At 46.4% G+C, this 56073-nt stretch carries 63 protein-coding genes (1 of these 63 only partly in view); 44 read left to right on the top strand and 19 right to left on the bottom strand.

Translation table 11 applies throughout. The features are described 5' to 3' along the window. Window positions 1-103, top strand: partial view of an MBL fold metallo-hydrolase gene (locus Q9M42_RS08185; protein ID WP_322526003.1) — the 3' end only. It extends 569 nt beyond the left edge of the window; only the last 103 of its 672 coding nucleotides appear in the window; its start codon lies off the left edge, out of view; its stop codon occupies window positions 101-103. 12 nt (window positions 104-115) lie between these two features. Further along, the gene (locus Q9M42_RS08180) at window positions 116-532 is read left to right on the top strand and encodes a nucleoside deaminase (protein WP_322526002.1); all 417 of its coding nucleotides are present in this window, start codon (window positions 116-118) and stop codon (window positions 530-532) included. Window positions 533-542: 10 nt separating this feature from the next. On the opposite strand, the gene Q9M42_RS08175 is transcribed toward Q9M42_RS08180, so the two are convergent. The 3 genes from Q9M42_RS08175 to ytvI form a co-directional block, all read right to left on the bottom strand. Beyond that, on the bottom strand, window positions 543-971 hold the full coding sequence (locus Q9M42_RS08175; RefSeq protein ID WP_322526001.1) for a hypothetical protein: 429 nt from the start codon (window positions 969-971) through the stop codon (window positions 543-545). 37 nt (window positions 972-1008) lie between these two features. Continuing rightward, complete coding sequence (locus tag Q9M42_RS08170) at window positions 1009-2496, bottom strand: aldehyde dehydrogenase family protein (protein WP_322526000.1); 1488 nt, start codon at window positions 2494-2496, stop codon at window positions 1009-1011. A gap of 138 nt (window positions 2497-2634) precedes the next feature. Then, window positions 2635-3759, bottom strand: a complete 1125-nt coding sequence (gene ytvI, locus Q9M42_RS08165) for a sporulation integral membrane protein YtvI (RefSeq protein ID WP_322525999.1) — start codon at window positions 3757-3759, stop codon at window positions 2635-2637. A 196-nt stretch (window positions 3760-3955) separates the two neighbouring features. Between ytvI and Q9M42_RS08160 the strand changes: the two genes are divergently transcribed. Then, window positions 3956-4723, top strand: a complete 768-nt coding sequence (locus Q9M42_RS08160; RefSeq protein WP_091616072.1) for a 3-hydroxyacyl-CoA dehydrogenase — start codon at window positions 3956-3958, stop codon at window positions 4721-4723. A 65-nt stretch (window positions 4724-4788) separates the two neighbouring features. On the opposite strand, the gene Q9M42_RS08155 is transcribed toward Q9M42_RS08160, so the two are convergent. The 4 genes from Q9M42_RS08155 to treP all read right to left on the bottom strand — a co-directional run bounded on the left by Q9M42_RS08155 (window position 4789) and on the right by treP (window position 9714). Then, a complete protein-coding gene (locus tag Q9M42_RS08155; protein ID WP_322526183.1) occupies window positions 4789-5691 on the bottom strand; it encodes a PD-(D/E)XK nuclease family protein in 903 nt (300 codons plus the stop codon). 86 nt (window positions 5692-5777) lie between these two features. Next, the gene (gene treR / locus Q9M42_RS08150) at window positions 5778-6497 is read right to left on the bottom strand and encodes a trehalose operon repressor (RefSeq protein ID WP_322525998.1); all 720 of its coding nucleotides are present in this window, start codon (window positions 6495-6497) and stop codon (window positions 5778-5780) included. 27 nt (window positions 6498-6524) lie between these two features. Next, entirely contained in the window at window positions 6525-8183 is a 1659-nt protein-coding gene (gene treC / locus Q9M42_RS08145; protein ID WP_322525997.1) for an alpha,alpha-phosphotrehalase, read from the bottom strand. A gap of 79 nt (window positions 8184-8262) precedes the next feature. Further along, a complete protein-coding gene (gene treP / locus Q9M42_RS08140) occupies window positions 8263-9714 on the bottom strand; it encodes a PTS system trehalose-specific EIIBC component (RefSeq protein ID WP_322525996.1) in 1452 nt (483 codons plus the stop codon). A gap of 165 nt (window positions 9715-9879) precedes the next feature. Here treP and Q9M42_RS08135 point away from each other — a divergent pair, with 165 nt between their 5' ends. Further along, on the top strand, window positions 9880-10806 hold the full coding sequence (locus tag Q9M42_RS08135) for an alpha/beta hydrolase family protein (protein ID WP_322525995.1): 927 nt from the start codon (window positions 9880-9882) through the stop codon (window positions 10804-10806). Window positions 10807-10885: 79 nt separating this feature from the next. Here the strand turns inward: Q9M42_RS08135 and mreBH are convergent, their stop codons facing one another. Together mreBH and Q9M42_RS08125 are read right to left on the bottom strand one after the other, a co-directional pair. After that, window positions 10886-11890, bottom strand: a complete 1005-nt coding sequence (mreBH, locus tag Q9M42_RS08130) for a rod-share determining protein MreBH (protein ID WP_322525994.1) — start codon at window positions 11888-11890, stop codon at window positions 10886-10888. 131 nt (window positions 11891-12021) lie between these two features. Then, window positions 12022-13017 (bottom strand): lipoate--protein ligase, encoded by a 996-nt coding sequence (locus tag Q9M42_RS08125; protein WP_322525993.1) that lies wholly within the window; start codon window positions 13015-13017, stop codon window positions 12022-12024. A gap of 304 nt (window positions 13018-13321) precedes the next feature. Between Q9M42_RS08125 and Q9M42_RS08120 the strand changes: the two genes are divergently transcribed. The 15 genes from Q9M42_RS08120 to Q9M42_RS08050 all read left to right on the top strand — a co-directional run bounded on the left by Q9M42_RS08120 (window position 13322) and on the right by Q9M42_RS08050 (window position 25766). After that, window positions 13322-14029 carry a phosphoadenylyl-sulfate reductase gene (locus Q9M42_RS08120; RefSeq protein ID WP_322525992.1) on the top strand — a complete coding sequence of 236 codons (708 nt, stop codon included), beginning with the start codon at window positions 13322-13324 and terminating at the stop codon, window positions 14027-14029. 29 nt (window positions 14030-14058) lie between these two features. After that, complete coding sequence (sat, locus tag Q9M42_RS08115) at window positions 14059-15207, top strand: sulfate adenylyltransferase (protein WP_322526182.1); 1149 nt, start codon at window positions 14059-14061, stop codon at window positions 15205-15207. Between the two features lie 17 nt (window positions 15208-15224). Further along, window positions 15225-15836: an adenylyl-sulfate kinase gene (gene cysC / locus Q9M42_RS08110; RefSeq protein WP_298789130.1), complete on the top strand. Its 612-nt coding sequence runs from the start codon at window positions 15225-15227 to the stop codon at window positions 15834-15836. 76 nt (window positions 15837-15912) lie between these two features. Further along, complete coding sequence (cobA, locus tag Q9M42_RS08105) at window positions 15913-17370, top strand: uroporphyrinogen-III C-methyltransferase (protein ID WP_322525991.1); 1458 nt, start codon at window positions 15913-15915, stop codon at window positions 17368-17370. 12 nt (window positions 17371-17382) lie between these two features. Beyond that, on the top strand, window positions 17383-18135 hold the full coding sequence (locus Q9M42_RS08100) for a sirohydrochlorin chelatase (protein WP_322525990.1): 753 nt from the start codon (window positions 17383-17385) through the stop codon (window positions 18133-18135). Continuing rightward, a complete protein-coding gene (locus Q9M42_RS08095) occupies window positions 18128-18583 on the top strand; it encodes a precorrin-2 dehydrogenase/sirohydrochlorin ferrochelatase family protein (RefSeq protein WP_322525989.1) in 456 nt (151 codons plus the stop codon). Before Q9M42_RS08100 ends, Q9M42_RS08095 begins: the two co-directional genes overlap by 8 nt. A gap of 75 nt (window positions 18584-18658) precedes the next feature. After that, window positions 18659-19477 carry an aldo/keto reductase gene (locus Q9M42_RS08090; RefSeq protein WP_322525988.1) on the top strand — a complete coding sequence of 273 codons (819 nt, stop codon included), beginning with the start codon at window positions 18659-18661 and terminating at the stop codon, window positions 19475-19477. Between the two features lie 136 nt (window positions 19478-19613). Then, the gene (locus Q9M42_RS08085; RefSeq protein WP_322525987.1) at window positions 19614-20345 is read left to right on the top strand and encodes a TspO/MBR family protein; all 732 of its coding nucleotides are present in this window, start codon (window positions 19614-19616) and stop codon (window positions 20343-20345) included. A gap of 174 nt (window positions 20346-20519) precedes the next feature. After that, window positions 20520-21830 carry a lysine N(6)-hydroxylase/L-ornithine N(5)-oxygenase family protein gene (locus Q9M42_RS08080; protein WP_322525986.1) on the top strand — a complete coding sequence of 437 codons (1311 nt, stop codon included), beginning with the start codon at window positions 20520-20522 and terminating at the stop codon, window positions 21828-21830. Between the two features lie 57 nt (window positions 21831-21887). Beyond that, window positions 21888-22478, top strand: a complete 591-nt coding sequence (locus Q9M42_RS08075) for a ribonuclease H family protein (RefSeq protein WP_322525985.1) — start codon at window positions 21888-21890, stop codon at window positions 22476-22478. A 16-nt stretch (window positions 22479-22494) separates the two neighbouring features. Then, entirely contained in the window at window positions 22495-23511 is a 1017-nt protein-coding gene (locus tag Q9M42_RS08070) for an LLM class flavin-dependent oxidoreductase (RefSeq protein WP_322525984.1), read from the top strand. Between the two features lie 64 nt (window positions 23512-23575). Further along, on the top strand, window positions 23576-24091 hold the full coding sequence (locus Q9M42_RS08065; protein WP_322525983.1) for a type 1 glutamine amidotransferase domain-containing protein: 516 nt from the start codon (window positions 23576-23578) through the stop codon (window positions 24089-24091). A 139-nt stretch (window positions 24092-24230) separates the two neighbouring features. Further along, window positions 24231-24782, top strand: coding sequence for a peptide-methionine (S)-S-oxide reductase MsrA (msrA, locus tag Q9M42_RS08060; RefSeq protein ID WP_322525982.1), 552 nt, complete (start codon window positions 24231-24233; stop codon window positions 24780-24782). Beyond that, complete coding sequence (gene msrB / locus Q9M42_RS08055) at window positions 24769-25212, top strand: peptide-methionine (R)-S-oxide reductase MsrB (RefSeq protein ID WP_322525981.1); 444 nt, start codon at window positions 24769-24771, stop codon at window positions 25210-25212. The genes msrA and msrB overlap by 14 nt, the downstream gene beginning before the upstream one ends. Window positions 25213-25316: 104 nt before the next feature. Continuing rightward, window positions 25317-25766, top strand: coding sequence for a ferritin-like domain-containing protein (locus Q9M42_RS08050; protein ID WP_322525980.1), 450 nt, complete (start codon window positions 25317-25319; stop codon window positions 25764-25766). 151 nt (window positions 25767-25917) lie between these two features. Here the strand turns inward: Q9M42_RS08050 and Q9M42_RS08045 are convergent, their stop codons facing one another. Then, window positions 25918-26079, bottom strand: coding sequence for an FbpB family small basic protein (locus tag Q9M42_RS08045; RefSeq protein WP_322525979.1), 162 nt, complete (start codon window positions 26077-26079; stop codon window positions 25918-25920). Window positions 26080-26295: 216 nt separating this feature from the next. Between Q9M42_RS08045 and Q9M42_RS08040 the strand changes: the two genes are divergently transcribed. From Q9M42_RS08040 to Q9M42_RS08015, 6 genes are all read left to right on the top strand, one after another. After that, window positions 26296-26724: a hypothetical protein gene (locus Q9M42_RS08040; protein WP_091616127.1), complete on the top strand. Its 429-nt coding sequence runs from the start codon at window positions 26296-26298 to the stop codon at window positions 26722-26724. Window positions 26725-26873: 149 nt separating this feature from the next. Then, window positions 26874-27674 (top strand): VLRF1 family aeRF1-type release factor, encoded by an 801-nt coding sequence (locus Q9M42_RS08035; protein ID WP_322525978.1) that lies wholly within the window; start codon window positions 26874-26876, stop codon window positions 27672-27674. Between the two features lie 182 nt (window positions 27675-27856). Beyond that, window positions 27857-28243 carry an OsmC family protein gene (locus tag Q9M42_RS08030; RefSeq protein ID WP_322525977.1) on the top strand — a complete coding sequence of 129 codons (387 nt, stop codon included), beginning with the start codon at window positions 27857-27859 and terminating at the stop codon, window positions 28241-28243. A 39-nt stretch (window positions 28244-28282) separates the two neighbouring features. Further along, entirely contained in the window at window positions 28283-29656 is a 1374-nt protein-coding gene (locus Q9M42_RS08025; RefSeq protein ID WP_322525976.1) for an MATE family efflux transporter, read from the top strand. Then, on the top strand, window positions 29653-29844 hold the full coding sequence (locus Q9M42_RS08020) for an SE1561 family protein (protein ID WP_322525975.1): 192 nt from the start codon (window positions 29653-29655) through the stop codon (window positions 29842-29844). The genes Q9M42_RS08025 and Q9M42_RS08020 overlap by 4 nt, the downstream gene beginning before the upstream one ends. Continuing rightward, window positions 29844-30449, top strand: coding sequence for a histidine phosphatase family protein (locus Q9M42_RS08015; protein ID WP_322525974.1), 606 nt, complete (start codon window positions 29844-29846; stop codon window positions 30447-30449). Before Q9M42_RS08020 ends, Q9M42_RS08015 begins: the two co-directional genes overlap by 1 nt. A gap of 39 nt (window positions 30450-30488) precedes the next feature. Here the strand turns inward: Q9M42_RS08015 and Q9M42_RS08010 are convergent, their stop codons facing one another. After that, complete coding sequence (locus tag Q9M42_RS08010; RefSeq protein WP_322525973.1) at window positions 30489-32021, bottom strand: AbgT family transporter; 1533 nt, start codon at window positions 32019-32021, stop codon at window positions 30489-30491. Between the two features lie 265 nt (window positions 32022-32286). Here Q9M42_RS08010 and Q9M42_RS08005 point away from each other — a divergent pair, with 265 nt between their 5' ends. The 6 genes from Q9M42_RS08005 to Q9M42_RS07980 all read left to right on the top strand — a co-directional run bounded on the left by Q9M42_RS08005 (window position 32287) and on the right by Q9M42_RS07980 (window position 38491). Continuing rightward, a complete protein-coding gene (locus tag Q9M42_RS08005; RefSeq protein ID WP_322525972.1) occupies window positions 32287-33186 on the top strand; it encodes a DNA-3-methyladenine glycosylase family protein in 900 nt (299 codons plus the stop codon). Continuing rightward, window positions 33173-34582 (top strand): 23S rRNA (uracil(1939)-C(5))-methyltransferase RlmD, encoded by a 1410-nt coding sequence (gene rlmD / locus Q9M42_RS08000; protein ID WP_322525971.1) that lies wholly within the window; start codon window positions 33173-33175, stop codon window positions 34580-34582. Before Q9M42_RS08005 ends, rlmD begins: the two co-directional genes overlap by 14 nt. 130 nt (window positions 34583-34712) lie before the next feature. After that, on the top strand, window positions 34713-35954 hold the full coding sequence (locus Q9M42_RS07995; RefSeq protein WP_322525970.1) for a PucR family transcriptional regulator: 1242 nt from the start codon (window positions 34713-34715) through the stop codon (window positions 35952-35954). A gap of 103 nt (window positions 35955-36057) precedes the next feature. Next, window positions 36058-37179: an alanine dehydrogenase gene (ald, locus tag Q9M42_RS07990; RefSeq protein WP_322525969.1), complete on the top strand. Its 1122-nt coding sequence runs from the start codon at window positions 36058-36060 to the stop codon at window positions 37177-37179. A gap of 94 nt (window positions 37180-37273) precedes the next feature. Next, on the top strand, window positions 37274-38227 hold the full coding sequence (gene corA / locus Q9M42_RS07985; protein WP_322525968.1) for a magnesium/cobalt transporter CorA: 954 nt from the start codon (window positions 37274-37276) through the stop codon (window positions 38225-38227). A gap of 24 nt (window positions 38228-38251) precedes the next feature. Next, window positions 38252-38491: a hypothetical protein gene (locus Q9M42_RS07980; RefSeq protein WP_022795051.1), complete on the top strand. Its 240-nt coding sequence runs from the start codon at window positions 38252-38254 to the stop codon at window positions 38489-38491. A gap of 45 nt (window positions 38492-38536) precedes the next feature. On the opposite strand, the gene Q9M42_RS07975 is transcribed toward Q9M42_RS07980, so the two are convergent. The 4 genes from Q9M42_RS07975 to Q9M42_RS07960 form a co-directional block, all read right to left on the bottom strand. Further along, window positions 38537-38926, bottom strand: coding sequence for an ectoine synthase (locus Q9M42_RS07975; protein ID WP_322525967.1), 390 nt, complete (start codon window positions 38924-38926; stop codon window positions 38537-38539). 106 nt (window positions 38927-39032) lie between these two features. Beyond that, window positions 39033-40316, bottom strand: a complete 1284-nt coding sequence (gene ectB / locus Q9M42_RS07970; RefSeq protein ID WP_322525966.1) for a diaminobutyrate--2-oxoglutarate transaminase — start codon at window positions 40314-40316, stop codon at window positions 39033-39035. A gap of 88 nt (window positions 40317-40404) precedes the next feature. Further along, a complete protein-coding gene (gene ectA, locus Q9M42_RS07965) occupies window positions 40405-40923 on the bottom strand; it encodes a diaminobutyrate acetyltransferase (protein ID WP_322525965.1) in 519 nt (172 codons plus the stop codon). 299 nt (window positions 40924-41222) lie between these two features. Continuing rightward, the gene (locus Q9M42_RS07960; protein ID WP_322525964.1) at window positions 41223-42119 is read right to left on the bottom strand and encodes a TIGR01777 family oxidoreductase; all 897 of its coding nucleotides are present in this window, start codon (window positions 42117-42119) and stop codon (window positions 41223-41225) included. A 119-nt stretch (window positions 42120-42238) separates the two neighbouring features. Here Q9M42_RS07960 and recX point away from each other — a divergent pair, with 119 nt between their 5' ends. Genes recX through Q9M42_RS07945 form a run of 3 tightly spaced genes read left to right on the top strand, consistent with a single transcriptional unit; the run spans window position 42239 to window position 43639 of the window. Further along, the gene (recX, locus tag Q9M42_RS07955) at window positions 42239-43093 is read left to right on the top strand and encodes a recombination regulator RecX (RefSeq protein ID WP_322525963.1); all 855 of its coding nucleotides are present in this window, start codon (window positions 42239-42241) and stop codon (window positions 43091-43093) included. Next, a complete protein-coding gene (locus Q9M42_RS07950) occupies window positions 43059-43367 on the top strand; it encodes a YfhH family protein (protein WP_322526181.1) in 309 nt (102 codons plus the stop codon). Before recX ends, Q9M42_RS07950 begins: the two co-directional genes overlap by 35 nt. Before the next feature lie 20 nt (window positions 43368-43387). Continuing rightward, complete coding sequence (locus Q9M42_RS07945; RefSeq protein ID WP_322525962.1) at window positions 43388-43639, top strand: YfhJ family protein; 252 nt, start codon at window positions 43388-43390, stop codon at window positions 43637-43639. A 34-nt stretch (window positions 43640-43673) separates the two neighbouring features. Here Q9M42_RS07945 and Q9M42_RS07940 read toward each other — a convergent pair whose 3' ends face one another. Then, window positions 43674-44672, bottom strand: a complete 999-nt coding sequence (locus tag Q9M42_RS07940) for a metal-dependent hydrolase (RefSeq protein WP_322525961.1) — start codon at window positions 44670-44672, stop codon at window positions 43674-43676. A gap of 122 nt (window positions 44673-44794) precedes the next feature. Here Q9M42_RS07940 and Q9M42_RS07935 point away from each other — a divergent pair, with 122 nt between their 5' ends. From Q9M42_RS07935 to Q9M42_RS07925, 3 genes are read left to right on the top strand one after another with little or no spacing between them, the layout of a single operon-like run. Beyond that, on the top strand, window positions 44795-45136 hold the full coding sequence (locus Q9M42_RS07935; protein ID WP_322525960.1) for an MFS transporter: 342 nt from the start codon (window positions 44795-44797) through the stop codon (window positions 45134-45136). 18 nt (window positions 45137-45154) lie between these two features. After that, window positions 45155-46231 (top strand): A/G-specific adenine glycosylase, encoded by a 1077-nt coding sequence (mutY, locus tag Q9M42_RS07930; RefSeq protein WP_322525959.1) that lies wholly within the window; start codon window positions 45155-45157, stop codon window positions 46229-46231. Further along, a complete protein-coding gene (locus Q9M42_RS07925) occupies window positions 46228-46983 on the top strand; it encodes an SDR family NAD(P)-dependent oxidoreductase (protein ID WP_322525958.1) in 756 nt (251 codons plus the stop codon). Before mutY ends, Q9M42_RS07925 begins: the two co-directional genes overlap by 4 nt. Window positions 46984-47013: 30 nt before the next feature. Here Q9M42_RS07925 and Q9M42_RS07920 read toward each other — a convergent pair whose 3' ends face one another. Next, entirely contained in the window at window positions 47014-48009 is a 996-nt protein-coding gene (locus tag Q9M42_RS07920) for an NADPH:quinone reductase (RefSeq protein WP_322525957.1), read from the bottom strand. Window positions 48010-48128: 119 nt separating this feature from the next. On the opposite strand from Q9M42_RS07920, the gene ntdP reads away from it, so the two are divergent. The 3 genes from ntdP to Q9M42_RS07905 are packed head-to-tail and all read left to right on the top strand — an operon-like array spanning window position 48129 to window position 51827. Continuing rightward, window positions 48129-48680: a nucleoside tri-diphosphate phosphatase gene (gene ntdP / locus Q9M42_RS07915; protein ID WP_322525956.1), complete on the top strand. Its 552-nt coding sequence runs from the start codon at window positions 48129-48131 to the stop codon at window positions 48678-48680. 12 nt (window positions 48681-48692) lie between these two features. Next, entirely contained in the window at window positions 48693-50435 is a 1743-nt protein-coding gene (locus Q9M42_RS07910) for an ABC transporter ATP-binding protein (RefSeq protein ID WP_322525955.1), read from the top strand. Between the two features lie 21 nt (window positions 50436-50456). Beyond that, entirely contained in the window at window positions 50457-51827 is a 1371-nt protein-coding gene (locus tag Q9M42_RS07905; RefSeq protein ID WP_322525954.1) for a dipeptidase, read from the top strand. Between the two features lie 37 nt (window positions 51828-51864). On the opposite strand, the gene Q9M42_RS07900 is transcribed toward Q9M42_RS07905, so the two are convergent. Both Q9M42_RS07900 and Q9M42_RS07895 read right to left on the bottom strand, forming a co-directional pair. After that, the gene (locus tag Q9M42_RS07900) at window positions 51865-52941 is read right to left on the bottom strand and encodes an FUSC family protein (RefSeq protein WP_322525953.1); all 1077 of its coding nucleotides are present in this window, start codon (window positions 52939-52941) and stop codon (window positions 51865-51867) included. A gap of 29 nt (window positions 52942-52970) precedes the next feature. Next, complete coding sequence (locus tag Q9M42_RS07895) at window positions 52971-54272, bottom strand: glutamate-1-semialdehyde 2,1-aminomutase (protein WP_322525952.1); 1302 nt, start codon at window positions 54270-54272, stop codon at window positions 52971-52973. Between the two features lie 109 nt (window positions 54273-54381). On the opposite strand from Q9M42_RS07895, the gene bcp reads away from it, so the two are divergent. The 4 genes from bcp to Q9M42_RS07875 form a co-directional block, all read left to right on the top strand. Continuing rightward, window positions 54382-54891: a thioredoxin-dependent thiol peroxidase gene (bcp, locus tag Q9M42_RS07890; protein ID WP_322526180.1), complete on the top strand. Its 510-nt coding sequence runs from the start codon at window positions 54382-54384 to the stop codon at window positions 54889-54891. Between the two features lie 15 nt (window positions 54892-54906). Then, window positions 54907-55218 carry a cyclic-di-AMP receptor gene (locus tag Q9M42_RS07885; RefSeq protein WP_322525951.1) on the top strand — a complete coding sequence of 104 codons (312 nt, stop codon included), beginning with the start codon at window positions 54907-54909 and terminating at the stop codon, window positions 55216-55218. A gap of 95 nt (window positions 55219-55313) precedes the next feature. Then, entirely contained in the window at window positions 55314-55751 is a 438-nt protein-coding gene (gene perR, locus Q9M42_RS07880) for a peroxide-responsive transcriptional repressor PerR (protein ID WP_322526179.1), read from the top strand. 93 nt (window positions 55752-55844) lie between these two features. Further along, the coding region (locus tag Q9M42_RS07875) for a hypothetical protein (protein WP_322525950.1) at window positions 55845-56073 on the top strand (229 nt) is incomplete at its 3' end.

The following is a 56073-nucleotide window of genomic DNA, read 5'->3' as shown; positions in this document are numbered from 1 at the left end:
GAAAGTGGCTCCCGGAAAATTATCAATCTGTCACGGAGAGGATTTGGAGTATTCGCAGCATCTTTACAGCGCCTTCGTAAACGAATACCAGTCTAAAGTATAGGGGGGCACGGTTATGTACAATGGTGCTTTGATGAAACGGGCGGTTCAGCTGGCGCAGAAGGTAAAAAAAGAAGGAGAAGGAGATCCTTTTGGGTGCGTCATTGTCCGGCACGGGGAAATAGTGGCAGAGGAAGGGAACAAAACCTTTAAAACCTTCGATCCGACGACTCATGCTGAGCTCGAAGCAATAAGGACCGCTTCACGGCTTTTAGAAACTACAGATTTAAGTGACTGCGAGCTGTACACGAGCGGTGAGCCCTGCCCAATGTGTGAAGCTGCCATCAATTGGAGCGGCATTCCGGTAGTGTACACGGCAAAAACAGCAAAGGAGGCCGAACAAGCCGGCCTCCTTCCAGTGCCCGAAACAACCTACGAGCTGCAGTACAAACCACTTCAGGATAAAACACTCGATCCATACCTTGAACAGTAGCACGGGGCGATTAAAGCAGAAAAAAACGAAAATAAATAAGTATGCCCAGGTAGATAATTAATAATAATGCAGACATGAGCAGAATAAACCACATGTATAAAAGCGGCACGTGATGTGACTGCTTTTTTATTGTGATTGCAGCGAGAGTCGTTGTTGTTCCGAGCGTAAGCAGAATCAGTACCACCAGCCAGGTGGCAATGGATGACCACGGGAGAAAATAAACAAAGGGCATAAGCATCAGCAGTACACACATTGTATAAAACGCATAAAGCGATGTTTTATACAGACGTGTGTCCTTTTGACGCTCTTTGTGCTGCCGCCGCCGGTCCAGCCTGCTGTTTGATTTTTCTCCGTTCGCGGAAGCGGGCTGAAGTGTCTGCTTAACACGGTCCCACAGCTTTTTCGGGGTGAATGCTTTCCATTTTGATGAACTTCCCATTTTTCATGCTCCTAAAGGCAGGCGGAAAACATCAGCATTACGGCCGGCGCGTGAGGCCCATAAACGTTTGCAAAAATGATTTCCAGTTACGGTTTCTGCCATAGTAATAGTCGATGATCTGCGAAAGTGATTCGAACTTTCCTTCATAAGGATACCATAAAATTTCGCTGTTCATACTCCCTCTTGCGCTCATAACGGACGTTTCAATACTGAATGAACGCATACCTGCGGTGGAGTGGTAGGATCCAATGCCGCTCTGTTTTGTGCCTCCATAAGGAAGATAGTGATTGGCAGCGTGGGATATTACGTCATTGATCATGAAGTTGCCCGTGCGGACCTTTGCGGTAAAGTTTGCCGCAAGCTCCTGATCAGCAGTGAAAATGGACCCGCTCAAACCGTAAATTGTATCGTTGAACAGCTCTAGCGCCTCGTCTATCGTAGAATAGGTCCGTACTGAAAATACAGGACCGAAAGTCTCTTCCTTCCATACCCGCATTTCTTCGGTTACTCCAGTCAAAACAACCGGTTCGATTGTCAGAGTTTGGTCGTCCCACTGTTCCGGAGACTTTCCGGCTATTTGTTCGGCACCCTGCTCCAGTGCTTCCTGGACCTGGCTGTAGACAATATCCCACTGCTTTTTTGTCGTCATCCGACCGATTTCATACTCTTTTTCCCCGTCCCGGCGCAGACCGGCAATGGTGCTGCGTACACTGTTCAGGAAGTCCTCCTGAATCTCTTCGTGCACAATCACCCGCTCGACAGATAAGCAGACCTGGCCGCTGTTCATGAAGGCACCCCAGGACGCAGCATTCGCTGCCCGTTCCACGTTTGCATCTTCATGAACGACCATAGCATCCTTTCCACCCAGTTCAAGGGTAGTGGGTATCAAATGCTCGGCGGCCTGCTTCTGGATAACCTTACCTGTCGCGACCGATCCCGTAAAATGAATATAGTCCGGCTGCTGTTCAATCATTAAGCTTCCGGTCTCAGCTCCGCCGTGAAGAACCTGAAAAACTCCGTCAGGAAAAAGACCCGAGATTTTTTCTAGAAGAAGACTCGCGAGCGGCGTTTCTGCGGAAGGCTTTAAAAGCACACAGTTTCCTGCGGTCAGCGCTTCAACAACAGGGATAAGAGAAAGCTGAAAAGGAAAGTTCCATGGAGAAATAATAGCAATTTTCCCCCGGGGCTTTCGGATAATTGATGAATTTTTACCCATGAAAATCATCGGGGTTCTAACCCGCTCACGGTTGAAAAGGCCGGGAGCTTCTTTTTCAATGTGGCGCAGTGCTTCAAGCACCGGAATGACTTCAGAACCCATTGCTTCAATAGGTGGTTTTCCTGTAGCGGAGGAGATAATGTCAGCAATCTCTTCGCGAAGCTCACTAATAGTAAAACGAAGCAGCTGTATGTAGCTCAGCCGTTTCTCTATGGACAGAGAAGCCCAGGGAGTGAAAGCGTCATCGGCCTTTTGCCAGGCGGACAGTATTTCTTCTTCATTAGATGAATGAACGGTTGTTGAATCCAATGTTTACACCCTTTCTGAATCATAATATAAGTATAGTACCCCGTTCCCTAATTGGGAGTAATCATAACAGAAGTTACGGAAAAGAAACCGTGGTTGTTCCAAAAGGCGCCAGGCTTCTTTTCCGTGGTGAAGGAAACTTTATTTATCAAAGCCGTATCGGATAAAGCGGGAGATATCTTTCGCAACACCGATATCCCAAAGAATAATAAATAGAACCAAAATGGCTGGCCCCGCCAGCAGACCAACGGCTCCAAACATCTGTAGGCCGGCAAAGAGGGAAATTAGCACGGCGAGCGGGTTCAGATTCATGCTCGAAGAGAGCACTTTTGGCTCGATAATCTGCCGGACAATCATTGTAATGGTGTAAAGGATCAAAAGGCCGAGCCCGAGGCCAAAGTTGCCCGTCAGGATCAGATATACTCCCCACGGAATTAAAATAGTGCCGGTGCCCAAATATGGAAGAAATTCAGCGACACCAACGATGGCCGCAAGCCAGTAAGCTCCTTCGACTCTCATGATAAGGAGGCCGATTAACACAATAACGCCTGTCACGAGCATAAGAATCAGCTGTGCCCGGATGTATCCGAACACTCTCGTCCACATGGCCTGATAAAATGCTTTCAATCGCTCAATAATAAAGGGAGGCAGGGCCAATTTCATTTTTCCGGCATAGCGGTTCCAGTCTTTTCCGATAAAATAAATCGCCAGCATAATAAATAACAGCACGATCAATAGCGTAGGAATGCCTAAAATTAATTGGGTCAAGGTGTCGGCAGTAGTTTGGGCGACTGAGCCAAGGCCAGAGCCGAGCTGGCTTCCGAGCTGCGCTATCCCCTGATCTACAGAAGACTGGCCGCCAATGCCGGAAGCGGCTCCTGTGGCTCTTTCCCAAAAGGGAAGGATGTTTTCATTGTAAAAATTCTGCATCTGCTGAAAGGTGCTCTCCATCCACGCGGGTCCCTTCTCAGCGATCACATTGAATATTTCAATTGAAAGAAAGATCAGTCCGGTAATAATGCCTCCAACGATGCTTAAAGTAAAAAGGAGGCCGACAAGGGCAGCTATCCCATTTGGCAGGCGCAGCTTATAATGAAGCCATCTCGTAAGCGGCATAAGCATCCACGCGAAAAAAGCAGCTATCCAGAACGGATACGTATAGGAAAATATCTTGCCAATCGCCCATGCGAGGGCGAAAGCGGCTATTATTACGATGACAAACCGTAAAATCATCCAGCCGGTCGTTTGTTTCATGGTCCATTCCATTCCTTTCCTTTGGAGGACATCCTATCCATCTTTTCTTATTATAACCTTCCCTCTATAAAAAGGAATCTACACGTTTTTTAAAATATTCCCGAAAAGGGAGGAGGATATACTTTTGATGAATGGTTCTTTAGGGTAATTATAAGTTAGAATGACAGTAGTGGCTTATACTTTAGGAACAGACAGGGGAGGAAGCAGTATGGATATTAACGGAAAAGTCTTTTTACTGCCGGGCGGTGCATCCGGACTTGGGGGTGCTACGGCGAACATGCTTGTAGAAAACGGCGCGAAGGTGGTTATCGCCGATTTTGAGGTGAGACCCGGAAGAAAAAGAGCAAAAGAGCTTGGTGACAGCGCCATTTTTATTGAAATGGACGTCACCTCAGATGAAAAAGGAAAAGCAACTATTGATAAAACAATAGAAACGTTCGGACGTATTGACGGAGTAGTCAACTGCGCAGCCCTCGGGCTTGCAGAGAAGATTTTGAATAAAAAGGATTCGCACTCCCTCGATCATTTCAATCGTGTTATTCAGACGAATCTGGTTGGTACATTTAATATGCTCCGGCTCGGTGCAGATGCGATGAGACATAATGAACCAAACGAACAGGGAGAAAGAGGCATCATTATTAATACATCTTCGATCGCAGCATATGAAGGACAGGTTGGCCAGGCTGCCTACAGTGCCTCTAAAGGTGGCATCTGGAGCCTGACGGCGCCGGCGGCCAGAGAGCTCTCAGACTTTGGCATACGAGTTATGGCTATCGCTCCGGGCTTATTCGAAACTCCTTTTTATATGTCCTTTCCGGAAAAAGCACGGCAGACGCTGGGGCAGAACGTTCCATTTCCAAGAAGGCTTGGATTTCCAAATGAGTATGCCTCGCTTGTGAAAGAAATTATCCACAACACGATGTTAAACGGGGAAACTATCCGTTTGGACGGTGCGCTCCGTATGCCTCCGAAATAAAAAGTACCAGAGTCTGTAATCCGGACTCTGGTACTTTTCATTTTTGGCAGCAGCGTGCTGTCTGTTTACTGCTGCGGGAAGCACAGCTCATAAAAGTTGCACCGCTTACAGGCAAAGGTGTTGGTCGTTTTTTTGAAATATTCGAGTGGAAGAGGCTTGTTGGCTTCTTTGTCCTCGAGGAAGCCGGCCATACGCTTTACGCTCTGGACGAGCAGCTCTCTTACCTCCTGAAGAGTGGAATGATTGAGTTGGTGTTCTACACTTGTGCCTTCGAGCAGATATTCATTTCGCACGACGATATCCTCAAGCGCTGTTTCCGGGTAGTAGTCAAGGACGTACTGCGCATACAAAGCCAGCTGGTATGGATCTTCTTCTGTCTGCAGACCAGTTTTCCAATCCACGATTACCCATTTATTGTTTTCTTCATCTTTATAAAGAAAATCGAGCACGGCAAACACTTTTGTATTTTCAAGGCTCATGGTGCGGAGTTCTTCCGATTCGAGGTAATAGGTGGGGCGGTCAGAAGTGAGTTCAAGTACAGTGTCACAGGTTAAAATGTGCTCTACTACAGCCTCGAGCCGGCCCTGGATTTTTTTAATTTTCTCCGCGGGCAGCTTTTTCTCTTCGCCGTAGTAAATTTCATGGAGCATCGTCGTATGTTTCGGTTTTTTACGCCACTGCTCCACGTTTTGCGTAGAATCGATGAACCCTGCGTTCAGGCGGGTGCGAATCGTTTCTTTTAAAGTGTCCTTTGTTGGAAGGTGGCCATCAGTTAAATATTTTTTCAGCGTTTCTTCCACTAGATCGTGCACAATAGACCCAAACAGCATTTCAAGATTGGTTAAATTTTTCAACCTGTAAACGTGGCGCGGAAAAGGATCTGCATTCCGCAGCCAGCCGTTGTGTGAGGAGTAATACTGGTGGGCATACTGCCGTTCGCATTGAAGCAGCGTTTTATGTCTCGACAGCGACCAGGAAAACTCCGGATAGTCCCTTATCGTAAACAGGAGAAATCACTCCTTCGATTTGTCTTTACCTTGCTCCTGATACCATTTTAACGGTGACGACGGGCAAAGTCGATAAAACGGAACTTATCCGAACGGTGCCTGGACTCGGTGTATTGAAATAATTCTGCATTATCGAGATACACATAGTTTCGGACGACCGCAATACTCGAATCCGGGTAGAGGTCAAGAAGCTGTTTATCTTCTTCCGTCGGCTTTTCAATAGTAATTTCCTTACGCGCAAAGCTGATCACAAGCTTCAATTTATTCTCCACGTAGTCATAAATAGAATCAGCGCAAATCTCTTCAGTGAGATCAGGAACCCAGCGCTCAAGCAGGTAGTCAATGTCGAGCACGATGTTTTCCCCGTCCATCTTCCGCTGTCTTTTTACTTCCCAGACCTGCTCCGTTTCCTGAACCTCGAGCGCATGCTGGAGGGCCAGGGGTGGAGTAGAAAGGGTTAAGGAATGCACATGGGTTTTACTGTTGCTGCCGGTCTGCTCTGCCAGCTCTTTAAAGCTGACGAGCCCGGAAACGGGAAAATCGAACCTGCCGGTTTCAAGCACGACGGAGCCTTTACCCTGAATTTTTTGAATGTAGCCGTGTTCGGAGAGAAGATTCAATGCTTTTCGGATCGTCTCCCGTGACGTGCCATACATAGAAGTAAGCTCATGCTCAGAAGGAAGCAGGGCATGAGGGTGAAACTGCTCATTGCGGATGCCGCGCGCTATTTCTTCATAGATGTCTAAATATTTTCTTTTTGTGCTCATGCTCGTTACACCTCAGGACGGCTATTTTTAATAATGTAGAACGATTGTTTCATACGGCTGCAGACTGTCAGCTTCCAGGGAAAAGCTATTCCGTTTGTAGTTGGTGACAAAGACATTGCCCGCCACTTCTTTTCGGGGAAGATTCAGACTGCCGGCCTGAATCGTATCAGACGAAAAATTACTTATAACGAGTAAGGCTTCATCTTCGTCCTCGCGTGTATAGGCGAAAAGAGAAGGATGGTCGTGCAGGTAAAGCTGATAATCCCCGGTCGTAAGGATTTTGTAATCCTTACGGAGCTGAATTAATTTTTTGTAAAAATGGTACACAGATTCCGGATCGTTTACCGCTTCTTTGGCATTAATGAACGTATAATTTTCCGGTACTGGCAGCCAAGGCTCGGCTTCACTGAAACCGGCATTTTTCGAACCATCCCACTGCATCGGTGTACGTGCGTTGTCCCGTGAGCGGGCCTGAATGACAGCGAACGCTTCCTGGGGGCTCTTGCCCTGTTTTTGCATAATATCATAATAGTTGATGGTTTCCACGTCACGGTAGTCGTTAATGGAGCTGTAGGAAGGGTCCGTCATCCCAAGCTCCTCCCCCTGATAGATGTAGGGAGTGCCGCGCATACAATGCATGGTTGCTGCGAGCATCTTTGCCGATTCTACGCGGTACTTGGTGTCATCGGCATATCTGCTTACAATGCGGGGCTGGTCATGGTTGCACCAGAACAGCGCATTCCAGCCACCGCCTTCATACATACCGCTCTGCCAGTCCGATAACGTTTCTTTTAACTGCACAAAATCGAATTCGGGCAGAGTCCATTTTTCTCCTCCGGGGTAATCCGCTTTTAAATGATGAAAATTAAAGGTCATGCTCAGCTCTTCCCGGTCCGGCCGGGTGTATTTGATGCAGTGGTCGATCGTTGTGGAGGACATTTCTCCAACAGTCATAGCTCCGTGCGGGGCAAATACGTTTTGATTCATTTCATGCATCCATTCGTGCACTCTCGGCCCGTCCGTATAAAACCGGCGGCCATCGCCGATATCGTCATTTGGAAAACGCTGATCCTTTGAAATTAAATTGATGACATCGAGCCGGAATCCATCAATACCTTTATCGAACCAGTAATGCATCATGTCATACAGCTGGCGGCGCAGCTCTTCATTTTCCCAGTTCAAATCGGCCTGACTGACGTCAAACAGATGCAGGTAGTACTGATTTGTCGGCTCATGCCACTGCCATGCAGAGCCGCCAAATTTAGACACCCAGTTGTTTGGTACGTTCCCTTCTACAGGGTCCTTCCAAATGTAATAGTCGCGGTAAGAGCTCGCGGGATCTGACGAAGCAGCCTGGAACCAGGCATGGTCTGTAGAGGTATGGTTAATAACGATATCCATAATAATTTTCATGTCCCGTGCATGAGCTTCAGTCAACAGACGTTCGAAGTCCTCCATTGTTCCATATACATCGTAAATATTATAGTAATCGCTTATATCGTATCCATTATCCTTTTGAGGAGAAGGGTACACAGGATTGAGCCATAAAACATCGATTCCGAGATCCTGTAGGTAATCAAGCTTTTCGATAATACCGGGGAGATCGCCGACCCCGTTGCCGGTAGTATCGTTAAAGCTTTTAGGGTAAATCTGGTAAATAACTGCCCGTTTCCACCACGGTTCCATTCTGCTCATCCTTTCGCATATATGCTGTATGGAGCAAAGGCGCCTGCCAAGTAAACCAGCAGACGCCTGAATTCATTAGTTAAACTTCTACTTTGCGAATACGCCCATAGAGATAGGTTAATACAATCGGGAGGATAATGACAATCAGCATTCCGATAAAGAATACTCCCCAGTCTCCCGGACGGATGGAAAAGATGCCGGGAATACCGCCGACGCCGACAGCAAAGGCCAGCACGTTATTAATACTGATAAACGTTGCTGCGATGGCAGAGCTGATAAGCGCACAGAAGAATGGGAACCGGTACTGCAGATTGACCCCGAATAATGCCGGCTCAGTAACGCCAAGATACGCCGAGAGGCCGGCGGAGCCTGCAAGGCCCCGCATGTTCTGATCTCTCCAGGCTAAAATCATCATACCAACAGCAGCAGAGCCCTGGGCGATGTTGGAAAGAGCAAGAATCGGCCATAAGAAGGTGCCGTCAGTGGAAGCTGTAAGCTGCAGGTCCACCGCAAGGAATGTATGGTGGAGCCCGGTAATAACAAGCGGTGCATAAAGGAGACCGTAAAGCAGGCCGCCAAGCCATGCGTATTGATCAAAGGTCCAGAGGAAGAAGTCGGTAATCGCGTTCCCAAGACCAAAGGTAACTGGTCCGATAATAATAAAGGTAAAGAATCCGGTAACAAGCAGAGCAATCGGTGCAACAAGCAGAACCTGGATAGAATCCGCAATTCGTTTCCGGAGGAAAATTTCAATTTGTGCTAAAACATAAGAAGCTACAAGCACTGGAAGCACCTGGCCCTGATAGCCTACCTGCTCAACGTTCCAGCCAAATAAATCCCAGGTTGGCACTTCGTTGTTTGCACTCGCATCGCCGTAAGAATATGCGCTTAAAAGCTCCGGATGAACGAAAATCAAACCGAGCACAATACCGAGAAGGGGACTGCCGCCAAACCGCCTGACTGCGGACCACCCTATGAGAACAGGCAGGAAGTTAAATGAAGCGTTTGCAATGATAAAAATAATTTCGGAAATACCGGTCCATTGTGGATACACCTCGATCACAGCTTCGTCGAAAAATATGCCGGGGCCGGTTAAGAGGTTATTTAAACCAAGCAGCAGCCCTGCGGTGATAATGGCAGGAAGAATTGGAATGAAAATGTCAGCAAGCAGTCGGATAAACCGTTGAAAAGCATTCTGCTTTTTGCCAGATTTCTGTTTTTCGCTGGTGCTGCTTTCAGAATCTTCGTCCCCTGCTCGGCCGCCGCTTTCTTCAGAACGGCCTGTAACGCTCATCAGTTCTTTATAAACTTTGTCTACGGTGCCCTGGCCGATGACGACCTGGTACTGACCTCCGGAAGCAAAAGCCCCCCGGACAAGATCGAGGTTGGTAAGTTTTTCTTTGTCCACTTTTTCTTCATCGTACAAAACGAATCGAAGCCTCGTCACGCAGTGGGTGACAGTTTCTATGTTTTCATTGCCTCCCACAGCTTCTACAATTGTTTCCACGGCTTCTTTTGTAATTTTTGCCATTTTGGTTCCTCCTTAAATGAATGCATTTGAAAACGGTACCAATTTATAAATTCACTTTAACTTGTATATACAAATTAGTCAATATAATTATCGATGTGAAAAAGGTTTTTATTAAACAAAAAATAGGAATACTAATAAAAAAGCCTTTTAATGGAGCGTGAAAGCATGGAACAGCTGATAACACTTGATCAAACAGAAACATTGTACGGAACGCTCACCGTGCCTGATAATAGGTATGAAAAAGTCCCTGGGGTGCTGATAATTGGAGGAAGCGGTCCTGTAGACCGCGATGGAAACGCTCCGGGAATGAAATTAAACATTTATAATCAACTGGCGGCCTGGCTTGAAAAACAGGGCATAGCGGCTCTGCGTTATGATAAGAGAGGCACAGGGAGCAGTGAAGGGGATTTTCTTGAGACGGGGCTGCAGGATTTAATCGAAGATGGTGCTGCTGCGGTGCGTCTTTTGAAAATGATCCCTGAAATTGACGAAGAGAGAATTTTCATTCTTGGTCACAGCGAAGGCGGGGCGATTGCTCCAAAGGTCGCTGAAAAAGAAAAGGTACAGGGGCTGATGGCACTCGCATCGTCCCCTAAGCCGCTGTTTGATATTTTACTAGAACAGGGAGAATCGGTAGAAAGGGAAATAAGTGAGGGGAAAGGGATCTTTTACCGTGCGCTGAAGACGGGAAAAGTAAACAAGCGGATGATCAAAAAGCAGCATAAAGTGCTCAAGGAGCTGCTTGATGAAGAAGCTTCAAAAAAATACAAAAATGTGAATGTAAAATGGTTTCAGGAGCATGCTGATTATGATCCGCGGGAAGCCTTTCACCGCATGCGCATTCCTGTGATTGCAGTAAATGGCGGCAAAGATGCCCAGGTGAAAGCAGAAGACGTCAGTGCAATTGCCCAGCATACAAGCGGTCCGGTAGAAGCTTATGTAGTCGAAGAGATGAATCATATTCTCAGACACCAGCCGGAAGAGTTTTCGATCATTAAAACGAAGCGCAGGTATTCAAAACAGCAGAACGACAACCTGTCCCATGAACTGCTGGACCACCTTCACCCGTGGCTGCAAAAACAGATACAGTAGTAAGCTCTGGGAAAATTCAATGATCGGGTATAAAAAAATCGTCCTCTGGCCTAAGAGCCTGGGGACGATTCTTTGGTTATTACATTGAAGCTTTCTGCAGGCTGTTGATCATTGCCAACGATTTCCCGGTGCCAATCGCGACAGCTTCAAGAGGTGATGATGCAAGGTGGACCGGTACTACAATCTGGCGGCTCAGCCAGTCCTGAAGATCGTTCAGAAGTGCGCCTCCACCGGTAAGCACAATTCCCTGATCGACGATATCGCCACTCAGTTCAGGCGGACATTGTTCAAGAGTCACACGGATGGTTTCGAGAATCTGATCGAGGGTTTCCGTGATAGCCCGGTGAATTTCCGGCGACTCCAGGGTAATGGTTTTCGGCAGCCCGTTCACAAGGTCTCTGCCCCGGATTTCCATCGTACGCACTTCACCATCAGGGATAGCGGAGCCGATTTCCATTTTGATATTTTCAGCGGTACGTTCGCCGATCAGCATATTGTATTCCTTGCGGACATGCTGCGTAATACTCTCATCCATATGATCCCCGCCGCGCCGGATCGCCCGGGAGGAAACAATGCCGCCGTAGGAAATGATGCCAACCTCTGTTGTCCCCCCGCCAATATCAACGATGACGTTCGCTTTAGGTTCATCTACAGGAAGCTCTGCCCCGAGCGCTGCTGCAATTGGTTCTTCGATTAAAGAAACAGATTTAGCTCCGCAGCCAAGCACTGCGTCACGGATGGCCCGGCGTTCTACGGAAGTGGAATCACACGGGGTGCACACTACGACCTTCGGCTTGCGGAGAGTAAAGCCAGCTTCTTTTTGGATTTTTTTCATAATATGCGAAAGCATTGCAGATGTAATATCATAATCTGCAATAACGCCTTCTTTCATCGGACGGGTCGCTATGATATTGGCCGGAGTTTTTCCAACCATTTCTTTTGCTTCTGTACCTACAGCGTAGACTTCTTTCGTATCAATATGAAGTGCTACAACGGAAGGCTCGTTAAGAATAATGCCTTTTTCTTTCGTGTAAACGAGAATATTCGCAGTTCCTAAATCAATACCAATTTCTGTTAATGCCATTTTATTTACTCACCTTTTCCGGGTTATTAGTCTCTAGTATTTAATTGTAGAGGAGTGGGGATACTTAAATAAGGGTCTAAGGTCACGTAAAAAATGAGTAATTTCCCATTTTTTCGAAAAAATCAACTGAATTAATAAATTAAGTCCACTACTTCATCGATGGAAATAGCTCCAAAATACATATAAAGGTCAAACTGCGATAATGTTTTGTAGATGGCATCGCGTTCATATTTCGTACCCTGAAGTGCTTCCTGAAGATCCTCTACGTTCCCGGTACCAAAAAAGTCACCGTATATTTTCGTTTCCTGAATCACGCCTTTTTTGACGTTAAAGCGGACGTCGAGCATGCCGGCATCGAATTTTTTGCTGCGGTGAATATCAAAAGCCGGGGATTTGCCGTAGTTCCAGTCCCAGTTGCTGTAACGTTCCTCAGATATCTTATGAATTTCATTCCAGTCCTCATCGGTCAGGCGGTATTGTTCGATATCTTCATCGCTACCAAAAATGTAGCGAAGAATGAGCTGTTTGAAGGCTTCTACAGACAATGGCTCATCCAGAAACTCATTGATATTTCCTACACGGCTCCGAATGGACTTGATCCCTTTCGAGCGGATTTTTTCGTCTTTGACATTCAGCGCAGCTACGACGTTTTCAATTTCTGAATCGAGCATCAGGGTGCCATGGCTGAACATTCTTCCTTTTGTTGCAAACTGGGCATTGCCGGAAATTTTTTTCCCGTTTGCCTGTAAATCATTGCGCCCTGACATTTCGGCTGGGACCCCTATATTATTCAAAGCATCGACGATCGGCTGAGTGAATTTTTGGAAATTTTGAAAGCTGTTCCCGTCGTCCTTAGTTAAAAAACTGAAATTCAAATTGCCTAAATCATGATAGACTGCCCCGCCGCCGGAAAGGCGCCGTACCACCTGAATGTTGTGCTTCTCCACATAATCGGTGTTGATTTCTTCGATTGTATTTTGATTTTTCCCAATAATAATGGAAGGTTTATTTACATAAAAAAGCAAATACATTTCGTCTTTATCGAGATCCATGTTTTTTAAAGCAAATTCTTCAATGGCTAAATTGATTCTTGGGTCATTAATGCCTTCATTATCAATAAATTTCATCCGTAGCCTCCTAAAAATTGTGCGCTGAACCGATGTTGTTTTTAAATTAAGATCCTTTTATATTATGCCATAAATACTGATGTGAAAGCTAATGCTTACAGGAAATAGAATGACCGGAAGAATTCCTCCAGGGGTAATCCCTAGTTAAACGATTTGTATTGTTGACTTTGCAAAACGAAGCCACTAAAATATACTGTAAGCTAATAAACCTGATAAACTTACTGAGGATTTCAAAGACTTTAAAATAAGATTTTCATTTTTAATAGAAACAGGTACAATATTAAAGTGAAAGGGATGGAAGCGCATGATAGTATATGATTCCCTGCAGACAAATGAATTGGAGCAAGTGAATAACGAAGTGCTGGAAGGAAAAAGTGCGCTTGAAGTTATCCGCTGGGCCTACGGCGAATACGGCGATGATTTAGTATATGCATGCAGTTTCGGAGCTGAAGGAATTGTATTGATCGATTTAATCAGCCAGGTGAAACCAGATGCAACCATCGCTTTTCTTGACACCCAGTTTCATTTTAAAGAAACGTATGATGTAATTGATGCAGTTCGTGACAAGTATCCGGAGTTAAAGGTTAAAATGCTGAAGCCGGAACTGTCGCCTAAACAACAGGCGGCCCAGGAAGGCGATAGACTCTGGGAAACAGATCCGGACCGCTGCTGCAGCATTCGGAAGCTGCAGCCCCTCGAAAACGAATTGAGCCAGTACGGCGCCTGGATGTCCGGGCTGCGCAGGTCGCAGTCACTTACGCGTCGCAACACGCAGTTTGTAAACGAAGATAAGCGGTTTGAATCGATTAAAATCTGTCCTCTGATCCACTGGACGTGGGATGATATTTGGGCCTATATCGAAGACAACAGTCTTCCTTACAACGAACTGCACGAGCAGAATTATCCAAGTATCGGCTGTGTACAGTGCACTGCGAAAGTGCTCGAAGGTGAAGACCTCCGCAGCGGACGCTGGACAGGAAGCGGAAAAACAGAATGCGGCCTGCACCGCTGATGAATTAAGATGAAGAAGGGACGATGATCATGGCTTTAAGCACACCACACGGTGGAAAATTAGTAAATCGTAAGGACTTGAACAAAGACGTTTCATCCATTCAAAAACAAATTGAGCTTGATGAGGTCGCTTTATCTGACCTTGAGCTGCTTTCAAACGGCGCATTCAGTCCGCTTGAAGGCTTCATGAGCGAAGAGGACTACAACTCTGTGGTTTCTTCGATGCGCCTTGCGGATGGCACGGTCTGGAGTATTCCTATTACCCTGCCGGTCACGAAGGAAAAAGCGGAGGAACTGAAAGCAGGAGAGGAAGCCCGTCTGGTTTTTGAAGGAGAAACGTACGGTACGATTGAACTTGAAGGATTCTATGCTCCAGATAAAACGCGGGAAGCAAGAGAAGTCTACCGCACTGAAGAAGAAGCCCACCCCGGCGTAAAGAAAATGTACGACCGCCCGGATACGTATGTTTCCGGTAAAATTACGCTCGTAAAAGAAATCAGCCATGAACAGTTTGAAAACTATTATCTGGACCCGGAAGAAACGCGCAGCGCGTTTGAAAGCCGTGGCTGGAGTACCGTGGTCGGTTTTCAAACGAGAAACCCTGTCCACCGTGCGCATGAATATATTCAAAAAGCAGCGCTTGAAACCGTTGACGGCCTGTTTTTAAACCCGCTTGTCGGAGCAACAAAATCAGATGATATTCCTGCCGATGTGCGTATGGAAAGCTATGAAACCATTCTTGATGAATATTATCCTGAAAACCGGACGTTTTTAGCCGTATTTCCTGCTGCTATGCGCTACGCCGGGCCGAGGGAAGCAATATTCCATGCCATGGTCCGGAAAAATTACGGCTGCACCCACTTTATTGTCGGCCGTGACCACGCTGGTGTCGGTGACTATTACGGCACGTATGACGCTCAGGAAATTTTCTCCGAGTTTACGTTTGAAGAACTTGGCATTCAGCTGCGCTTCTTTGAGCACTCCTTCTACTGCCTGAAATGTGAAAACATGGCAACAGCGAAAACGTGCCCGCACGACAAAGCTGACCATGTCATTCTGTCCGGTACGAAGGTGCGCGCCATGCTCACCAATGGTGAAATGCCTCCAAAAGAGTTCAGCCGTCCGGAGGTCGTGGAAGTATTAATCCGCGGCATGCAGCGCCAGACTTCCAATTCATAAACGACAGGAGGAAAACGATGGGGTCTAAATCCACCGATATCGTCTGGCACGATGCCTCGGTATCCAAAGAAGAACGTCAGGAAAAAAATAAGCATCAAAGCTTTGTGCTATGGTTTACCGGTCTTTCCGGTTCCGGTAAATCCACGCTGGCAAACGCTGTTTCCCGGAAGCTTTTTGAACGGGGCAGCCATACTTACGTGCTCGACGGAGATAACGTACGCCACGGCCTGAATAAGGACCTTGGCTTTTCTCCGGAGGACCGGACAGAAAACATCCGCCGCATCGGAGAAGTGGCAAAGCTGTTCGTTGACAGCGGCCAGATTGTCAGCACTGCTTTTATTTCCCCGTACCGGGAGGACCGCCACCAGGTGCGTGAACTGCTCCCGGATGGAGAGTTTATCGAAGTGTACGTAGAGGCGAGCCTCGAAGCGTGTGAAGAGCGGGACCCGAAAGGCTTGTATAAAAAAGCCCGCTCCGGAGAAATACCTTCCTTTACCGGGATTAACGCTCCCTATGAAGAACCGGAAAACCCGGAGCTCACGGTAAATACGGAACAAAAATCCATTGAAGAATCTGCCCAGGAAGTGGTGGACGCTTTAGTGAACTGGAATTACATCGAAGAACAATAAAGAAAGATACGTAGAGGACGCGGGCTGTTAAGCCGTGTCCTTTTTTACCATTTCATAAAGAGAAAGGAGGGGTTGGGTGGCAGCTGGAAAAGTGTATTTAGTAGGAGCAGGGCCCGGAAATGAAGGTCTTCTTACCGTGCGCGGAGCAGAGTGCATCCGGCAGGCGGACGTCATCTTTTATGACAGGCTGGTCAACCCGCTTCTTCTGGAACAGGCCCCGATTGAAGCGGAACGTATATACTGTGGAAAACTGCCGCAAAAGCATATTCTGCGGCAGGAAGTGATTCAGAAAATGATGGTGGAAAAAAGCCGGGAGGGGAAACGGGTAGTGCGCCTTAAAGGCGGTGACCCTGGTGTGTTTGGAAGAGTCGGAGAAGAAGCAGCCGTGATGGAGGAAAACGGTATCGAGTACGAAATCGTTCCGGGCATCACCTCCGGTATAGCTGCCCCGCTTTATGCCGGAGTACCTGTAACCCATCGTGATTATTCGGGAAGCTTTGCAGCGATTACGGCCCATACGAAGAAGGAAACTGGAGAGCCGGATTTGGACTGGGAGCCGCTTGCAAAAAGCATTGATACGGTCGCTTTTTATATGGGTGTCAAAAACCTGCCTTTTATTACGAAGCGGCTCATAGAAGCGGGAAAGCCTAAGGGTACGGCCGTAATGGTAGTCGAGTGGGGCACATACTCCAAACAGCGGACAGTTAAGGGCACACTGGCAGATATCAATGATATTGTACAGAAGCATGCGATTGAAAACCCTTCGATTACGCTGGTCGGCAACGTCGTAAAGGCTGGACCGTCTTCCACCTGGTTTGAAGAGCTTCCATTGTTTGGCCGCTACATATGGCATGTGCGGACAACACCGGGTGCAGGCAGATGGAGCAGCGAATGGAAAAGTCAGGGGGCGGAGGTGTATGAAGGGCCGGTATGGGAAGAAACAATGCCGGAGCTTGTCCACTTACAAAAGGATCTTCCCTATGATGAAATTGTATTTGAAACAGCCAGCGATGTTGAAGCGTTTGTGTCTCAGTTAAAGAACTGGCGTCTGGACCTGAGGCAGGTGAACTGTCTTCTTACAGCTGCGACCCGCCGAGCAGAAGAAAAATGGAAGGAGTACGGGGTTCTTCCTGAATTTCGTTCCAAAGAGCGGTGGGGAGATGCAGAGGGAGTTCATATTATTGGAAGTGAAGAATGGATAAAAGAAATCGGTCCTCAGGCCAGCAGTGACATAGGACATGTGTTAAAAAGTGCCGCGTCTTCAGATCATACACTTGAGCGGCTGCTGGTGGATGACTCCATTAATACAGTGATTTTCCCATGTAGAAAAGCTGTCACGACAGCTGTAGGGAAAATCAACGACCTGTATAATGGAGACGCTGGCCGGTGGTGGTCGCAAAAGACGGTAGTGTGCATTGGTGAACGCACGAAAGAGCAGGCTGAAAAATACGGAATTCGTGTGGATACAACAGCGGAGGCTTCAGCACAGGCAGTGACCGCCTCTATTCAAAAATGCCTCAGCCCTATTCTTTAAGGAGGAATGATCATGAAAGCTATTTTGTTTGTTGGACATGGAACGAGAGTCCCCGAAGGTAATGAACAGGTAAAAGCTTTTACGAAAAAAGCGGGAGCCGCTTTCCCGGAATATGAGCAGAGAACCTGCTTTTTGGAATTGGCAGAGCCGGATATCGTCACAAGCGCTGTTGAGTGCATTGAAAATGGTGCCGATACCCTGGCTGTGGTGCCGGTGCTTTTACTTTCAGCCGGTCATATCAAAAAAGATATCCCTGAAGAGCTCGAAAAGGTACAGCAGATGCACCCTGAAGTAACTATTCAGTACGGGAGCCCTTTTGGTGTTCATGACCGTATTAACGATCTTCTCCTGGACCGTCTCCGTGTAAAAGGGTGGGCGCCGGAGGAAGAAGCAGTCATCCTGTTTGTAGGAAGAGGGGCGAAGGATCCCGGGGCCATCGAAGACTTTTACCGTATAGCGGGAGAACTTGAAAAGCATACGGGCCGTTCGAGGGTGGAAACAGCTTTCCTTGCAGCCGCCGAGCCGGGCTTTCAGGAAAAAATGAAAGAGCTGGCTGAAGGAGAGCGGCCAGTATACGTTCTGCCATATTTAATGTTTGTCGGCCTGCTCATTAAAGAGATGGACGAAGCAGCAGCCCATTACAATCAAGCCAAACCGGGACATTTTACAAGGTGCGACTTTTTAGGCTTCGACGAACGGCTGCTTCCGGTGCTTGAATTTCGTGTCGCTGAAACGCTTGAAAAAACCGCAGGCATTCATGTCTGACTTTCTTTTTCCATTAGCCGTAAATATGGACAGCACGGAAGCGGTAATCATCGGCGGCGGCAGTGTGGCGGAACGTAAAGCTGACAAGCTGTTAAAGGCGAATGCGGCTGTGACGATTGTGGCCCCGGAACTTTCTGGAGGACTGAAAAAGCTTTGGAAAGAAAATAAGATTGGCTGGAAGGAAAAAACAGGCAAGCCGGAGGATTTGGAGAACGCGTGGCTGATTGTGTCCGCATCCGGGGATAAATCAGCCCAGCAAATGATTGCGAGGCATAAGCATCCCTGGCAGCTGGTGAACGGGGCTGATAACCCTTCAATTGGTAATGTAGCTTTTCCGGCTTCGTTCATAGAAGACGGCGTGCAGATCTCCATTTCAAGCGGCAGCAATAAGCCGGCAAGCGTAAAGGAGTGGAAGCACTATCTCCAGCGTCTTGTGAAAAAACGGTAAACCCTGCAGGTGTAATTTAAAGAACAGCGGGTATACAGTAATAGTCACAGCATATACAGAAAGAAGGTATACAATATGGATTACGTAACTTTAAACAATCAGCTGCAAATGCCTCAGCTTGGCTTCGGTGTTTTTCAGGTAAGTGATGATGAAGCTGAACGGGCTGTTACTCACGCGCTGAACTCCGGCTATCGCTCGATCGATACGGCAATGATCTACAAAAATGAAGAAGGAGTCGGCCGTGCGATTAAAGCGAGCGAAATTCCGAGAGATGAGCTCTTTATTACGACAAAGGTATGGAACTCTGATCACGGCTACGAAAATACGCTGCAGGCATTTGATGCCAGTCTGAAACGCCTGGGACTCGATTATGTGGATTTATATCTGATTCACTGGCCGACGCCGGCAAATGACGATTACGTAGAAACGTACCAGGCGCTTGAGAAGCTCTACGAAGACGGTAAAGTAAAAGCGATCGGCGTAAGTAATTTTGAGGTGGAGCACCTGGAAAGAATTTTAAACGAATGCACAGTGAAGCCGGTATTAAACCAGGTGGAATGCCATCCTTACCTGGCCCAGAATGAATTAAAGGATTACTGCAAAAAGAAAAACATTTATGTGGAAGCATGGAGCCCTATCATGCAGGGCGGAGAAGTGCTCGGTGATGAACACATTCAAAACATTGCAGAAAAGCACGGAAAAAATCCGGCCCAGATCGTTCTGCGCTGGCACCTGCAAAATGATACGATCATCATTCCGAAATCAGTGACACCGGAACGCATTGAAAGCAACATCGATGTGTTTGACTTTGCGCTTGAGGATGAAGATATGGCGACTATTAACCGTCTGGATAAAGGCGCACGTAAAGGGCCAAGACCGGCAGAAATCAACTAAAAAGAAATTCAATAATCCTCTGGTCAAAAACGGCCGGAGGATTTTTTTAAAATGAACATAGAATATATAAGCAGCTGAAGAAGCTGCCCCCAGGTCTTTTAATCAAAGGTGGTTGTTTATGTTTTCTATTCCTTCTATGAAGCTTAAGCTCCTGAATGCTTTCGCACTGGCGGTAGTCATTGCTATCAACGGGCTTGCCAATGCTCTGCCGTTAAACGGCCAGACTACCGGCAGCATCTCGGACAGACTCAATGTACTATTCACCCCTGCAGGCTATGTTTTTTCGATATGGGGCGTTATTTATCTGCTAATGATTTTGTGGGTGCTGCGTGCTTTTTTCGCAAAACCGACGGAAGAGCATATATATGCAGGCATTGGTTATACATTTATCCTATCCTGTATGTTTAACGTGGTGTGGCTGTTCTTATTTCATTATGAAATATTTTACGGGACGATGGCGGCTATTTTGGGACTGTGGCTCAGCCTGGGCATCATCTATATGAAAATTAAAACGAGCCCCCGCCGCGGGCTTCTGCTGGTGCCAATCAGTGTATATTTTGGCTGGGTTACGGTAGCTTCTATTACAAACATCGGTGTTGTACTTACAGCGAACGGCGTGCGCGGATGGATTATCGACGGCAGCTGGTGGACTGCTCTTGCGATTGCTGCAGCTTCTGCTGCCGTGATTTTGTTTTATAGAAAAACGGGCGACGTTTTATATACACTCGTTTTTGTATGGGCGTTTACCGGTATTTTTGTGCAGCGATGGCAGGAAGTGAATCTGGTGGCATGGGCAGCGGCTGCGGCTGCATTGATTCTGTTTGTGCAGTTGTTTTTCCGTCCTAAAAGGAAATTCACTTATTTGTAATCATATTGGGTGATTAATATTAAAAAAGGAAGGGAAAACAGAACTTGATTACAAAGTTGGAAATTCGTATAGAGCCAAAGGTTTCCGGCAGCCTTTCAATACGGAATGGAAGTCCAGCGGAATTGCTGGACTTTTTGATTGGAGCCGGAAGTACTTAATTTAGAGGTGATCAGGTTGGAAAACAAACTTTATGATATAGCAGGAATTGGGCTTGGGCCGTTTAATCTTGGCATGGCCGCCCTGCTTGAACCAGTGGAAGATATAGAAGCCGTGTTCTTAGATGAAAAGGATGAATTTGCCTGGCATCCGGGAATGCTGCTCGAAGGCACAGTGCTGAATTCTTCATTTCTTGCTGATTTGGTAACTTTTGCCGATCCGACGAGCCGTTTCACATTGTTAAATTATTTGCATAAGCATAACCGCATGTTTCAGTTCTTTTTTAACAAGCAGCTGAAGGTGCCAAGAAGAGAATATGATTCGTACGGAAAGTGGGTGGCTGCCCAACTTCCGTACTGCCTTTTCGGGCAGCGGGTGCTTGAGGTTGCTGACAGCAGCTGGGACGGAGTGTCCTGCTACAAAATTACGACGGAAAATACGGGGAGCGGGGAAAAGGAATATTTTTATACGAAAAATGTGGCGGTAGGCACAGGAGCAGCGCCGATGCTTCCTCCTAATATTGAAAGGCAGCAGAGTGATGATATTTATCACGCGGCTGACTACGCTTTTCGCAAAGAGGAGTTGAAGAGTGGAGACGAAGTCACCGTGGTCGGCTCCGGACAGAGTGCAGCAGAGATTTTCCATGACCTCCTGCAGGACCAGAAGCATTTTCACTATAAGCTTAACTGGTTTACACGCTCTCCTCAGTTTTTCCAGGCTGAGGATGCAAAGGTCGCCCGCGAGATTTTTTCCACAGATTTTGTCGAATATTTTCGTTCACTTGATATTAAAACAAGGCTCGAAACCCTGCCGGAGCTTGACCATGCGAGAAAGGGGATCGAGCAGCCTACGCTTGAAAAAATATACGATCTTCTTTATCATCGTTCTATCGAACGTGAAGATCCAAACGTTGTGCTCCAGGCTGCCACCGAGCTGTCGGATATTCAGTCGGTGGAGGGAGGCTATCAGTTGAAGCTCCGTCAATGGCAGCAGGATAAAACATTCCGCTTTTTTTCGGATAAAATCGTGCTTGCCACTGGCTTTCAGCCGAGTGTCCCGGACTGGATTCAGGAGTACGGGGAGCTTGTGGAAAAGGAAGATGAGGACCATTATATGATTGATGATTATTATCGTCTTCAGTTCAGGGATGGGCGTGATAATCATATATATATGCTCACAAATATCGATCATTCACACGGCACAGCTGCAACGAATTTATCTTTATCCGTCGTAAGAAATCAAACAATCATTAATAATTTGTGCGGCTTTGAGCGTTATCCGGTGCAGAAGGATACGGTATTTCAGCGCTTTTCAGCAAAAGAAGAATAAGGAATTGGACGTCTCTGCTGGTCGGGAGACGTTCTTTTTTCACGGGGAGTGAGACAAATGGCGAAAAAGAAATGGTATGTAGTATGGGAAGGAAAAACCCCTGGGATTTACAGTAACTGGGCTGAATGTGAAAAGCAGGTCAAGGGGTTCAAAGGAGCGAAATTTAAATCGTTTCCTTCATATGAAGAAGCAGAGGCAGCTTTTAACGGCTCCGGAGGAAAGCCTGAAACTGAAAACGGCAGCTACATAATGGAAAGTATTTCTGTAGACGCCGGCTCTCACGGCAACCCGGGGCCGGTAGAATACCGGGGCGTCTATACGAAAACGGAAGAGATTGTGTTTGCCCATCCCGGGTTTAAAAAAGGCACAAACAATATGGCGGAATTTCTAGGGATCGTGCACGCGCTCCGGTACTTAAAAGAAAAGGAGAGCGGAATGCCTGTATATTCGGACTCGGCGACAGCCATTGGATGGATTGAAAAGAAAAAAGCGAATTCGACGCTTGTTGAAGATGCGGACAGCCGGGAAATCTGGGAAGAGATACGACAGGCAGAAAAATGGCTGAAGGAGCACACATGGGAGAACCCGATTTATAAATGGGATACAAATAACTGGGGAGAAATTAAAGCGGATTATCAGCGCAAGTAAAGAAAGAAGGGAAAGCGTGAAACTGAGTATACTTGATCAATCCATCATGCCCTACGGAGAAACGCCGGAAAAAACATTCGCCTGGACCGGGGAATACGCCCGAATCGCTGAAGAAATCGGCTACCACCGGTTCTGGGTCTCTGAGCATCACGGCACGAAGCATATAGCCGGGAGCGCTCCGGAAGTATTAATTGCTCATCTAGCTGCATGCACAAAACGTATAAAAGTTGGCTCCGGTGCAGTACTGCTCCCTCATTACAGTGCTTTTAAAGTAGCGGAGGTATTTGAAGTGCTGGCTTCGCTTTACAGAGGTCGCATTGATCTGGGTCTGGGCAGGGCCCCGGGAGCCATGCCAAACGTTACAAGGGCGCTTCACGAAGGAGGGTCAAGAAATGCAGCGAGGTATCCTGAACAGCTGAAAGAGCTGCTCACTTTTTTGTCCCCGGAAGGCAATAAATACAAAGGACTGTATGACTATGCTTCCGTAACTCCCCGGGCCCAGGTGAAGCCGGGAGTCTGGATTCTCGGCTCAAGCCGGGACAGTGCTAAAACAGCGGCAGAAAACGGCCTGCCGTTTTGCTTCGCTCATTTTATCAATCCGGATGAAGGCTTTCAGGCAGCTGATTATTATCATGAACATTTTCAGCCTTCTAGCGTCTATCCCGCTCCTTATTTTATGCTGGCGGTCTCAGCACTTGCAGCAGAGTCCGAACAGCAGGCAGAAGAATGGAGGGCGGTAAGTGATTACGTTTCTTCAGTTACGGCTAAGGGGCTCGGCCTGCTCGGTATCCCCTCGTACGAGATGGTCAAAGACGTTACGTACATGGATGAAGAAAAGGACATGTTTCAAAAAAACCGGTATCATAACGCCGTGGGAACGATAGACCAGGTGGAGGAAAAGCTCAAATGGCTTGAAAAAGCTTACGGTGCTGAAGAAATTATGACTGCAGGCATCACTCCGTCATTTGAAGAAAAGGCTGCCTCGATGCGGAGGATTGCCGACCGGTTTAAAATAAACAGCTGCCAGGTTTAGAATGAGCAGGGACTTGGGTAAACTTATTTGTGTGACTAAAGATTATATCCAGGAAAGGTGATATATGATGAGTAAAATAGCAGTAGTCCTTACAGATCTTTTTGAAGATGTGGAATTCACAGACCCGAAAGAAGCATTCGAAAAAGAAGGTCATGAACTTACCGTAATCGAAAATGAAAAGGGAAAAACCGTTACCGGTAAACAGGGAGAAGCGAAAGTAACCGTTGACGCTTCTATTGAAGACGTGAAGCCGGAAGACTTTGATGCTCTTCTTATTCCAGGAGGATTTTCTCCGGATCAGCTTCGCGGCGATCAGCGATTCGTGGATTTCGCCAAATACTTCATGGATCATGATAAGCCGGTATTTGCAATCTGCCACGGTCCGCAGCTGCTTATTACAGCAAAAGCGCTGGAAGGCCGTAATGCGACAGGATTTAAATCCATTCAGACAGATATGGAGTATGCGAAAGCGAAGCTTCATGATGAAGAAGTAGTCGTTTGCAACAACCTGGTCACAAGCCGTGAGCCGGATGACATCCCGGCATTTAACCGCGAATCTCTGAAACAATTAGCAAAATAAGATCGAAAGGCCGGCCGGAGAGCTGGCCTTTTGTTATTGAACGGGATTAACGGAAGAAGATTCATGGTGAGCACATAAACAGGAAATCAAATGAAGAAATGTTATAATTAACAGTACATGAGAGATTGGGGTGAATATTATGGCAGAAGAACAAAACACGAAGCTTGCCACCTTTGCCGGAGGATGTTTCTGGTGTATGGTAGGCCCTTTTGAACAGGAGGAAGGTGTCTACGACATTATGTCGGGATATACCGGAGGTCATACAGAAAACCCGACGTACCGGGAAGTGTGTTCAGAAACTACCGGTCACGTAGAAGCTATTCAAATGAAATACGACCCATCGGTGGTATCTTATGAACGGCTGCTTGAAATATTCTGGCGCCAGATTGACCCTACAGATCCGGGCGGTCAGTTTAATGACCGCGGGGAATCCTATACGACTAATATTTTTTACCATGATGAAGAACAGCGCAGGCTTGCTGAAGCTTCCAAACAGGAGCTTGATGAAAATGGTCCGTTTGAAAAACCTGTGGTAACGAGAATCAGGGAAGCCGGAGTATTTTATCCGGCCGAGGAATATCACCAGGATTATCATCACAAAAATCGTTTTCACTATATGATGTACCGGAAGGGCTCCGGCCGTGAAGGATTTATAAACAATTACTGGAGTGAGCAGAATGAGCACCAATAAGAAATATAGTACAGAAGAACTGAAACAGCGTTTAACCCCAATACAGTATGAAGTGACTCAAAATGATGCCACGGAGCGCCCGTTTGAAAATGAATACTGGAACCATAAAGAGGAAGGGCTGTATGTAGACGTAGTTTCCGGAGAGCCCTTGTTCAGCTCAAAGGATAAATTTGATTCCAACTGCGGCTGGCCAAGCTTTACCATGCCTTTAAAGGAGAGCGAAGTTAAAGAAAACTTTGATGATTCTTTAGGGATGAGAAGAACGGAAGTTCGCAGCGACGAAGCGGATTCCCACCTCGGACACGTATTTCCGGATGGTCCTGAACCAACTGGTTTACGGTATTGTATCAATTCGGCCGCCCTTAAATTTATCCCGGTCAATGAACTGGAAGAGCAGGGTTACAGCGAATATCTATACCTGTTCAAATAAAAAAGAGGTTTTTTCAGCCTAAAAAAGGGTAAAATACACTTTGGAAGGTTACAACTATGAAAAGACATCAATTGCACTAAACAGACGACAGGAGGAATTTATTCATGGAACGCGTAAGAGAAAACGATCCTAAAGTACAGGAATTAATCGATGGACTTAATGTCGACTTAGCACACGAATATGCGGCAGCTATCATGTATACAAACTATGCAGCTGTGGTTTCCGGCATTCACACACCAATGCTCAGACCATTGTTTGAAGACGAAATCGGTGACGAGCAGGGCCACGCTCAATACCTGGCTTCTAAAATCCGTACGCTCGGCGGCACACCAACTACAAAGCCTGCCGATGTGAAGCAGACGTTCCAAGTACGTGAAATGCTTGAAGCTGCCCGTGACGCTGAAGCGGACACGATTGAGCGTTACACTAAACGCGCCCAGCAGGCAGAAGAGCTGAACATGATCGAGCTTCAAAACAAACTTGAAGACCTCATTTCTGATGAGACTGGTCATAAAGAAGAAATTGAACGGATTCTCGAAGACTCCGATCTGTAGAATACAGAGAAAAAAGCCGCCGAAAGGCGGTTTTTTTATTGTAGAGAATTATTCTTACGGATATATTTGACGAAAAATTCAAAAAATTAAAAGGAGCAACATATAAGGATGGCATAGAAATATCTGGAGGGGCGCCATCCTTGCAGCGCTATTAGTTGGCTCGTTTTTTAGTGCCCGGGCGGACATATACTTCTTTGGATTTTTTTTCATCAAGCCTGCGGTCTATTGAATCAAGTGCCTGCTTGTTGCCTTTGAGCTCATTTTTATTTGCTTCCACTAAGTCTTCAAATGAAAGTCTCTGTGGTTTTCTCATGCGGACATCTTCCTTTCTTTCTATTATACTCCTGCTGACAATTAGTTTACCCTATATTACTTGTTTGACAAACCATAAAATTATGAAAATGTGACCAAAAGCACAATAGTTTCCTGATAGGTAGATTTTTTTTGATAAGATAAAGTAAAAAAGAATAAATTCATGTAAAATGTGGTATAGGTAATACTATATGCAAAGTCGAAAGGATGGATAGTGATGGCAGAGGAAAATGGAAACACAGCACTTAAAATTGGTTTAATTCTTGGAGGCGTCGTCTCCGTTATTGTTTTGCTCAGTACACGTAAAACCCGTACTCCTATTGTAGAGGGGACGAAACAAACAGCTTCCACACTGAACAATACGTCGCAGTTTCTTTCAGAGAACCGGGAATCGGTTATTTCTACGCTTAGAGAAACATCAAACTATTATTCTGAGCTTCTCCAGTCGGCAAGCACAGATATTCAGGAGATCGTCAACCGGGTGAACAGCCTGAAAGAAACATTGATGAAAGCAAAAACAACCACGCTTGAAACTACCGGTGAATTAAAAGAACTAAAAGAAGAAAGCACAGCTATCGAAAGCAGTTCTTCAAACAGCGGCTCAGGCCAGCTGCAGAGTGCTGAAAATACCCAGTCTTCTTCATAAAAAAGGGCAGGTTCTTTCATTTGAACCTGCTTTTTTATTGGTTTTAAAATATTATTGTATTTGACGTTTACCGTTTCTATTCGAAGGAAATACACTTTGTAGAATGGTAATTGAATAGTTAACACAGTCACGGAAAGGGGCAACAGACAATGGCAATAACGAACAATTTAAAACAGCTGAAAAATAAAGAGGACGAATATGGTTTTGTATCCTTTTATTTAAACACCGATATTGGTGAAGGCGGACAGCCTAGTGAAGAATGGAAGATTAAATACAAAAAGGCTGTTAACGGCTTAAAGCAGTACGCAGATAAGAGCGAAACGAAAGATGAAAAAAATGCGATCAAAAAAATAACCGATGATATCGAAAAATACATTGAGGACCATCGCTCTGATCTGCAGAAGAGTGTTATTATCTTCGCTTCCGGCGATGGATCCACCTGGGAAGCAGATATTTTCCAGGTGCCGGTGGAGACGGAAGTAATGTGGGAACCAACACCGCAGACTGAGCAACTCGAAAAACTGGAAAAAACATTCCCGCCTACAGCAATTCTTCTTACAAACAAGCAGGATGTTTACCTGATCGATACCTCAATGGGCAAAATCCGCGAAGAAATGCAATTTCACTGGGATGTGGACAGCGAGGACTGGCAGGAATACAAAGGTACAGCATCAGCTGACCGTACGGCTGCAGGTTCTACACAGGTGGATAAAGTTCAGCAGCGTTTTGAAGAAAACCGCCACCGCTGGTACAAGAGCCTGGCGCCTGTCATCAACAAACAGATGAAAAACCGCGGTCTTGATACAGCATATATTATCGGCGATAAAGAATATGCTAAAGACCTGGAAGATAACATGGGTGGAAGAGTGAAAGAAGTCATTAATAAAAACTTGATTTCTACGCCAACGCATGAAATTCTAAACGAAATTTATCCAGAAAACGTACGCTAAACAGTACGGCTGAAGCAGCTGCTATCATTATAGCAGCTGCTTTTTTCATGAATTAAAAAGCTTCGGGCTTCCGGTCATCTGCACAAAATCCCTCAGTTTTTGATATAATACCTTTTGTTTGGAGATAGGCTTATATTTAGATAAGATACAACACGAAGGATACTATTGAAGAGGTGAATAGAATGAAGTTTTCGATGACTGACGGAGGATTTCAAACAAGAACAGACTACGGAGAGCTGTCTGTATCCGGGGAGGAGGAGTATGGCTTTCGCCCTTTTCAGCTGATGACTTCTTCGATTGCTGTTTGCAGCGGAGGAGTACTGCGTAAAATAATGAATAAAAGACACCAGACAGTGCACGATATCCAAATTGAGGCAGAGGTGGAACGGGATGAAAAGCAGGCAAATAAAATAACTGCTGTTCATCTGCATTTTATCGTAAAAGCAGAAAACGTAACAGAAGCCCAGATGCAAAAAAATATGGAATGGACCAAAAAAAACTGTTCGATGGTCCAGTCAGTAAAAGACAGCATTGCGGTTACAGAAACATTCGAACTTCTTTCCGACTAACAGTGCAAGAGGTCTTAGAAAAGAATTGGAGAGAAAAGTATGGCAAATGCCGGACGTAACCAGCTAGACTTCACGGAAGGCAGTATCATGAAGAAAATGGTGATATTCGCCTTTCCGATTTTTATTGGGAACCTGCTTCAAAGCTCTTATCAAATCGTGGACAGCCTGTGGGTCGGTAATTTAATCGGCGCTAGCGCCCTGGGGGCGGTTTCCCTGGCTGCTACGATTTTATTTTCTGTGCTTTCTTTTATTATTGGAATTAATAGCGCAACATTAACGGTGCTTTCCCAGAGGGTGGGAGCGGATGATGATGAGGGCCTGAAGCGTTCTTTGAATGCTTTTGTGTCCGTTTTAGGAACGCTTGCAATTATCCTCGGAACGATAGGTTTTTTTGCAGCTCCCACCGTTTTGACTTGGATGGGGACGCCGCCGGATATCCTTGAAAGTGCAGTCATATACTTACGCATTAACTTTATTGGTATTGTCTTTTTATTTGGCTATAATTTTATAGGCACTGTTCTGCGTGCAGTCGGCGACAGTAAAACCCCGCTTCGCTTTATAATGATGGCTGTGGGGCTGAACATTGTTCTGGATCCGCTGTTTATTTCCGGCTTTGATATGGGCATTCAGGGGGCGGCAATTGCAACGGTTATCTCCCAGGGGAGTGCATTTGTGTTCGGGATCGTCTATATGATTCTTGTGAAGGGGCTTCCGTTCGCTGTGCCAAGCATTCCCGAAAAAGCAGAATTTCAGCGTATCATGAAGCTTGGCCTGCCGGCAGGCCTGTCGATGATGGCTATTTCCGGCGGGCAGTTGGCGATTATGACGGTGGTGACGTCGTTTGGCTCTGTGGTTCTATCGGGGTACGGGGCAGCTCAACGTCTGGACAGCCTGATTATGCTTCCGGCCACAACGCTCGGTTCCGCCATTACAAGTATGGCTGGACAAAATATTGGAGCGAACCGCTGGGACCGTATCAGCTCCATTGCGAAAAACGCGTTAATTTTAATTTTAATCGTATCAATCACGATGAGCACCGCCGTCTTTTTACTGGCTGAATTTTTGATGGGACTGTTTGTGAACGACGAAGCTACCATTCAATATGGTAAAACGTATCTGCAGATTGTTGCTTTCTTTTACCCGTTTTTAGGAATAAATTTCGTGCTGAACGGTATTGTGCGCAGCTCCGGGGCGATGATCCAGGTGCTTGCCCTGAATATTATTTCTTTCTGGGTGCTTCGTTTTCCGCTTGCCTGGTTCTTTGCCGAAAGAATGGGAGAAAACGGAATTGCGCTCGGCATAGGCCTCAGTTTTGTGATCAGCGCTGTAATTGCGGTCAGCTATTATGTGTTTGGCGGCTGGAACCGTATTGATATATTCAAAGAAGAAAAGAAAAAAGGAGGAGCGTCATGAGTACGCCAGTACACGACAAGAATCAGCAGCTTCAGTATATAAAACAGCGTCTGCATCTGCTTTCGACAATGGTAGACAACATCGATCCTGAAGAAGGCTCCGAATCGGAAATGAAGAGACTTGAAGAAATGGTGGAGCAGCTGCGGGTTAAATGCCGTCAGTTTCAGCCGGATTGGAAGGATGAGTAATGCCTGACGTTTATTTTATCCGACACGGGGAGTCAGAAGGAAACTATGCCCAGGTGCTGCAGGGATCGATGGATTATCCATTAACCCCGCATGGACTGACGCAGGCAGAAGCGCTTGGCAGTTACTTTCGCAGTATTCAGTTTGACGCTGTAATTGCAAGTGATTTAATGCGGGCTTCTGCCACCGCAGAGGCACTGGCAGAATTTCAGCAGGTGGAGGTATCTACGGACGAGCGGCTTCGCGAAGTACATTTGGGCGTGCTTGAAGGTAAAGCGAGAGACGTGATTCAAAATGAATTTCCGGATCTTATCGGAAGGGACCTTTTAACCGCTGAAGTGGAAGGGGCAGAAACAAAAAACGATCTAACCGAGCGGTGTGCGTGGCTGTATTATAAGCTGACCGCGGAATGGAAGGATAAAGATCAGATTGCTGTCGTTTCGCACGGAGGATTTATTACGATCTTTTTTATGTATTTACTGGCCAAAGACAACTGGGTATCGCTCCAGCGTTCTATGCGTATCGACAACACAGGAGTATCCCGGATTCACTTTCGAAAAGAACGTGCTTCCATTCAATACATCAACAGGATTACACATTTAGAGTAACATGAAAAAGCAGGAGCCGGAGCTCCTGCTTTTAAACGTTTAGCCGTTGTATTCAATCGGACCGTTTGGACCGAGGGGAAGGCCGGTGAGCATCCATACGACAAGCAGCAGGGACCAGAACAGGAGAAATGCGACAGAATAAGGAAGCATAACTGCTATTAGGGAACCAATGCGTATGTTTTTGTCATACTGTTGGGCAAACGCGATAATAATCGCAAAATAAGTCATAAGCGGCGTAATAATGTTGGTGGATGAATCTGCCACACGGTATGCCATCTGCGTCAGTTCCGGCGAATAGCCAAGCTGCATCATAATCGGAACGAACACAGGGGCGAGTATGGCCCATTTGGCAGAGGCACTTCCGATAAACAGGTTGATAACCCCGACAATAAATATAAATACTAAAATTAGAGGAATGCCGGTAAGATTGACAGACTGTAAAAAGTCCGCACCGTATACAGCCATGAAGGTACCCAGATTGGTTTCTTCAAAATAGGCAACAAACTGTCCGGCTGTAAATGCGAGCAGAATGAACATGCCCATGCTCGCCATCGTATCAGAAAGCTGATTAGCGACGTCCGTATCGTTTCTAATACTTTTTGTCACAATACCGTATACAAGCCCTGGAACGAAAAAGGCTATAATAATTACGACAACAAGGGAGTCCATAAACGGCGACTGAACGACGGCCCCTCCTTCACCGCGGAGAGGAGCATTAGGTGGTACAATGAGCAGCGCAAGCAGAATAATGGTTAGAAGCGCTGCCCCCATTGACCAGAAGATCCCTTTCTTTTCCGTTCCTGTTAATGAGGTGAGGCTCTCCCGGTACTCGCCCTTGTATTCCCCAAGCCGTGGCTCGACGATGAACTGACTCACGAGTGTACCGATGACAGCTAAGAAAAAGGTGGACACAAAAATGAAGTAGTAATTCATCGCCAGGTTCATCTGTTCGGCGTAGGCAGGATCGATGGTGGATGCCGCCTCAATCGTTAATTCACCAAGCAGAACATCGGTACCTGAAAGCAGAAGGTTGGCACTGAAGCCCGCTGAAACCCCGGCGAAGGCAGCAGCAAGTCCTGCGAGCGGGTGCCTCCCGAGTGCAGCAAACAGAATAGCGCCGAGCGGTGGAAGGACCACGTATCCGGCGTCGGAGGCGACACTTGACATAATGCCGGCAAAAACAAGACCAAAGGTAATTAAAGATTTTGGAATGGATAAAATAAAACCGCGAAGCAGTACGCTTATAAGTCCGGTGCGCTCCGCAATGCCGATACCGATCATAGTAGCAAGCACCACTCCGAGCGGGGCAAAGTTAATAAAATTGTCCACCATACTGGTGAATATGTACTCAATTCCACTAGATGAAAGCAGATTGGTTACCTGAACCGTTTCTCCTTCTTCTCCCGGAGATTCCACCTGCAGGCCGGCAGCAGAAAGGACGGCAGATAACACCAGTACGAGCGCGGCGAGAATGGCGAACAGAGTGACCGGATGGGGAAGCTTATTCCCAACTCGTTCAATCCAATTCAGCGCCCGCTGCAGCATGGTCGATTTTTGTGCAGAAGAGCTCATAATTTACCTCCTAATTCGTTTAAAAATGACAAAAGTATCACAGCTACACAAAGATTATTGTAATGAATGAAAACAAAGGAAGAAAGCCATTTCATCGAGAATAGGAAAATAGAACGGAAAAAATAATTAACAATTTATTGAAAATTAATGCTTTTATACTAAAAAAAGAAAAAATTGCAGAATTCTGAGTACACCTGGGAGCAGGTCGCGTGAACAGGGGTAAACGTGATAAAATAACAAAGCTTCATGAAAGGACGTAATTACTGTGCAGCAGATAACACGGCAGATCCCGTCCGTATATGATGTTCAGCTGATGCTGAAACGGATGGCACTCGATCCGCTGTATAATGTAGATATCGATAAAAGACAGGTGAAGCTGCCTCTGCCGGCTGAAGGCCAGCTTGATACAGTAACTGTTGCGTTTGTTGAACATCAACCGGAGAATTATGTATATATAGAGGCTCCGGAGAAGAGAGAACAGGAAGCTCTGGACAAAATAGAACGCATTTTTCGTTTTTATCAGCCACTCGAGCAGGCAGCCGGGCATTTTCAGGAAACGGAATTAGAGCCGCTGTTCCATCGGTTTTACGGTGCGCCGCTTACCTGTGACTTTGACCTGTACGGCTGTCTTATAAAAACAATTATTCATCAGCAGTTGAACATGACCTTTGCCTATACTCTTTCAACAAGATTTGTTCAGACATACGGCACTTATAAAGACGGTGTATGGTTTTACCCCGGACCTGCGACTGTGGCAGCCCTTCATCCTGATGAGCTTCGAAAGCTGCAGTTCAGCCGCCGGAAAGCGGAATACGTAGTGGATATTTCAAAAAGCATTACGCATGGCACGCTTGATATCGATGCTCTTCAGAAAAAACCTGATGAGGAGGTTATACAGGAGCTTACGAAGCACCGGGGGGTAGGGCCCTGGACGGCAGAATGCTTTTTATTGTTTGGACTCGGAAGAGAAAACCTGATGCCTGCTGCTGATATTGGCATACAAAATGGATTGAAGAAGCTGCTGGGACTTGAAGCGAAACCATCTAAAGCAGACATAACAGAATGGTCCGGCCGGTGGAGCCCGTACAACAGCTATGCAAGTATTTATTTATGGCTTCATGTGGAAATACTAGATAAAGGAGAAGATACACGTGCCGAAAAATGAAAAATTTGAGCAGCGCCAGCCGCTGCAGGAGGGTCAGGAGTTTCCGCTGACCATTAAACGTATAGGTATTAACGGTGAAGGAATTGGATATTTTAAACGCCAGGCTGTTTTCGTAGAAGGGGCACTCCCGGGGGAAGTGATTGTCGGTCAGGTCGAGGAAGTAAAACGGAACCGTGCGATTGCAAGCATTAAGTATATCCGCGAAGCTTCGCCGAGCCGGCAGAAAGCTCCCTGTCCGGTATATAAAATCTGTGGCGGATGCCAGCTGCAGCATGCCGAATACGACGAACAGCTGTGGATGAAGCAGGACCTGGTGCTGCAGTCATTTGAACGTTACGCTCCTGTCGTACCGGAGATTCGTGAAACGATCGGCATGGAAAATCCATGGCGGTATAGAAATAAAAGCCAGTGGCAGACAGGAGAGGGAAAGAAAGGGCGAGTGGAAGCCGGTCTGTATTCGAGTGATTCCAATCAGCTCGTAGACCTCACCAACGTCGGCTGTATGGTGGAGAAGTCGATTCTAAATAAGATTACAAAAGCAATTACCGTATTTATGAAGGATGAAGAGGTGCCTGTACACACGAGTAAACAAAAAGGGGTTAAAACCATCGTCGTGCGGGCAAATGAACAAAAAAGCGAGGTTCAGGTAACGCTTGTAACATCTTCGGTGGATCTGCCGGAGCAGGAAGAGCTGGTGGATTTCCTCCGTTCTTCGTTCGCTGAAATAAAATCAATTCACCATCATGTGCAGCATGAAAGCAGCCCGACTGTTTTTGGCGGGACGACCACGCGACTGTGGGGTAAAGATACAATTAAGTACAACATGCAGGACTTTTCATTTCATTTATCCCCGGAAGCATTTTTCCAGCTGAACTCGGAGCAGGCCTCCACGCTTTATGACGAAGCGAAGCAAGCGGCAAAGCTCACAGGCCGTGAAAAAGTGGTCGATGCCTACTGCGGCAGCGGCACAATTGGTCTTTGGATGTCCTCGGATGCTAAGGAAGTACGCGGCATGGATATGATTAAAGCGAGCATTCAGGACGCTAACAAAAATGCTAAACAGGCAGGAGCTTCCCACGCCAGGTTTTACCACGGCAAAGCCGAAGAAATGATGCTTCAGTGGCAGCGGGAAAACTGGAGCCCTGATGTAGTAGTAGCGGATCCGCCGCGCACAGGCTGCGGGGAGGCACTGCTGAATACGATTGGAAAAGTGAAGCCTAAACGCTTTGTGTACGTATCCTGTAACCCATCCACCCTGGCCAAGGATGCCGCGTATCTGAAAAAAGCAGGGTACCATCCAGAATATGCCCAGCCGGTGGATATGTTCCCGCAGACATCTCAGGTGGAAGCCGTAGTTCCTTTTGTGTATAAACCAGAGAAAAAAGGAAAAAAATAAATATGCGTGGTGAACAGCAATGTGTTTATACTGGCTCGGTATCAGCCTGATTGTCTCTATTATTCTTACCATTCTGGCTAATCTGCTGCTCTACCTTTTTTTATAAACCTGGAAAGGAGAGCACATACCTATGTTTGAAAAGCAGCTTTGGCAGCATACTGCCGATTCATTAAATGAATTTGCCGACTTTATCAGTGAAGCACTTGGGGGCCCGGTTACCATTGAGGATTCGACGCACCGTCTGCTCGCTTACAGCGGCCATCCACAGGTCACTGACGGAGCACGTACGGCGACTATCATGGGGAGGCGCGTGCCGGAAGAGGTGATTCACCGTTTATGGAATGAAGGAGTGATACCAAGCCTTCATCAGCAGAGCGAGCCGGTCTCTATTTCCGCTATTGATGAAATAGGACTCGGAACCAGGATGGCCGTAGCCGTCAAGGAAAAGCAGACGGTAATAGGCTACATCTGGGTGGTGGAGGGCGAAACGCCTCTTTCAGAAGAGGCAAAGCAGGATCTTCACTCGGCAGCTGTTGTTTGCGGTGAGCGTTTCCGGCGGCAGTTTCATCCGAGAAATCCGGCACAACAGGACCATCAGGAGTATTTTTGGCGTCTGTTGACTGGGGATGAGACGGATGAGCAGGCAGTAGAGCGTCAGATGCTTCGTTTTTTTCCGGGGCGGCCACAGCAGTATTCTATTGTAATCATGGAGTTTTCAGAACAGCTTGAACACAATGCCTGGGAGCGGCTCACCTATCTGCTGACGATTTCGCAGCGGGTGAAGGTGATGCTCAAAACATATGACCAGCACCGGGCTATTCTTATGCTGTATGGACTTGAAAGCAGAAATATAGAAGCAACTATTTCCGCATTTTTACATCAAATGCATGAGTTATGGCACGAACGCTACGATGACACCTTGACGGCTATTGCTGCGTCTGAAATTTGTCATCAGTATATGGAAGTGGCGGGCGGTTACAGGCAGGCACTGACCATGCTTGATTTAAAAAAACAGGTCCGCCAGCTTCCCTCCCATTATTACTTCCTGCATGAAGCGGGCTATTACCGCTTTTTTCCCGTTCTTATACAAAAGCGGGAGGAAGAAACATTTACCCACCCTTCCCTAAAAAGCTTATCCGATTACGATGCAGAAAATGAAACGGAGCTTTTGAGCACGCTTTACATCTATCTGAGCGAAGACTGCAACGTCAACGCGGCCGCTAAGATACTTCATGTGCATCCCAATACGCTGACCTACCGTTTAAAAAGGATGCAGGCAATTGCAGGTGTAAGTCTTTCCAGCGCCCATGAAAAATGGACGCTGCTGCTGGAGTTGGAATTGTTGAAAGAAAAACACACAAACCTATTGTGAAAAATCACAAATGGATAATGAAAATATTATTTTAATCCGCCAATGCTTATAATCCGGAAACACGCTATACTAACAGAAAAGGTATTAGAGGAGGCGATGCATCTTGATTATAGGGATTCCCAAAGAGATTAAAAACAATGAAAATCGAGTAGCGATTACGCCGGCGGGGGTTGTGCATTTAACACAAGCGGGCCATCAAATATATGTTGAAAACCATGCGGGAGAAGGTAGCGGATTTTCGAATGAAGAATATGAATCAGCTGGGGCAAAAATTATTTCGGAGGCCGAAGACGTTTGGAAGCAGGCAGAGATGATACTGAAAGTCAAAGAACCTCTGGCTTCAGAATATCAGTTTTTCCGGGAAAACCTGATTTTGTTTACTTATCTGCATCTTGCTGCTGAACCTGAGCTGGTGAAAGCATTAACCGAAAAGGGAGTCACTGCAGTAGCTTATGAAACAGTCGAGGAAAACCATACACTGCCGCTCTTAACACCAATGAGTGAAGTAGCAGGAAGGATGGCAGCCCAGGTTGGAGCTCAGTTTCTCGAAAGCGTGAACGGGGGCAAAGGTGTTCTGCTTTCGGGAGTGCCCGGAGTGAAAAAGGCCAATGTAACGGTAATCGGCGGAGGGGTGGTCGGCACGAACGCTGCACGCATCGCCCACGGTCTCGGGGCCAACGTAACAATTATCGATTTAAACCCGGCGAGACTCCGCCAGATAGATGAAGACTTTGGCGGCCAGATTCAGACGCTGAGCAGTAATCCCCTGAACCTGGCGGAGGAAGTAAAACGGTCGGATCTGGTGATTGGGGCCGTCCTGATTCCTGGAGCCAAAGCACCGAAGCTTGTGACAGAAGAAATGGTGAAAAGTATGGACCGGGGCTCTGTGCTGATCGATGTGGCGATCGACCAGGGAGGCATTATTGAAACTGCCGACCAGGTAACGACGCACGACCAGCCGACATATGAAAAACACGGTGTTGTGCACTACGCTGTGGCGAATATGCCGGGGGCGGTTCCAAGAACGTCTACAATTGCTTTAACTAACGTGACCATCCCCTATGCGCTTCAGATTGCAAATCAGGGCGTGGCAAAAGCTCTTACCAATAATCCGACGCTTGGCAAAGGGTTGAATACAGCGCAGGGAAAAGTAACGTATAAGGCAGTGGCAGAGGATTTAAATTATCCTTACGCATCGTTAGACGAAATACTTCCGATGTTGTAAAATGTGGAACGGGGCGCCGGAGCGGGTGCCCCGTTTTCTTGTGGGAAAATAACTACAGCGGGCAACTGCTGTTCAAAGGAAGGGAGGGGCTGCAATGATTTCCTGTGCCGGTATAGATGCAGAAGGAAACACAATAAACAATATTACATTGGATGAATTTAAAAAATACGAATGGAAATGGTACTGGATTGATTATTCCTCTCCCACCACTGAGGAAACAAACACGCTGGACTCGGTGTTTCATTTTCATCCACTGGCCATTGAGGACTGCTACATGGAGCGTCAGCGTCCAAAGCATGATTCATATGATGGGTACAGCTTTTTCGTCCTTCATGCACTTGATAAGGACACGCTTGGGGCTGAGGAGATCTGTATGTTTCTTGGCCCCAATTTTGTCGTTACATATCATGAAGCTCCGTCTTCGGCGGTTAATCATTCCTGGAAAAAGCTGCGGGCTGAAGGAGCTGCGCTGAATCCGGATGATATCAGCTATCACATTATTGATAAAATGACGGATGAATACTTTCCGGTCCTGGATCAAATCGAAGACCGGCTGAATGAGATCGAGGAAAGCAACGCGGAGCTGACCTATGGTAAGCTGATAGAAGAAGTATTTGATTTACGGTCCGATCTGCTTAGGCTCCGTCGAACCATCGTTCCTATGAGAGATCTGGTATACCGGGTGTTGTTTGTGGAGCGTCTGCACCTGATTACCCAGCAGCGGGAATATTATCGGGATATTTATGATCATCTTCTAAAGGTCACCGAAATGATCGAATCCAACCGGGCAATGACCTCAGACATGAGAGACAACTTTCAGACGATGGCATCAAACAGAATGAATGCGATTATGATGACGCTCACGATCGTATCAACAATCTTTATTCCGCTGACATTTATTGCAGGGCTTTATGGTATGAACTTCGTGTATATGCCGGAGCTTGAATATAGATACGGATATTTCATAGCGCTTGGGGTTATGTTCTTAATAGCGGTAGTGCTGCTGGGCTTGTTTAAACGAAATGGATGGTTTAAGATTTTTAGATAGAAGAGTAGAAAGGGGGCGTTCGGATTGTCCTACCGGTTATATAAAGCACATTTTAAGCATCCAATGCACGAAGAAGATTTGATCGTTTACTACGATAAAGATCAATCAACCTTTTGTTTTGCGACAAAAGATATTGAGGAACAATCCCCGGAGATATGTAAGTTCCAATATCCTGCAGATTCTCTGCACGATGTGAAACTTTTCATTGAAAAACTGGGTGTTGACGCCCAGACGCTTACGTTTCGTCATTATCTTCTGCATTAATAAGCAAATCCCCTGAGGCCAAAAGCTTCAGGGGATTTTTTGATATTAGTCAAGATCTGCCGGATATACGCCGTTTTCATCATGAACTTCACGGCCGCTAAGCGGTGGGTTGAATACACAAACCATGCGCATATCTTTGCTGCCTCCGCGAAGCATGTGCTCATCGTTTTTATCGAGCGCGTACAATACACCTGGCTCGAGCTGATATACTTTATTATCGCTTAATGTTTCAATTTCTCCATCTCCTTCAATGCAGTAGACGGTTTCGAGATGGTTTTGGTACCAGATGTGAGTTTCAGTGCCGGCACGGATAATTGTATCATTCACCGAGTAGCCCATATTATCGTCTTTCATAATGAAACGGCGGCTGACCCAGTTACCGTCATCCACTTCACGTTCAGTACCGATCAAATCTTCGAGCTTAATTACTTTCATTGTCTATTCCTCCATCTTGTCAGTTAAGGGTTTATATCATAAAAAGGCCGACCGTCGGGGTGCCGATCGATCGGCTTCTTTTTATCCAATTAGTCAATCGGCTAAATTAGTTGGCAACGAGGTTACTTTCAGCGGTAACTTCTTCAATTGCCTTCTGAAGAATCGACAGCCCGCGTTCAAGTCCTTCGTCGTCAATGGTGATTGGCGGGAACAGTTTAAATACTTCATCGTCCGCACCGGCTGTTTCCATAATCAGACCGTGTTCAAAGCACCTGCCGGCGATGTTGTCAGACAGATCTTCGATAGGACTCATAATTCCCTGCATAAAGCCACGTCCTTTACGGACACCTTTCATTTCAGGGTGCTTTTTGATCATGTCATCCAGAAACGAAGCAATACGTTCGGACTTTTCCTGGACGTTCTTTTCCAAACGGTCATCCTTCCAGTAATTCAAAGCTTCAGTACCTGTTACAAAAGCAAAGTTATTTCCGCGGAAGGTACCGTTGTGCTCGCCGGGAGCGAATTTGTCATACTCCGGCGCCACTAAAGTGATGGCAAGCGGTGAGCCGTTGCCGCCAATTGACTTGGATAGGCATATAAAGTCAGGTTTAATACCGGCTGGTTCAAAGCTAAAGAAAGTACCGGTACGGCCGACGCCTGCCTGGACATCGTCAAGAATAAGCTTAATGTCGCGTTCACGGCAGATTTTTTCAATCGACTGAAGCCATTCGCTGCTTGCGGCATTTAAGCCGCCTTCACCCTGAACTGTCTCTACGATAAACGCTGCTGGCTTGTCAAGGCCACTGCCTCCGTTATCAAGGAAGTTCTCAATATATTCAACGGAATTATCGCTTTCTTTTAGGAATTTGTCATACGGCAGGATGGACGTATTGGATAAAGGCATGCCGGCCCCGCCGCGTTTGAATTTGTTGCCCGTAACGCTCAAAGCTCCAATAGTCATACCGTGAAAGCCGTTAGTGAAGCTGACAACATTTGTGCGTCCCGTCACTTTACGGGCGAGCTTCAGTGCGCTTTCTACACTGTTTGCGCCAGTCGGCCCGGGGAACATGATTTTATAATCCATGTTACGCGGCTTCAGAATAATATTCTGGAAAGCATCGATAAATTCGCCCTTTGCTTTAGTTGCCATATCAAGGGAGTGAGTAACGCCGTCTTCCTGAATGTAGGCGAGCAGTTTTTCTTTCATGTTGTCATCGTTGTGTCCATAGTTCAGTGCTCCTGCGCCGGAAAAGAAGTCGACATATTCTTTTCCATCCAAATCCCATAGCTTGTACCCTTTTGCCTGGTGAAACACAGTAGGAAATCCTCTGACGTAGCTGCGCACTTCCGATTCGTATTCGTTAAAAACGCTAAGATCATTTTTCATCATAAAAGTAAGTATCCTCCTTGGGAATGTTATCGAAAAATTCAGTTTTTACATAATACATGACATGCGCTTTGCATGTCATGTTCACTACTTATTTTGTAAAGGGTCCTACTCGAAATGTCAACTCTTCTTCATGTTCATCATCCGGAAAAAGGTCTTCCGTAAAGCATTCAGAAACTGTCACTTCAGTCTCCCGTTTCTTGGCAAGCTTTTTAAACAACGCCTGCGAAGCTTCATTGGAAGGAGTGATGGTAGCTTCTAAATACAGCACTTCTTCACATACATCCCGTTCCAGAAGAGCATCCAGCAAACGGGAAGCAAGACCTTTTCCCCGTTGGGAAGTATCCACGCCCACCTGCCAGACAAATACGGTATCCTGTTTTTCAGGTGGAATAAAGGCCGTTACAAAGCCCACTAATTCATCGTTTTCTTTAGCGACAACACATGTTTCGGCAAAAAATTCACACATCATAATATATTTATATGAGGAATTTAAATCTAATGTGGAGTTTTTGACAAGTTCCCACATGTCTGCCCCGTCTTCCACGGTTGGTTTGTCAAAAACGATTGAATCGACGGAACCGTTCGTTCCAGTCATTTTCGTTTCCATTTTCTTACCACCTTTTAAAAGTAATAGAGGGCTACCTGTACTATACCTCTTTATAGAAAAAACAAACGTAAGATTGCCTTGTTTTATAATGTAATAAGATCTGCCATACTCATAAAACAAATCTTAACGCTAATTATGAAAATTTTCAAACTTGCCTATCAGGCATTTATGCGTATTATTACTACTTATAGAGTGTTATGTAACCTGAACAGCGAAAACGATAAGTAATACTTGCGCAGATGGACAATTCCTCCGCCTTTGATAAGAAAAGCCGCCCGAAAAGCCCGGACGGCGTGTGATTACTCTTTTAAAATGTTGATCAGCGCAGGCTGCAGGCTTGGAAAATGAAAGTGGAAGCCGTGATCCATGGATTTTTGGGGTATGACCTTCTGGCCTCCTAGGATCATTACACTCATTTCACCGAGCATCTTCTCGATAACAAATGACGGTACAGAGAGCCAGTGCGGACGTCCGGTCACTTTAGCTATCTCGCGTCCCAGTGTTTCCATTTGTGCAGGCTCAGGCGCGGTAATGTTCAGTGCCCCTTTAATTTCTTTGGTGGTAGCTGCAAAAAGAATCATTTCGACAGCGTCTCTTAAATGAATCCAGGAAAACCACTGTATTCCGCTTCCGAAAGTGCCGCCGCCAAACATTTTGTAGACAGAAACGAGTGGCGGGATAAACTCCTGCAAAACGAGACCCATACGTGCTTTTACTACCCTGATTCCGAGTTCTTCCGCTTTTTCAGCTTCATTTTCCCAGCGTACGGAAACCTCCTGTAAAAAGTTTGTTTCTCCTTTAGCGGATTCCTCAGTAAATTCCTCTTCGTCGGAAATTCCGTAATAAGCGACGGCGGAGGCGCTGATGAGAACTTCGGGTCTATGGCTGCTTGCTTTAAAAATGCGGATAACTTCTCTTGTAGAATCGATACGGCTGTTTAAAATATCCTCTTTGGTTTGTTCCGTCCAGCGTTGAGCAAGGGATGTGCCTGCGAGATTTATGAAAGCATCTACCGGCGGCAATTCATATTCGGGTTTGCTGCCGGGCTTCATCCATTCAATAAAAGTGATCCTTTCACTATTTTTTTTATTTTTACTGTTTCTTGTTAAAATGTAAATATGGTGGCCCATCTGTTCGAGGTAGCCTGTGAGGGCGGAGCCTACATATCCGCTTCCTCCTGCGATAGCGATATTCAATGTGTATTTCTCCTTTCACTACTTAAGGTGATGTAAAAACGTCACTTTTGAAGCTATTCAACTTTACCCAAAAGCAGATTGTCATAATCATTTCCACTATGCAAAAGGAGAGGGCCTTTGTGAAAATTACAAAAATTGAAGTGCAGAAAAATAACCCCGAACGATATAATATTTTCACCGACCAGACAGGCCGGGAAGCATTTACGACCGGTGTGGATGAAGCTGTGCTAGTGCAGTGGGACCTTAAAAAGGGGAAAGAATTGACGGAAAAAGAACTTGAACTCATGATTGAGGATGATCATGAACGCAAGGCATGGAACCGGGCGCTGCATTACTTATCGAGTGTGATGAGGACAGAAAAAGAAGTATATGACCACCTAATAGAAAAAGAGTTCACAGAAGTCTCCGCATCGAAGGCGGTTGACAAAGCAAAGGAATATAAATTCTTAAATGACCGGGAATTCGCCAAAGCGTTCGTGCGCACAAAAATTAATACGACCGATAAAGGGCCGAAGGTTATTAGGATGGACCTGGAGAAAAAAGGTGTGGCGGAGACTTATGTTTCCGAGGCTATGAAGGCACTGACTGATGAACTGGCTCTCGAACGGGCGGTGACCGCAGCGGAGAAAAAAGGGCGTCAGAAAAAAGGCGAATCGGGAGGTGCGGTGAAGCAGCGTTTGTTGCAAATGCTGCTCCGGAAAGGATACGATCATGAAACAGCTTCAGCCGCTGTAAAAGAAGCGGACTTTGCTCCTTCCGAGGAAGATGAGTGGAACTCGGTGCTAGTGCAGGGAGAAAAAGTTTACCGTAAATGGGAAGGCAGGCTTGAAGGCCGTCAGCTTGAACAGAAAATTAAAGAATACCTGTACCGGAAACAATTCCCGATGGAGCATATCCAGCGGTTTTTAGATGAAAAGAGAGAGGAGTCCGAACATGGGAATGGAAAAAAGATACAGCCAGATGAGCAGATATGAGCTTGAACAGGAAATCGCGAGCTTAAACGAAAAGTCCAAAAAAGCCGAGCAGATGGGAAGAGGAAATGAATTTGCGGTTTATGAGCGTAAGATCGCAATGGCGAAAACGTATATGCTGGATCCAGCGGACTATCAGCCGGGGAAAACGTACCGGATCGCCCAGGAAGGGTCCACCTTTGAAATAGAATTTATTAACGGCGTGTTTGCCTGGGGCTACCGAAACAATTCAAGCCAGATCGAAGCATTGCCTTTCTCCCTGTTGGTAGAAAAATAAAGAATGGAGGAACGCGCGGAATGGAAAACCAGAAAAATTATTTATTGGAAACTCTTCTTTCAGTCAATAATCAGTTAACAGACGAAAAAGCCCGGGAATGGGTGGACTTTTTATGGGAGGACTTTGAATCCACTCAGGCGAGAGCAGGCCGTTCGTACAAAGGTGAAGAGGTAACAGGGCAGATTGTAGAAAAATGGGTTCGGCAGTATGGTCCGCACCTGCACCGCTACGAAGCGACAAACGAAAAGTTTTTTGGCATTAACCAGATATAAGTAAAGAGTACGGAGAGCGGCTCCGTACTCTTTATTATTGAGTATAATAGGAAAAGGCCCGGCCTTTGTCGAGTTTTTTGTGAAGGGTATCATCACTGAAAATCCAGCCGGTGTAGGAAGTCATAATCTCCAGGTCCTCGTTCAGCTGAACGACCGCTACAAATGGATAGTATCCTTTACTGCGGTAACGCAGGTCGATGAATTTTACTTCGTATCCCTCGTCTGTGTTGCGGACAATCCAACGGTACGTAGGGGAGAAGGATAGAAAGGAAGCAAGGTTCCGGTCATCTCTGGCTGCGTTAATAACCGGATCGTCAGGAATTGGCTCAAACGGGTACGTTTCAAAGTAGCGAAGCCGTCCGTTCCGGTAATTGGTGACGAATAACTTGTGCGGCGTACGAATAACCAGGTGCCACCGGTACCAGTTGTATGTCGGTGAAATAAACAGGTGCGTGGCATCCGGGTGCAGGCGACGGGCTCTTTGCAAAACAATATTTCGGGCCTGAAACCGCCATAAATAGTAAAACAGCAAAAAGATATATAAAACAATCATTGAGGCTGCTCTCGGTACATCAAACCACCATAGAATAAATACGAATAGGTGGGAGAAAAAGATTACCGAATCAAAAATATTAATCACGCCGAGCGCTATCCATCGTTTCGTAAACGGGGATAACGCCTGGGTGCCGTAGGCATTAAAAATATCCACAAAAACGTGAAGAGCGACAGCGATAAAGGACCAGAACCATAAATGCGAAAAAGCAACGTCCGGAGAAAACATATATATAAGAGCTGCCAGCAGAACCGGCCAGATTAAAACGGCAGGTATGGAGTGTGTCGGGCCGCGGTGGTAGCGGATATAGACGGCGTTATTTTTCAGTTTTAATACGGTATCAAAATCAGGGGCCTGTGACCCTATAATTGTTGCGATCAGGATTGTACCCATTGCTCCGCCTTCGGTTGAAATAGAAGGATCAATGGTGGCAAGACCTCCCAGGCCGATCCCCATCACAGTATGAGTTGCTGTATCCATTGGCACCACCTTTATTTTATGGCATGCTGAAACAAAAAAAGCCTGTGGCATCAAACAAGCACAGACCGTACCAGCGTAGTTTCATGATACCCTAAACAGTTTATTTCAAAAAGGAGAATTGTATGAATCCGCAGAAATACGTCGTTTTTATGGAATACCGGATTTTAGAAGATAAAAGAACTGAATTTTTAAACGCGATGGAAGAAATTTCTTCAGCTATGCTCAATGAGCAGGTGAATAATTATGAATGGTTTGAGTCTGTGGATCAGGGAGCATTATTTGTAGAAATGTTTGCAGTTAATACGCCCGGGCAGTACCACGACCTGAAAACGAAACGAACAGAGGCAGATGAAGAGGTCTATGGCCTCCTTGATAAATTCGTCCCTGGAGGGATAAATAAAGTACACTGCTGGTGTTTTGAGAAAAAAGGACCTTACGGTGACCAACATAAAGAGAAAGAGTGAATTGCTATGCATCCACTATTGGAAAATTTTTCGCCGGAACAGTTTCAACAGGACCTAGTCGACTGGTACCGGCACCAAAAAAGAGATCTGCCCTGGAGAAGGAGCAGAGACCCTTATCACATATGGATTTCAGAAATTATGCTTCAGCAGACAAAAGTCGATACAGTCATCCCGTATTACTACCGGTTTTTAGAAGCTTTTCCCACTATTGAAGCTCTAGCAGAGGCTGAAGAAGATCAGGTGATGAAGAAGTGGGAAGGTCTCGGTTATTATTCACGGGCGAGAAACCTGCACCAGGCGGTCAAAGAAGTAGCTGAAGAATACGGAGGAGAAGTCCCGAGCGGAAAAAAAGAGTTTCGGTCGTTAAAGGGAGTCGGCCCCTATACAGCAGGAGCAGTACTCAGTATTGCTTTTGATAAACCGGAGCCGGCCGTGGATGGGAACGTAATGCGCGTGTTTTCGAGGCTGCTGTGTTTGTATGAAGACATCGGCAAGCAGTCCACAAAAAGTACTTTTGAAGCAGTGCTTGGCGAAATTCTGCCGCTTACCTCACCATCAGACTTTAATCAGGCAGTGATGGAGCTTGGTGCTCTTATCTGTACGCCAACCTCGCCGGGATGTCTGCTTTGTCCGGTGCAGGAGCACTGTAAAGCAAGAGCGGCAGGGGTGCAGGAGGAGCTGCCGGTAAAAGAAAAGAAAAAGGCGCCGAGAAAGCAGGAAATGGCAGCAGCGATTATTTGGAACGATGAAGGGGAATTATTAATCCATCAGCGCCCGGATAAAGGCCTTCTGGCAAGGCTGTGGGAATTTCCCAACACAGCAGTGGAAAATGAAGCGGAACGCGCCGGAGAAATAGGAGCTTACCTTGAGGCGGATGCATTCGTAACCCCAAAAATTGAGCGTCCAGTACAGCGTGTGGAACAAACATTTTCGCATTTGATCTGGAATGTGCACGTATATGAGGGGCAGGCGGAAAAAAGCGCTCTGCCGGAGGATTGGAAATGGGTTTCGCTGAAGAACGTAGCGAACTACGCGTTCCCTGTGGCCCATCAAAAAATATATAATACGCTGGTTGAAAGGATGGAGTTAAAATGAGCAAAGCTTTTGAGGGAAAGAAAGTATTGATTACAGGCGGTTCCAAAGGAATAGGAAAAGGCATTGCTCAGGCATTTTACAGCCAGGGAGCCGACGTTGGTATTTTAGCTCGTTCTGAAGAATATCTAAAAGCTGCCAGGGAAGAAATCGGAGACATCGAGACCTACGCTTGCGATGTCACTGTAGGTAAGGAGAGGCAAAATACCTTTCAACGGTTTATCGAAACGTTTGGCGGTATTGACGTACTTATAAACAATGCTGGCGGAAGCAGCGGTGGAAAAATTGCGGATACGTCTATGGAAGAATTTACGCAGGCGATGGAAACAAATTACTTCCAGGCTGTACACTTTAGTAAAATGGCGTATGAGCAGATGAAAGAACGCGGCGGAGCGATTATTAATATCACATCGATCTTTGGAAAGGAAGCTGGCGGAAAAGCTACGTATAACAACGCCAAAGCGGCGCTGATCAGCTTCACAAAAGCAGCAGGTAACGAATGGATAAAAGACGGAGTGAGGGTCAATTCAATTGCTCCAGGGTCCATTCTGCACCCTACCGGTAATTGGCAGAAGCGGATAGAGGAAAATCCAGAAGCGATGGAGCGGTTTGTGGAAGAAAATATCCCCGCAGGAAGATTCGGTAATGTGGAGGAAGTGGCAGACGCAGCTTTGTTTCTCGCTTCGAAGGAGGCACGATGGCTCGTTGGCACAACGCTTACTGCTGACGGTGGTCAGTCCCGGATGAATATATAAAACCAGAGGCCGCGGCCTCTGGTTTTATATTTATTCAGAAACAGTAAGCACGAGGTTGCCGGAGTAACGCTTGTTTTCCAAATCTTTGTGGGCCTGGGCAGCTTCCTCCATAGGGTAGGTACGGGCTACGTGCGGGGAAAAGACTCCTTTTTCATAAGCCCTCTGTACTCCGAAAGCTGCTTCCTGCAGCGCTGGAACAGGAGCTGTGAAAAGCAGAATGCCGAGGATGGAAGCATATTTTTTGTTTAAAAGCTGCCACGGAAAAGACGGCATATTGTTCACCGGGGAGCCAACTGCAACGATTCGCCCTCCGGGAGAGAGGATCTGCAGATCTGTATCGGCATTTTCACTGAAAGACATATCAACAATAACATCAGCGCCTGGCTGTCCCGTAGCTGAAGCAAAATCTTTCTTCCAGCTTTCATCTTTTAGGTTCAAAACAACGTCAGCACCGGCACGGCGTGCGGCTTCGTGTTTTTCAGTGCTGCTTGCTGTAGTGATGACAAAGGCATTATGATGCTTGGCCAGCTGAATAGCGGCATGACCGACCGCTCCGGCCCCGCCGTAAATAAGCACGGTCTCTTCAGGCTGAAGCGCCGCCCGGAAAAATAAAGCCATATGAGCAGTAAGGGCGGGAATTCCAAGAGAAGCTCCTTCGGTAAAGCTCATGCCTTTTGGAAGGGGAAAAATGTTTGAAGCCGGGGCGGCTGCCCACTCGGCGGCGGCACTCGGAATGTTTGTGCCCCAAACCCTGTCCCCCGGCTGAAAATTTCCTGCACTGCTGCCGACTTTTTCGACGATTCCGGCAGCATCAAAATGAGGAATAGCCGGGAAAGAGGAGACGGGGCGTTTGCCGGAGCGAAAATACGTATCAACGGGATTGAGGCCTACCGCCTTCACCTGTATGAGAACTTCATCCGGCTGAATCTCGGGCTTATCCACTTCTTCCGTGGTGAGTACATCCGGATTTCCCTGTTCATGATAAACGACTGCTTTCAAAAAATCGTCTCCTTTCATTTTGCACATGATAGTTTTGTCTCCCCTTTTATCCTAACAGTTTTTCAGATCGACAGAAGAAATGTATAATAGAAAGTGATAGAAAAAAGAAGGCAGCAAAAATTGAAGAAGAAGGGAGGCGGGACACATTGGCCGAGCGTAACGAAATCGCCGCAAGCTTCCCGGAAACAGGTAAGCCTATCCAGGTGCAGAGTTACAAGCATAACGGATCGCTCCACCGTGTATGGGAAGAGACATTAATACTGAAAGGTACAAGCAGAGAGGTTATTGGTGGGAACGATCGTATTCTGGTTCACGAATCGGACGGAAGAGTCTGGAGAACGAGAGAGCCTGCTATTTGTTATTTTCATGCCGAAAAATGGTTCAACGTTATCGGCATGATCCGGTCTGACGGAGTGCATTATTATTGCAACCTTGGCACCCCGTTTGTATACGACAGTGAAGCTCTTAAATATATCGATTATGATCTGGACATTAAAGTTTTTCCGGACATGACCTACAATTTACTGGACGAAGACGAATATGCCCAGCATAAAAAAGAAATGAATTACCCTGCGCAGATAGATGAAAAGATGGAGACGAGTATTCGGGAACTGCAGAATTGGATCTGTCAGAGAAAAGGCCCATTTAACTCTCATTTTATCGAACAGTGGTATGAGCGTTTTTTGTTTTTTCGATAAGAGGTGAAAAAGATGGGCAGTATTAAACGCTACATGCAGTTTGTGCGGCCGTACAATAAAATAATTGCGGTGACAGTGATTATTGGTATTTTTAAATTTGGTCTGCCGCTTTTAACGCCGCTCATTCTTGCTTATATTATAGACCACGTGCTGTTGGCTGATGGCATGCCAACAGCTGAAAAAGCACGAGTGCTCGCCTGGCTGGCAGGCGGAGCGGTTGTGCTTTTTATTATCGTTCGTCCCCCGATTGAATATTACCGGCAATACTTTGCCCAGTGGACAGGAAACAAAATTTTATATGATATCCGTGATCAATTGTTCAGCCACATACAGAAGCTGAGTCTGCGGTTTTATTCCAACCGCAAGGCAGGCGAAATCATTTCGCGGGTAATCAACGATGTCGAGCTGACCAAAGACTTTGTCATTACCGGCCTGATGAACATATGGCTTGATCTTGCCACCATTATTATTGCACTTATTATTATGTTCACGATGGACGTGGAATTGACGCTGGTGGCGATGTTGTTTTTACCTATTTATGCCTTTTTCATCAAATATTTTTATTCAAGGCTTCGGGATCTAACAAAAGCAAGGTCGCAGGCGCTTGCAAATGTGCAGGGGCACCTGCATGAACGGGTGCAGGGGATGAGTGTGATCCGGAGCTTTGCCCTCGAAAATCATGAACAGGGACAGTTTGATACGAGAAACCGGCAGTTCCTGGACCGCGCGGTGGATCACACGCGCTGGAATGCTAAAACATTTGCTGCTGTTAATACCGTGACAGATGTAGCGCCGCTGGTAGTTATCCTGGCAGCCGGCCTGGCTGTATTATACGGGAATTTATCCGTCGGGGAGATGGTAGCGTTCACCTCTTACATGGAGAGGCTTTACAGTCCGATGCGGCGTCTGGTGAATTCATCTACCACCCTTGTGCAGTCGATTGCTTCAATGGATCGGGTGTTTGAATTTATTGATGAAAAATATGATATTACCGACAAAGAAACAGCCGTACCGGTGAAGCATGTCAAAGGCGACATCAGGTTTGACCACGTATGGTTTAAATATGAAGAGGACACTAACGATGTATTAAAAGATGTCGATCTGCATGTGAGATCGGGAGAAACTATTGCACTGGTTGGTATGAGCGGCGGTGGTAAGAGTACGATCGTCAGTCTCCTTCCGCGGTTTTATGATGTGAGCGGCGGCGCTCTGCTTCTTGACGGAAAAGACGTGCGGGACTATGAAGTGCGAACACTCCGGGATCATATCGGCATGGTGCTGCAGGACAATATTTTATTCAGCGAATCGGTGAAAGAAAATATCCGGATGGGGAAACCGGAAGCCACGGATGAAGAAGTCATACATGCAGCGCGTATGGCTAATGCTGAGGTTTTTATCAATGAACTGCCGCTCGCCTATGATACCCCGGTCGGAGAACGGGGCGTGAAGCTTTCCGGCGGACAGAAGCAGCGGATTGCTATTGCCCGTGTATTTTTGAAAAACCCTTCGATACTTGTATTTGATGAAGCCACTTCGGCGCTGGACCTGGAAAGTGAGCATTATATTCAGGAAGCGATGGAGCGGCTTGCACGTGACAGAACGACTTTTATTGTAGCGCACAGGCTTTCAACGATCACTCATGCGGACCGGATTGTCGTAATCGAAGACGGCCGGGTGGTGGAATCAGGCAGCCACGAGCAGTTAATGATGGCAGAAGGCTCTTACCAGAGGCTGTTTGACGTTCAGCATGTGTAATTGAAAAGCAGGGAGGCAACCATGGAAGAAGTCAAAAATTATTTCAAACATCATCGAAGCAGCCACTTAAACCAGCTGAAAGAATTTTTATCGATACCAAGCATTAGTGCAGACCCTGAGCACAAGCCCGATATGGAGACTGCGGCCTACTGGGTAAAGGAAAGTATGCGATCAGCCGGTCTGGAAAACACGGCTGTAATGGAGACAGGCGGTCACCCGGTTGTGTACGGGGATTGGATGCATGCTCCAGGGAAGCCTACAGTTCTCTTTTATGGGCATTATGACGTGCAGCCGGCCGATCCGGTTGAGCTGTGGGAGACGCCGCCGTTTCAGCCAGAGATACGGGACGAAAAGATCTATGCCCGTGGTGCCACTGATGATAAAGGCCAGGTGTTTATGCATCTTAAAACGATTGAAGCCTTCATGCAGACTAAAGGAGAGCTACCGGTAAATGTGAAGTTCTGCATTGAAGGAGAAGAAGAGGTGGGCAGTCCCAATCTCGATGAGTTTGTAGAAAAGCACCGTGAACTGCTGCAGGGAGATGTACTGTTGGTTTCCGATACGCCGATGCTTGAAAAAGGCCGGCCGACAGTGTGCTATGGACTGCGGGGGCTCGCGGGTGTTCAGATTGATGTGAGAGGGCCGAAGGGAGACCTGCACTCCGGTCTTTACGGAGGCGGAGTCGCAAATCCGCTTCATGCACTGGCCGACATACTTGCATCTATGCATGACGACAGAGGCCGTATTACCGTCGATGGGTTTTACGACCGGGTTCTTTCGCTTACGGAGCAGGAACGCCGGGCGTATGCGGAGCTTTCGTATGACGAAGAAAATACAAGAAAAGAATTAAACGTGCCGGAGCTGTTCGGCGAAGAAGGGTTTTCATTTCTGGAAAGAACGTGGGCCCGGCCGACGCTTGAAATTAACGGTATGCACGGAGGCTTTCAGGGGGAAGGCATCAAAACGGTGCTGCCCTCTGCTGCTTCAGCTAAGATTACGTGCCGGCTCGTGCCTGACCAGGACCCGGATGAGATTGCTGAAAAGCTGACAGCTCATGTTCAACAAAAAACCCCGAAAGGCGTAGAGGTGGAAGTGACTCCGTTTGATAAAGGCCGGCCATTTGTCACTCCGTTTGACCACCCGGCCATCCAGGCAGCCGGGAGGGCGCTTGAAACAGCGTACGGTACAACAGCAGCATATACGCGAATGGGAGGGTCTGTGCCTGTCATTGAAACGTTCTCCCAAATGTTAAACGTGCCGGTAGCATTGATGGGATTTGGTCTTCCAACCGAAAACTTCCATGCACCGAATGAACATTTTCATCTGGAAAACTACGACAAAGGCCTTGAGGCTTTAGCGGAATACCTGATGGAGATCAGTGAAAATTTATAAATAAAAAAGGAGGGCGCCCGCTGTGGGAGTCCTCCTTTTAATTTTCAATAGCGAAGAAGTCTTCGCTGCTGTGATAGCGGAAATAGGTCTCGACAAGCCGGTCGAGATGTTCAAGCTGCTCATTATACTCGACGATATGTGCAACAATAGGAAGCAGATGAAGCCATTCCGAGCGGTCGATATTTTGCTGCTCATACATTTCCATGAGCTGATCTGTCAAAGACGCTCTACCCTCATCGACCTCTTCGGCCATCTCCTCGGTAAGATGAGTGGTCACCTTGCCTACATAACGCTGAAGAATTCTGTCATGATAATCCATAAGATGATCAAGCTGATTGCGTATGGCTTCCTGCATGTCTGAAGGCGTGTGCTGCATATCGTTTTCAAATTTATCAAGTGTGCGCAGGATGGTCACGATTTTATTCATCGAAGCGATCATCTGTTTAAAAAGAACAACGCGCCGATCCCGGGTTAGCCGGGCTTTTTTTGTATACACGCGTTCTTCTTTAAACAAAAGGTACAGGTTTTCGATGGAAACCGTCTGGTCTTTAAGAGAGGAAAGGTCCTTCCGCAGCGTCTGACGGTTAGTTTCGTGCCTTCCAAGCAGCCGGATCCACTGAATAGTATCCTGGGTTACGTCCCGGATCTGCTGATACAGCTTAGTTTCATGCTTTGGCGGCAGAAACAGCATGTTGACTAAAAAAGATGCGAGAATCCCGAGCATGATTAAAGCAAACCGCTCCGAGGCAAACAAAATAAAGTTGCCGTCTCCTGGCCTTCCCATGATAATGATGACCGTCACAACAGCAATCGGAATGGTGGAGGCATCCAGCTTCAAGCCTAAAATGCCTGCAATAATAATCATCACCGTGACGCCAATAATTACCGGATCGTGGCCGAAGGCAAGTACCATAACAATAGCTGTGCCAGCCCCGATGATATTAGCCTGAAGCTGGTCGAGCATTGTTTGGAATGTACGGGATATGGACGGTTGAATAGCGAAAGTAGCGGCGATAGCTGCGAAAAAAGGAGGATTCAATCCAATCCAAGATGCTGCGTATATAGCGAGAACGATCGCAAGACCGGTCTTGAAAATTCTGGCTCCCAGCTTCATAACGGATTGTATTCCTTTCTGTATTGAACTTAGTGAATGTAGCTGCTTAAGGCTGCGAAAGCCTGTTCCGAAGCTTCCAGCGTTTCTTCTATGTCACCTATGCTGTGTTCAGTGGTGAGAAACCATGCTTCGTATTTTGAAGGAGCGAGGTGCACGCCCCGGTCGAGCATTTCTTTGAAAAAGATGCTGAACCTTTCCGAGTTCGAACGCTCGGCTCCTTTATAATCTTTTACTGTTTCGTCTGTAAAATAAATAGTGAACATTCCTTTTAACCTATTGATCGTAACGGGAATGCTGTATTTTTCAGCCTGATCGAGGAGACCTTTTTCAAGGCGTTCACCCAGATGATCCAACGTGTCGTAAACTCCGTCTTTTTCCAATACTTCAAGGCAGGCAATGCCGGCGCGCATAGAAGCAGGGTTTCCGGACATTGTGCCTGCCTGATAGGCTGGACCCAGGGGAGCGACCTGCTCCATGACATCAACCCGGCCGCCGTAAGCGCCGATCGGCAGACCGCCTCCGATGATTTTCCCCATGGCGGTCATATCCGGTTCCACCTGGAGCATATTTTGGGCAGCGCCGTAGGTGAAACGAAAAGCAGTAATGACTTCATCAAAGATAAGAAGAGAGTCCGATTCGTGGGTAAGTTTTTTGATCTCTTCAAGATAACCGGGATCCGGCTCGACAAGGCCGAAATTTCCTACGATAGGCTCGATAAGGACTGCAGCTGTTTCGTCCCCCCAGCGGTCCATGGCTTCGCGAAAGCTTTCAATGTCGTTAAATGGCACAGTGATGACTTCTGAGGCAATATTGGGAGTCACACCCGCAGAGTCCGGGGACCCCAGCGTCGATGGGCCGGATCCGGCTGCCACGAGTACAAGGTCGGAATGGCCGTGATAGCACCCTTCGAATTTGATGATCTTATGTTTACCGGTATAGGCTCTGGCTACACGGATAGTTGTCATTACAGCTTCAGTGCCGGAATTGACAAACCTGACCTTCTCAAGAGAAGGGACTGCGTCTTTTAATTTTTTAGCAAAGACGTTTTCCCATTTAGTAGGGGTTCCGAGCAGCGTGCCTGTTCGGGCAGCCTCATTGATAGCTTCAGCTATGTGCGGATGGCCGTGCCCGGTAATAATAGGACCGTAAGCTCCGAGGTAATCAATGTAGCGGTTGTTATCCTCATCAAATAAATATGCGCCGCTTCCTTCTTTCATAAAAACAGGAGTTCCGCCTCCGACGCCTTTAAAGGAACGGGAGGGGCTGTTAACGCCTCCTACGATCAAGTCGCAGGCTTCATTATAGAGTTCGGCAGATTTTTCATAGGACATATTTTCTTAACTCTCCTTACTATCAACTATTTCTTATCTATTGTATCATGGAGAAGTAAAGCAAAAACCATGATATCATAAGATGAAAACAAGTGTTGAGGTGATCAATATGAGTACAGAAGAAAGCAGTGTAAATCCAAAAGATCTGGAAGGAAAACAGGCGCCTGATTTTGAGCTTCCCGCTACTGCTGGAGAAAATATCCGTTTAAGCGATTACCGGGGACAAAATGTAATTTTGTATTTTTACCCGAAAGATAACACGCCTGGATGCACAACTGAAGCCTGCGATTTCAGGGATGCTCTCCCGGAATTGAATGATAAAAACGTTAAAGTACTCGGGGTCAGCCCTGATTCAATGAAAAAACATGAAAATTTCACCGCCAAGCATGAACTTTCCTTCCCACTCCTGTCTGATGAAGAACAGGAAGCAGCCAACGCCTATGGAGTTTGGAAATGGAAGAAAAATTTCGGTAAAGAATACCTCGGAATTGTACGGTCCACCTTTTTTATTGATACAGAAGGAGTCGTGCAGAAAGTATGGGACGAGGTGAAGGTAAAGGACCATATCGCGGAAGTATCCCGGTATGTTGATGAATTCTTGTCATCTTCTAAAAAATAGCAGGCGGGTGAAAAGATGAAACTGCTTCTTTGCATTATCGATAATTTTTACACTGATCAGGTAGAGATGGAAATGAAAGATAAAGGCTACCGTATGACGGAAATTGCAAGCAGCGGCGGTTTTTTAAAAAAAGGAAATACAACGTTTATGTTTGGCGTGAATGAAGACGAAGTGGCGAAGCTGAAAACAGATTTAAAGGATATATGCCTGGCTTATGAAAAACACAGGGGAAAACGGCCCGAACATTCAAACAGGTTTACTTCTTTTCTTTTAGACGTATCGATGCTTCCTTTTTTTCAATCAGCCCAAGCAGATGAGAATCGCTGACCCCCTTTCATTGACAAGGATCAGGGGGTTCCGATAGAATAGATTATAAGAATTACAAATAAAGAATCGTTTTACAGGAAGAGAGGTGCATGACGATGGCGAGCGCTAGCCTACAGGAAGCAGTAAGTGTCTTGAAAAGCACGAACGTTCGGATGACACCGCAGCGTCATGCTATTTTAGAGTTTCTGCACTCTTCAATGAGCCATCCGACTGCTGACGATATCTATAAATCTCTTGAAGAACGTTTTCCGAACATGAGTGTAGCCACAGTCTACAATAATCTTCGGGTTTTTAAAGATGCTGGCATAGTGAAAGAATTAACCTACGGGGACTCCTCAAGCAGGTTCGACTGCGTTACTTCAGATCATTATCATGTAATATGTAATGATTGCGGGAAAATTGTAGACTTTCATTATCCAGGCCTGGATGAAGTAGAAACGTTAGCTGAACATGTGACCGGCTTTGAAATTGAAGATCACCGGCTGGAGATTTACGGAACATGCCCGGAATGTACAAAGATGAGCAAACAGTAAGCTGTTTTAAAAGCCTTCATCTTTTAATGGATGAAGGCTTTTGTATGCTTTTTAAACACAGGAAATTCTCTTGTAAACTAATTTAAAATTATTTTGCAAAAGTGGTTGACGGTCTTATGGGCCGATGTTATATTACTAATTGTCGCCAAAACGGCTGACAGAAAAGAGAATAACGAATTAAAACTTCTTCAAAAAGTTGTTGACATTCATTATTCAAAAATGATAAATTATAAAAGTCGCTGTTTAGCGGTAGATCGTTCTTTGAAAAGGAAAGACAAGCCAGAGCCCCAATCAAAAGCAACACATTTTTTTAGGGCATCTC

Origin of the sequence: Marinococcus luteus (genome assembly GCF_034497705.1) — a bacterium.
Classification (GTDB): Bacteria; Bacillota; Bacilli; order Bacillales; family Marinococcaceae; genus Marinococcus; species Marinococcus luteus_A.
This window is presented reverse-complemented; position numbering and strand designations above follow the sequence as displayed.

What these genes read in the sequence shown, in the direction of transcription:
- Q9M42_RS07920 (WP_322525957.1), bottom strand. Translation starts at nt 48,009, where the DNA reads ATGTGCAAAATGAAAGGAGACGATTTTTTGAAAGCAGTCGTTTATCAT.
- msrB (WP_322525981.1), top strand. Translation starts at nt 24,769, where the DNA reads ATGAGCACCAATAAGAAATATAGTACAGAAGAACTGAAACAGCGTTTA.
- bcp (WP_322526180.1), top strand. Translation starts at nt 54,382, where the DNA reads ATGAGTACAGAAGAAAGCAGTGTAAATCCAAAAGATCTGGAAGGAAAA.
- treP (WP_322525996.1), bottom strand. Translation starts at nt 9,714, where the DNA reads ATGGCAAAAATTACAAAAGAAGCCGTGGAAACAATTGTAGAAGCTGTG.
- Q9M42_RS08050 (WP_322525980.1), top strand. Translation starts at nt 25,317, where the DNA reads ATGGAACGCGTAAGAGAAAACGATCCTAAAGTACAGGAATTAATCGAT.
- Q9M42_RS07900 (WP_322525953.1), bottom strand. Translation starts at nt 52,941, where the DNA reads ATGAAGCTGGGAGCCAGAATTTTCAAGACCGGTCTTGCGATCGTTCTC.
- Q9M42_RS08015 (WP_322525974.1), top strand. Translation starts at nt 29,844, where the DNA reads ATGCCTGACGTTTATTTTATCCGACACGGGGAGTCAGAAGGAAACTAT.
- treC (WP_322525997.1), bottom strand. Translation starts at nt 8,183, where the DNA reads ATGGAACCGTGGTGGAAACGGGCAGTTATTTACCAGATTTACCCTAAA.
- Q9M42_RS08175 (WP_322526001.1), bottom strand. Translation starts at nt 971, where the DNA reads ATGGGAAGTTCATCAAAATGGAAAGCATTCACCCCGAAAAAGCTGTGG.
- Q9M42_RS08095 (WP_322525989.1), top strand. Translation starts at nt 18,128, where the DNA reads ATGTCTGACTTTCTTTTTCCATTAGCCGTAAATATGGACAGCACGGAA.
- corA (WP_322525968.1), top strand. Translation starts at nt 37,274, where the DNA reads ATGATTTCCTGTGCCGGTATAGATGCAGAAGGAAACACAATAAACAAT.
- Q9M42_RS08090 (WP_322525988.1), top strand. Translation starts at nt 18,659, where the DNA reads ATGGATTACGTAACTTTAAACAATCAGCTGCAAATGCCTCAGCTTGGC.
- Q9M42_RS07905 (WP_322525954.1), top strand. Translation starts at nt 50,457, where the DNA reads ATGGAAGAAGTCAAAAATTATTTCAAACATCATCGAAGCAGCCACTTA.
- sat (WP_322526182.1), top strand. Translation starts at nt 14,059, where the DNA reads ATGGCTTTAAGCACACCACACGGTGGAAAATTAGTAAATCGTAAGGAC.
- Q9M42_RS08045 (WP_322525979.1), bottom strand. Translation starts at nt 26,079, where the DNA reads ATGAGAAAACCACAGAGACTTTCATTTGAAGACTTAGTGGAAGCAAAT.
- Q9M42_RS08020 (WP_322525975.1), top strand. Translation starts at nt 29,653, where the DNA reads ATGAGTACGCCAGTACACGACAAGAATCAGCAGCTTCAGTATATAAAA.
- Q9M42_RS07885 (WP_322525951.1), top strand. Translation starts at nt 54,907, where the DNA reads ATGAAACTGCTTCTTTGCATTATCGATAATTTTTACACTGATCAGGTA.
- Q9M42_RS08180 (WP_322526002.1), top strand. Translation starts at nt 116, where the DNA reads ATGTACAATGGTGCTTTGATGAAACGGGCGGTTCAGCTGGCGCAGAAG.
- Q9M42_RS07925 (WP_322525958.1), top strand. Translation starts at nt 46,228, where the DNA reads ATGAGCAAAGCTTTTGAGGGAAAGAAAGTATTGATTACAGGCGGTTCC.
- Q9M42_RS07945 (WP_322525962.1), top strand. Translation starts at nt 43,388, where the DNA reads ATGGAAAACCAGAAAAATTATTTATTGGAAACTCTTCTTTCAGTCAAT.
- Q9M42_RS08100 (WP_322525990.1), top strand. Translation starts at nt 17,383, where the DNA reads ATGAAAGCTATTTTGTTTGTTGGACATGGAACGAGAGTCCCCGAAGGT.
- cysC (WP_298789130.1), top strand. Translation starts at nt 15,225, where the DNA reads ATGGGGTCTAAATCCACCGATATCGTCTGGCACGATGCCTCGGTATCC.
- Q9M42_RS08030 (WP_322525977.1), top strand. Translation starts at nt 27,857, where the DNA reads ATGAAGTTTTCGATGACTGACGGAGGATTTCAAACAAGAACAGACTAC.
- Q9M42_RS08160 (WP_091616072.1), top strand. Translation starts at nt 3,956, where the DNA reads ATGGATATTAACGGAAAAGTCTTTTTACTGCCGGGCGGTGCATCCGGA.
- Q9M42_RS07940 (WP_322525961.1), bottom strand. Translation starts at nt 44,672, where the DNA reads ATGGATACAGCAACTCATACTGTGATGGGGATCGGCCTGGGAGGTCTT.
- Q9M42_RS08135 (WP_322525995.1), top strand. Translation starts at nt 9,880, where the DNA reads ATGGAACAGCTGATAACACTTGATCAAACAGAAACATTGTACGGAACG.
- Q9M42_RS08040 (WP_091616127.1), top strand. Translation starts at nt 26,296, where the DNA reads ATGGCAGAGGAAAATGGAAACACAGCACTTAAAATTGGTTTAATTCTT.
- Q9M42_RS08085 (WP_322525987.1), top strand. Translation starts at nt 19,614, where the DNA reads ATGAAGCTTAAGCTCCTGAATGCTTTCGCACTGGCGGTAGTCATTGCT.
- Q9M42_RS08010 (WP_322525973.1), bottom strand. Translation starts at nt 32,021, where the DNA reads ATGAGCTCTTCTGCACAAAAATCGACCATGCTGCAGCGGGCGCTGAAT.
- perR (WP_322526179.1), top strand. Translation starts at nt 55,314, where the DNA reads ATGGCGAGCGCTAGCCTACAGGAAGCAGTAAGTGTCTTGAAAAGCACG.
- Q9M42_RS07910 (WP_322525955.1), top strand. Translation starts at nt 48,693, where the DNA reads ATGGGCAGTATTAAACGCTACATGCAGTTTGTGCGGCCGTACAATAAA.
- mreBH (WP_322525994.1), bottom strand. Translation starts at nt 11,890, where the DNA reads ATGGCATTAACAGAAATTGGTATTGATTTAGGAACTGCGAATATTCTC.
- ytvI (WP_322525999.1), bottom strand. Translation starts at nt 3,759, where the DNA reads ATGGAATGGACCATGAAACAAACGACCGGCTGGATGATTTTACGGTTT.
- Q9M42_RS07895 (WP_322525952.1), bottom strand. Translation starts at nt 54,272, where the DNA reads ATGTCCTATGAAAAATCTGCCGAACTCTATAATGAAGCCTGCGACTTG.
- Q9M42_RS07995 (WP_322525970.1), top strand. Translation starts at nt 34,713, where the DNA reads ATGTTTGAAAAGCAGCTTTGGCAGCATACTGCCGATTCATTAAATGAA.
- Q9M42_RS08125 (WP_322525993.1), bottom strand. Translation starts at nt 13,017, where the DNA reads ATGAAATTTATTGATAATGAAGGCATTAATGACCCAAGAATCAATTTA.
- Q9M42_RS08075 (WP_322525985.1), top strand. Translation starts at nt 21,888, where the DNA reads ATGGCGAAAAAGAAATGGTATGTAGTATGGGAAGGAAAAACCCCTGGG.
- Q9M42_RS07950 (WP_322526181.1), top strand. Translation starts at nt 43,059, where the DNA reads ATGGAAAAAAGATACAGCCAGATGAGCAGATATGAGCTTGAACAGGAA.
- Q9M42_RS07975 (WP_322525967.1), bottom strand. Translation starts at nt 38,926, where the DNA reads ATGAAAGTAATTAAGCTCGAAGATTTGATCGGTACTGAACGTGAAGTG.
- Q9M42_RS08035 (WP_322525978.1), top strand. Translation starts at nt 26,874, where the DNA reads ATGGCAATAACGAACAATTTAAAACAGCTGAAAAATAAAGAGGACGAA.
- Q9M42_RS08025 (WP_322525976.1), top strand. Translation starts at nt 28,283, where the DNA reads ATGGCAAATGCCGGACGTAACCAGCTAGACTTCACGGAAGGCAGTATC.
- Q9M42_RS08120 (WP_322525992.1), top strand. Translation starts at nt 13,322, where the DNA reads ATGATAGTATATGATTCCCTGCAGACAAATGAATTGGAGCAAGTGAAT.
- Q9M42_RS08065 (WP_322525983.1), top strand. Translation starts at nt 23,576, where the DNA reads ATGATGAGTAAAATAGCAGTAGTCCTTACAGATCTTTTTGAAGATGTG.
- ectB (WP_322525966.1), bottom strand. Translation starts at nt 40,316, where the DNA reads ATGATGAAAAATGATCTTAGCGTTTTTAACGAATACGAATCGGAAGTG.
- Q9M42_RS07935 (WP_322525960.1), top strand. Translation starts at nt 44,795, where the DNA reads ATGAATCCGCAGAAATACGTCGTTTTTATGGAATACCGGATTTTAGAA.
- msrA (WP_322525982.1), top strand. Translation starts at nt 24,231, where the DNA reads ATGGCAGAAGAACAAAACACGAAGCTTGCCACCTTTGCCGGAGGATGT.
- ectA (WP_322525965.1), bottom strand. Translation starts at nt 40,923, where the DNA reads ATGGAAACGAAAATGACTGGAACGAACGGTTCCGTCGATTCAATCGTT.
- treR (WP_322525998.1), bottom strand. Translation starts at nt 6,497, where the DNA reads ATGAGCACAAAAAGAAAATATTTAGACATCTATGAAGAAATAGCGCGC.